Origin of the sequence: Enterobacter cloacae complex sp. SHL001, from assembly GCF_049236825.1 — a bacterium.
Taxonomy (GTDB): domain Bacteria; phylum Pseudomonadota; class Gammaproteobacteria; order Enterobacterales; family Enterobacteriaceae; genus Enterobacter; species Enterobacter hormaechei_C.
Window position 1 is genome coordinate 1 of sequence record NZ_JBMKIP010000005.1, and the last position, 56,997, is coordinate 56,997.

The following is a 56,997-nucleotide window of genomic DNA, read 5'->3' on the forward strand; positions in this document are numbered from 1 at the left end:
CTGTCTAACTTCCTTGCGCCGGCGATTGCCGTGGTGCTGCTGCCCTGGTTCAGCACGCTCGGCGTGGTCATCGCCTATACGGTGCTTTATCTGCTGGCTTTTGTTCTGTGTGCCTTTATCCGCGTCACGCAGCCGGGCTTAGAAAAAGCAAATAGCAGCAAGAGAGGGATGGCGGGTCTGCTGAATACTCCTCATCCTGAAACGCTGAAGGAGTAAGCGAGAGAACTTTCCTGCCGGGTCACGCTTATCCCGGCAGGAAGATGCGTGCGATTAGGCAATCGTCACTTTATTGTCCAGATAGACATCCTGAACCGCATTAATCAGCTTCACGCCGTCGGCCATGGATTTTTTAAACGCTTTGCGGCCCAGGATCAGCCCCATTCCGCCGGCGCGTTTGTTAATCACCGCCGTGCGCACCGCGTCGGTCAGATCGGTTTCACCGCCTGCTGCACCGCCGGAGTTAATCAGCCCGGCGCGGCCCATGTAGCAGTTAGCCAGCTGGTAGCGCACCAGATCGATAGGGTTGTCGCTGGTCAGCTTGCTGTAGACGCGGTCGTCGGTATAGCCAAAGTTCACCGCTTTATACCCGCCGTTATTCTCAGCCATTTTCTGTTTCACGATGTCCGCGCCGATGGTTGCCGCCAGGTGATTTGCCTGACCGGTCAGATCCGCTGATACGTGGTAATCCACGCCGTCTTTCTTAAACGCGTTGTTACGCAGATAGGCCCACAATACGGTCACCATCCCCAGCTCGTGCGCGCGCTCAAACGCGGCAGAGATCTCTTCTATCTGCCGACGCGACTGCTCAGAGCCAAAATAGATAGTCGCCCCGACCGCGACCGCACCCATGTTGAAGGCCTGTTCGACGCTGGCGTACAGTGTCTGGTCGTATTCGGTTGGGTAGCTCAGGGTTTCGTTGTGATTCAGCTTGACGAGGAATGGAATGCGGTGAGCATAGCGGCGGGAAACGGAGGCCAGCACGCCATACGTCGATGCCACACAGTTACAGCCCGCTTCAATCGCCAGCTCGACAATGTTTTTCGGGTCAAAGTAGAGCGGGTTAGCAGCAAACGACGCTCCCGCCGAGTGCTCTACGCCCTGATCAACGGGCAGAATGGAGAGATAGCCGGTCCCGCCCAGACGACCGGTATTGTAAAGCGTCTGCATGTTTCGCAGTACGGCAGGCGGACGGTTGTTGTCGACCATGACGCGGTCTACGTAATCATGGCCAGGCAGATAAAGCTGGTCGGCTGGAATGGTCATACAACGATGCTGTAAAAGGCTGTCGGCGTCTTTGCCAAGCAGTTGCGCAATATCAGTCATAGTGATGCTCCCGTAAGTCCGACATGATGTCGGAGCGTGTGATCCAAGCCCACGTTTTTGCAGGCAGACTAAGCCTGGTACCGACTTAACCTATTTTCCACCATTTGCAACTTTTTTAAGCACAATCTGCTGGCTCGTTTCGTGTACAACATTTTTGTTACACTGATCAAACAATCGCCTTAAAGGTATTTAAAAGGTATTATCACATGGTATGTTACATGCGTACCTCTGACATGCAGGATTAAAAAATGAAAACGAAAGTCCAACTGTCATTCATGATGTTCGTTGAATGGTTTATCTGGGGCGCATGGTTTGTGCCGCTGTGGCTGTGGCTGAGTAAGAGCGGGTTTACCGCCGGGGAAATTGGCTGGTCGTACGCCTGTACCGCGATTGCCGCGATCCTCTCTCCCATCCTTGTCGGCTCGCTGACGGACCGTTTCTTCGCCGCCCAGAAAGTGCTGGCCGTGCTGATGTTCGCTGGCGCGATTCTGATGTATTTCGCAGCACAGCAAACCCAGTTCAGCACCTTCTTCCCGCTGCTGCTGGCCTACTCCCTGACCTATATGCCGACCATCGCGCTGACCAACAGCATCGCCTTTGCGAACGTCGATGACGTGGAGGCTGATTTCCCGCGCATCCGCGTGATGGGCACCATCGGCTGGATTGCCTCCGGCCTGGCGTGCGGCTTCCTGCCGCAGATGATGGGCTATAGCGACATCTCTGACACCAATATCCCGCTGCTGATGACCGCTGCCAGCTCCCTTCTGCTTGGCGTCTTCGCGCTGTTCCTGCCGAATACCCCGCCGAAGAGTACCGGCAAGCTGGATTTCAAAGTGATGCTGGGGCTGGATGCGCTGATCCTGCTGCGCGATAAAAACTTCCTGGTGTTCTTCTTCTGCTCGTTCCTGTTTGCCATGCCGCTGGCCTTCTACTATATCTTTGCCAACGGCTATCTCACCGAAGTGGGGATGAAAAACGCCACCGGCTGGATGACCCTCGGCCAGTTCTCTGAAATCTTCTTCATGCTCGCTCTGCCATTCTTTACCAAACGCTTTGGTATTAAGAAGGTCTTGCTGCTGGGCCTGATCACCGCCGCCATTCGCTACGGTTTCTTTGTTTACGGCGGCACCGAGCAATACTTCACCTACGCCCTGCTGTTCCTCGGCATTCTGCTGCACGGCGTAAGCTATGACTTCTATTACGTCACCGCGTACATCTACGTGGATAAAAAAGCGCCCGTGCACATGCGCAACGCGGCGCAGGGCTTGATCACGCTGTGCTGTCAGGGCTTTGGTAGCCTGCTGGGTTACCGTCTCGGCGGCGTGATGATGGAAAAAATGTTCGCATATAAAGAGCCGGTGAATGGGCTGACCTTCAACTGGGCCGGAATGTGGACGTTTGGTGCAATCATGATTGTGGTGATTGCCGTGCTGTTTATGCTGTTTTTCCGCGAATCGGATAAAGAGATCACCGCAATTGAGGTGGTTGATGGCGATACCGCGCTGACACGAGGGGAAGTTAAATGAAACAAGACCGTATTCTCGGTGCTCTTTACGGGCAGGCGTTAGGGGATGCGATGGGGATGCCGTCGGAGCTGTGGCCGCGCAAGCGGGTGAAAGCGCACTTCGGCTGGATCGACCGTTTCTTACCCGGCCCGGCTGAGAATAATGCCGCCTGTTACTTTAAGCAGGCCGAATTTACGGATGATACGTCGATGGCGCTGTGCCTGGCCGACGCGATTATCGAATGCGACGGGGAAATTAACCCTGACGTTATCGGTAAGCATATTCTGGACTGGGCGCTGGATTTTGACGCGTTCAATAAGAATGTGCTCGGCCCGACCTCCAAAATTGCCCTGAACGCCATCCGTGACGGCAAGCCGGTGAGCCAGCTGGAAAACAACGGCGTCACCAACGGGGCGGCGATGCGCGCCTCCCCGCTGGGATGCCTCCTGCCAGCCACGCGTCTGGCGCACTTTGTGGAACAGGTTGCGTTAGCCTCCAGCCCGACCCATAAATCGGATCTCGCCATCGCCGGTGCGGTGGTGATCGCCTGGGCGGTTTCACGCGCTATCGACGGCGAGCGCTGGCATCACATCGCCGATGCCCTGCCGGGTATTGCCCGTGCGGCGCAGGAGGAGAACACGACCACCTTCAGCGCATCGCTTTCCGCTCGTATTGAGCTGGCCCTGAAAACCGTGCGCGAAGCCAACGGTACCGAGTCCGCCAGCGAGCAGATCTATCAGCTTATTGGCGCGGGCACGAGCACCCTTGAGTCCGTTCCGGCGGCGATTGCGATGGTCGAACTCGCGGGCACCGATCCGAACCGCTGCGCGGTGTTATGCGCCAACCTGGGCGGTGATACTGACACTATCGGCGCGATGGCAACGGCTATCTGCGGCGCGCTGCACGGTGTACAGGCCATTGATCCGGCACTCAAAAACGAACTTGATGCCGTTAACCGGCTCGATTTCAGCCACTACTGCGAAAAACTGCTGCACTTCCGGGAGCAAAGGGAGGGCGTATGAGTGCTTTTGCCCGCCGTCTCGAAACCCTTCACGCCACGCGCCCCGTAACGGTACTCGGCGCGGCGGTCATCGACGTGATTGCCGACGCCTACGCCCTGCCCTGGCGCGGGTGTGATATCGAGCTGAAGCAACAGGGAGTGAATATTGGCGGCTGCGCGCTGAATATCGCCATCGCCCTGAAGCGGCTCGGCATTGCTGCGCAAAACGCCCTTCCCGTCGGCCACGGCGTGTGGGCCGATATTATCCGTAACGCCATGGCGAAGCAGGATCTGCACAGCGCCGTGGAAGCGGAAACGGGCGATAACGGCTGGTGCCTGGCGCTGGTGGAGCCTGACGGTGAACGGACCTTTATGTCGTTTAGCGGCGTGGAGAACCAGTGGCAGCAGCGCTGGCTGGACGGGTTAAGCGTGCCGGCAGGGAGCCTGATCTCTTTGTCCGGCTACCAGCTGGCGTCCCCCAGCGGTGAGCTGCTGACGGCCTGGCTGGAAAGTCTTCAGGATGCGACGCTCTTTATCGATTTCGGTCCGCGCATCGCGGATATTCCCGACCCGCTGATGGCGCGGATCATGGCCTGCAAACCAATCGTCTCGCTCAATCGTCAGGAGGCGGAACTTGCCGCCGAATGGCTTGGCGTAAACGTGGAAGAGCTCGGCACACGGTGGCAGCAGAGGTTTGGCGCTGCGCTGATCGTACGCCATGATAAAGACGGGGCGGTCTGGTACGACGGTGACGCTTCCGGACACGTTCCGGCGTTTCCTGCTACCGTGGTCGATACCATCGGCGCGGGTGACAGCCATGCGGGAGGTACCCTTGCCGGGCTGGCCGCGGGATGGTCACTGCCAGAGGCGGTGCAGCTTGGCAATGCCGTAGCCGCCTGGGTAGTCAGCCATCGCGGTGGCGACTGCGCCCCCACGCGCGAGGCCCTACTCCTCGCACACAAAGACGTATAGGTCGCTGCGGCAGTAGCTGATGCTGTACTCAATTGGCCGGTGCTGTTGATCGAGCGCGACTTGCTTGATCACCAGCACCGGTATCTTATCGTCCATCTTGATATGCGCCTGAAACTCGCTGTCCGGCATCCGGGCGCTGACGCGGGAACGGGTGCGCTGCGGAAAGATATTCTGGCTGCGGAAGTAATCGTAAAGCGAGACGCCGATGTCGTCCGGATTGGGGATTAATCCTACCGGTACCCAGGACTCCTCTATTGATACCGCATCGTCATCCACGTAGCGGATGCGCTTAAGCAGAAATACATCGCTGTCCGGCGCAAGGGAAAGGTGGCGGGCGATCTCCTCCGGACATTTCACGACGCGTTTATTAACCCACAGCGTGTTGGGCGTTTTGCCCCGCAGCACCACCTGCTGAGAAAACCCGCGCGCCTCTTTTAGCGAATATTCAAAGATATTGTTGATTTGCGTTCCGTATCCACGCGCGCGGGTGACGACGCCGGCCTCTTCCAGCGCCTGCATCGCTTTACGCACCGTAATGCGCGACACACCGGCCAGCTGGCTCAGATCGCGCTCGCCCGGCAAAATATTACCGTGCGCGAGCACGCCGCTGCGTACCGCGTTTTTAACCGTTTCGGCAAATTTCAGGTACAACGGCGTGTTGTCCGGTGCGGCAATTCGTTCCTTGAGTTGAGCAATTAACCGGGTATGCGCTTGTTCCATCTCTGTTTTTCTCTGGCATAAGGTTTTACGCCAGTATACGGCTTACCACCATGCATGAAAATGGTGAACCGGCCCAATACCGTGACCCACTTCCAGAGAATCGGCTTTTGCCAGCGCGCACGAGAGCCAGATCTTCGCCTCCTGCACCGTATCCGCCCAGTTCGCGTTTCGGGGACGCAGCGCCGCCAGCGCCGCCGAGAGCGTACATCCCGTGCCGTGGGTGTTTTTGGTCTGTACCCGCGGGGCAGTGAAACGTTGAGCGCCATCGCGGGTGAAGAGCCAGTCCGGGCTTTCTGCATCATCAAGATGACCGCCTTTCATCAGCACCGCGCTGCATCCCATCGCCAGCAGCGCATTGCCCTGCTCTTTCATCTCACGTTCGTTTTGCGCGTGTGACGCATCCAGCAGCGCGGCGGCTTCAGGGAGGTTTGGCGTGATCAGCGCCACCTGCGGCAGCAGCTTTTTACGCAGGGTGTCGACGGCAGAGGCGGAGAGCAACGGATCGCCGCTTTTGGCCAGCATCACGGTATCGAGCACCACGTTTTTTATCTGATAACGTTTGAGACGTTCAGCGACCGCTTCAACAATGTCCGCCTCTGCAAGCATGCCGATTTTGGTGGTGTCGATGCGTACATCGCTGAATACCGAATCCAGCTGTGCGGCGACAAAATCCGGCTCAATACGATATACCGACTGTACACCGCGCGTGTTTTGCGCCACCAGCGCGGTGATAACCGAGCATCCGTAAGCGCCGAGCGCAGAGAAGGTTTTCAGGTCTGCCTGGATCCCCGCTCCGCCGCTGGGATCGGTTCCCGCAATAGTCAAGGCATTAATGCGTGTCATACCAGCTCCTCCAGCGCGTAAAGCGCATCCAGAAACGCCGGGGCAAAGCTGCCGGGGCCCCGGCTGTGAGTCAGTGCAGCTGACCCTGCGCGCTTCATAAAGCCGCAGGCTGCCGTCGCATTATCAAGCCTGTCGCCAGGCAGCGAACAGCAGGCGGCGACGACCGCCGAAAGCGCACAGCCTGTTCCCACCACGCGGGTCATCAGCGTGTCGCCGCCCGCGACCGTACGGGTTCGCTGACCATCAGTGATGTGATCCACTTCTCCTGTGACGACCACAACGGCGTGGGTCTGGCGGGCGAGCGTCTGCGCAGCGGTCAACGCGCTCGCCGCCGTATCGGTGGAATCAACCCCGCGCCCGCCCGCACTCATTCCGGCAAGGGCGAGGATTTCGGAGGCGTTTCCACGAATGGCCGCAGGTTTGAGGGACAATATTTGCTGGCAAAATCGGGTGCGATACGCCAGCGCGCCAACCGCAACCGGATCCAGAACCCAGGGCGTACCCGCGGCTACCGCGCTCTCAATGGCCCGACGCATCGACTGGGCGCGCGGCGCGGTGAGTGTACCCACGTTGATGAGCAGAGCATCTGCAAGCGCGGCAAACTGTTCCGCTTCCTCGGCTTCGATCACCATTGCCGGGGAAGCACCCAGCGCGAGCAAAACGTTGGCGGTGAAGGTCTGCACGACATCGTTGGTCATACAGTGCGTGAGCGGGGAACGGGTTCGGAATTGATGTAAAACGTGTGAGTCGAGCAGGTCAGGCTGCATGGTTTCGCTCCTGCCGTGCGTGAAGAAGCGATGACCGGGTAGGCATCTGACTTCCCTACGCTGGCATTATCCAGATCAGGTAATACGGGTATTTCTCAGCCTTCACAAAGAAGGGCACCCCGAGTCAAATTAATTACAATACAATCAGTTACATAAAAAGAATATGTAGGTACTTAGTGTAACCGTGGCCATAGGCAGGGCGCAAGATGTTTCGTTTTATCAAAGCAGGTATTACACCTGAAATCCGCAAACTATATAAAGAATGTCTTCTTTAACTCCCCTGTTCTGAATCTCACCAGGTACAACATATATAGCCACATAATACTGACAGTAACTATCTCAACAATTATGAAAAAGAGAACCCTTCGCCTGATCATCATTCTGCACACCAGACGCCCAGCTTTTCCAACACCCTCCCATTTAAAACTTACGTTACGTTCTCCTGATACTTTTCTGGTTTTTTTTCACCTCAAAACTTACTGATTCAATGTAAACTTTCAGTTTCACACACTAATACTTTCAAATGAAATCATATCCCAAAACTAACAAACGAGTACATTTAAAGAACATTAAAATAAAATTGAAATAAAATTTCATTTTTATCATCAAGTTAAATATAGAGACTAAAACAATCATCAGCAACCTTTTGTTTTTAATAGAAAAAAAATAAAACACACGTACCTTATCCACTTTTAATCATTCAAATAAATCTTGATTTAAATCAATATTTTTAGGTGCAAAATAACTATAGTTCAGCAATGAAATTAAATAAATACAAAAACCCTTAAATACTTAAACTTACCCGTTTTGCTCTGCACAACCAAACGTAAGCCATAACGCTAATGTGATTTTTTCTTTCTAATGATGTGAGCCTTTTAAATGAAATTCTTCAACAAAGCAGTAATCGCTGTCATTGGTACTCTGTTTGCCAGTATCGTTGATAATGCTAATGCTGCGTCTGCTGTTCTGTATGATCAAAATAACCCTGCTTCAGGTTTTCACCTTAATGGTACAGATAACCGTGTATATGATTTAGATGTTGTTGAGAGTGATAATAATCGCCAGGCTATCCAGATTTACAACCTGCAAGGCGATCGCGAAAAACTGCAATCCTCAATTGATTCCACTAATACTAACGTAGCGGGTAATACGTCATTACTGAACCAGACGATTACTAATGTGAATAACATCAATGCAGATCTGCAAGCTAACAAAACTTTGTTAAGCACCGGCATTACTACCGCTCAAATCAGCGCTAATGATGCTGATAGCACCGCTCATACTGCGTTAGCTGCTGCTGGAAATGCTCAAATCACCGCAGACAACAATGCAAAAAATATTGCTGTCGTGGCAGATCAAACACGTATCAATAGCGGGTTAATTAGTATTAACGATACCCGTATCACTGCACTTGAGAATGCACCAGTGCCGAAAGATGGTATTGATGGTAAAGAAGGTGCAAAAGGTGATGCAGGTGCTCAAGGGATTCAGGGTGTAGCAGGTGCTATCGGGGCTGAAGGTAAACCCGGAGCTAAAGGCAATGATGGTAAAGATGGTGCTGATGGTAAAGACGGTAAAAACGGTGTAACAACAATCATCACGAAGAAAGAAGTTGATACAGCTACTATCAACAAAATTAAATTACTCAATACTCAAACAGCGGCACAAGCTGCTGACCTGAAAGCCACTCAACATGTTTTTGCCCAAGCACAATCTTCAAGCAATGCTCAATTCAAAAGCCTGCAAAATGAAGTTGACGAGAACAAGAAAGAAGCGCGTAGCGGCGTTGCCTCTGCTATCGCTCTCGCTTCCATGCCACAAGTAGAGAAAGAGCAATCTGTAATGTTCTCCGCCGGTGTGGGGTCATTTAAGAATGAGCAAGCTATCAGCGCAGGAGCATCTTTCCATGCAGGTGAACACGCTGTAATCAAGGCTGGTATAAGTGATTCTACAAACAGCGATCTTGCTATGGGTGCAGGCATCGGTATTGGCTTTTAAATCAAAAGCCTAAAACCTCTATAATATTACTTGTATAACTTAACAACTATTCGACGTCACACTTTTATTCATTAAACAGAACATGCTCAAACATATTTTTATTTCAGCTGCCCTGTACGTGATGCTCATTTCAATCGGGATCTGGATCGGCATGATGTACGTTTCTTATTATTTGTGTCGTTTTTAAGGCGATAAAATGAAAAAATTAATGATATTAGTCATAAGTACTGCCGTGCTTACAGGTTGTGTCTCGCCTGAGCAACGCATCGCAAATTGCACTGCGAAAGGGGTCAGTTACGATACCTGCTATCTTTCTGAACAACAAAGGCAACAAGGCATCAACAATGCGTCACTCTCTGCTGCATATGCAAATGCCGCTCGTGCGGCGGACGCTAATCAAAAACATCACCACCATAATTAAGGGTATTTATGAAAACTAAATTTACGCTGTTGGCGTTACTTTTCTCTGTGGTGGTGACGCCTGCGCACGCCATAAACGCCCATTATCGCGCTCAATTAGAGCGTTCGGGATGCACGCAAATTAGCGCTGGCGATGGCTCTTGCGATATCAGCAAAACCAAAGCGGAAAATGCGGCACAACACGAACCAACGACATCCGTTCACGATCCCCTGCGTGAAGCCTCGTTCTCGTCGGATACGGTTAACGCCACGCTTTCTAACGGCTTCTTTAGCGCCACCGTAAACGGCAAAAAAGCCAGCGTTAAACGTCTGAATGCGAATTTCTATGAGATCCGTGGTAATGGTTTTGTGATATCGCTAAGCCTGGATGAAAACGGTATTACGGACGCGTCGTGGAATAAAACGAAGGGACGTGAACACGGTATTTTACGCGTTAGCCAGAAATAAACAGCGTAAGGAGGCTCACTGCCTCCTTTTCACCTGACAATCGCACGATTTGTCACACTCTTTTGTCTGATTTTACAATGCGGATAAATCATACGTAAGCTGCTGTTTTTATTTAGCATAAAGTGCAATCTCCCCCATACAAACGGCGATCTTCCCTGCCCTGTGCCCTGTGTCACAAAACAGTAAGCAAATTAACCATTGAGCCCGGTGACAAAAGGCTCTATATTGGCGGCGTTTTTTTCAGGCCCCATCTGTTTTTTAACTTTTTATTCAATCGTTGCTCATAACGAAGCGGCGGTTGTAGGAGTGATATGATGACGGATAAAGTCCGTATTGACACCGTAGATGCCCACAAAAGCAACGAAACCTATCTGGCCCGTCAGGCCGAATTTGAATCTAACGTCAGGAGTTATCCGCGCAAATTGCCTTTAGCGATTACGAAAGCAGAAGGCGTGTGGATCACCGATGCAGATAATAAAGAATACCTTGACTGTTTAGCAGGCGCAGGCACCCTCGCGCTTGGACACAATCATCCTGATGTGCTGAAAAGCATCCAAAATGTCATTACCAGCGGCTTGCCGTTACATACCCTGGATCTGACCACGCCGTTGAAAGACGCGTTTTCAGAATACCTGCTCTCTCTGTTGCCTGGTCAGGGCAAAGAGTACTGCCTGCAATTCACTGGCCCGTCCGGGGCTGATGCCGTTGAAGCGGCGCTGAAGCTGGCGAAAAAAGTGACCGGTCGTAGCGGTATCATCAGTTTCTCTGGTGGTTACCACGGTATGACCCACGGCGCACTGTCCGTCACCGGCAACCTGTCTCCGAAAGAAGCGGTTGACGGTATGATGCCAGAAGTCCAGTTCATGCCTTACCCACACGAGTATCGTTGCCCACTGGGTATCGGTGGTGAAGCGGGCGTGAAGGCGCTGACCTACTACTTCGAAAATCTGATTAACGACGTCGAAAGCGGCGTGCGTAAACCTGCCGCGGTGATCCTCGAAGCCGTTCAGGGTGAAGGTGGCGTGAACCCGGCGCCTGTTGAGTGGTTGCAGCGCATCCGTAAAGTCACTCAGGAACACGGTATCCTGCTGATCCTCGACGAAGTCCAGGCTGGCTTTGCCCGTACCGGTAAATTCTTTGCCTTCGAACACGCTGGCATTGAGCCAGACATCATCGTGATGTCTAAAGCAGTCGGTGGCGGTCTGCCGCTGGCCGTGCTCGGTATCAAAAAGCAGTTCGATGCATGGGCGCCAGGTCACCATACCGGTACTTTCCGCGGCAACCAGCTGGCGATGGCTACCGGTCTGACCACGCTGAAGATCCTGAAAGACCAGAACATCGCGGGCAAAGTAGCCGCACAGGGCGAATGGCTGAAAGGCCAGCTGAAAGAGATGGCGAAACGCTATCCGGTGATCGGCCACGTTCGCGGTCTGGGCATGATGATCGGTATTGAAATCGTTAAGCCACATGAAGCCGCCGATCACATGGGTTGCTTCCCGGGCGATGGCGAGCTGTCTGCACTGATCCAGAAGAAATGCTTCGAAGCCGGCCTGATTCTGGAGCGTGGCGGCCGTAACGGTATCGTTCTGCGTCTGCTGCCTTCTCTGCTTATCAGCGATGACGAGCTGAAAGTCTTCCTGGATAAATTCGAGCAGGCACTGCTTGCTGCGGGCGTTAGCCCGGCATAACAGGAGTTGTTGAATACGATGTCTGATTCAAACCCAATTTTGTTCTCCTCTGCGCAGAGCATTGAAGCTTACCAGCAGGCGATTGAACAAAGCACTCAGGCTGTGATGCAGTGGCTGAAACAGCCTGAGATGTACCAGGGCAAAACGGTCGCAGAGCTGCGCGACCGTATTAAGCTGGATTTCAACCCGAAAGGGCTGGGCAACGAAGCGGCGATCGAACGCGCCGTGGAGTTCTTCCTGAAAGACAGTTTGTCCGTTCATCACCCGCAGTGCGTGGCGCACCTGCACTGCCCAAGCCTGGTGGTTAGCCAGGCGGCGGAAGTGCTGATCAACGCCAGTAACCAGAGTATGGACTCCTGGGATCAAAGCCCGTCCGCAACCATCATTGAGATCAAACTGATCGAATGGCTGCGTACCCGCGTGGGTTATCAGGCTGGCGACGCAGGCGTCTTCACCAGCGGCGGCACCCAGAGTAACCTGATGGGGCTGATGCTGGCGCGTGACGCGTTCTTTGCGCGTCAGGGCCACTCGGTTCAGCAGGACGGTCTGACAGGCGATCTGCGTAAGATCCGCGTGCTGTGTTCGGAAAATGCCCACTTCTCCGTGCAGAAAAACATGGCGCTGATGGGTCTGGGCTACCAGTCCGTGGTGCAGGTGAAAACTGACGAATTCTCCCGCATGGATCTCACCGATCTGGCGGCGAAAATCGAACAGTGCAACGCGAACGGCGAGCAGATCCTGGCGATTGTGGCCACGGCCGGTACGACCGATGCGGGTGCTATCGATCCGCTGCGTGCTATTGCTGAGCTGGCTGCGAAACAGAATATCTGGGTGCACGTTGATGCGGCCTGGGGCGGCGCGCTGCTGATGTCTGAGCAGTATCGTCACTACCTGGACGGTATCGAGCTCGTGGATTCCGTCACCCTGGACTTCCACAAGCAGTTCTTCCAGACCATCAGCTGCGGTGCGTTCCTGCTGAAAGAAGCGCGTCACTATGAACTGATGCGCTATCAGGCGGCCTATCTGAACTCTGAGTTCGATGAAGAAGCGGGTGTACCTAACCTGGTCTCCAAATCTCTGCAAACCACGCGCCGTTTCGACGCGCTGAAACTGTGGATGAGCCTGGAAGCGCTGGGTCAGGAGCAATACGCGGCAATCATCGATCACGGCGTGACGCTGGCACAGCAGGTTGCGGCTTACGTGAAAGAGCAGTCTGCTCTGGAACTGGTGATGCAACCCCAGCTGGCAAGCGTGCTGTTCCGATTCCGTCCGCAGGCGCAGATGGATGACGCCGGTATTGCCCTGCTGAACCAGAAAATTGGCGATGCGCTGCTGGAGTCTGGCCGTGCAAACGTCGGTGTGACCGAGCATAACGGTATCACCTGCCTGAAGCTGACCCTGCTGAACCCAACCGTGACGCTGGAGGACGTAAAAATCCTGCTGTCTCTGGTTGAGCGTACCGCGCAGGAAGTGATGGCGAAGTAATACTTATCCCTCTCCCACCCGGGAGAGGGATTGTTTTTCCCGCGCTAACGCCTTTCCCCTTTTTTCCTCGAAGCATAACCGTATTCATACTGGCTGTACCCCGAGCTGTAATACAGCGCTGCGGATTTAACAATATCGTTGAGGATTGTGCCGCTGACCTTCACGCCGACGTGCTGTAACCGTTTAACGGTATTCTCCATCTCTTTCACGCTGGTTTTATCGAAACGGGCAACCATTAGCGTTGTTCCGGCTGCTCTGGCGACCAGCGCGGCATCGGTGACGGCCAGGACCGGCGGTGTATCAATGATGACGATGTCATATTGCTCGTTAACCCAGGACATGACGGAAAGGAATCGTTCGCTTAACAGCAATTCTAACGGGCGCAGGGGTTCCGGGCCGCAGGTGATAACGTCAATTCCCCCTTTTTCAGCATGCTGAATGACCTCCGCTAAGTCGCGTTTCCCTTCGAGCAGGCAGGACAATCCGTGGCGGTTCTCCAGACCAAAAATATTATGAACATAGCCCTGGCGCATATCCGCATCAATAAACAGCACCCGCTGACCGCTCTGCCCGGCGATGGCCGCCAGATTCGTCGCCACCAGCGTTTTTCCGCAGTCCTGCGTGGGGCCAGAAATCATCACAATGCGGTTCTCAGCCTCCATCATGGTGAAATGCAGACTGGTCCGCAGCCCGCGCACCGCTTCAACAAACATATCAGCAGGACGATCGACGGGCAGGAAAGGCACATCCGAGGTTTTGTGTTTCCAGCGACGAGAAAACGGATTTTTTCTGCGCAACTGCGTTTTACTCCACAGCCACTGTGAACGTGGCAACGTAGCCAGAACCGGCATCCCCTGCGCTTCCAGCTGTTCGGAAAGCGTGATCCCACGTTTGAACGCCTGACGTACCAGCACGGTCCCCATTGAGAGCATTAGCCCGAACAGCGCGCCAAGAACGATGATTAACGCTTTACGCGGCTTTATCGGGTCCGGCAGCGTAACAGCCTCATCAATGATCCTCACGTTTCCGACAGCGCTGGAGCGGGAAATATTCAGCTCCTGCTGGCGCGTCAATAGCTGTAAATAAATCGTGCGACCCGACTCAACATCGCGGCTCAGGCGTAAAATCTCCTGCTGCGTGGAGGGCATAGCTGACACACGGTTATTGAGACGCTCCCGTTCCCGCTCAAGGGTCTGTCTCTTTTCATGCAATGCACGATAGGTAGGGTGACTCTTTTTAAAGAGCTGGGAGATCTCTGCCTCCCGGAACGTCAGCTCATTTAGCTGATTCTCAACGTTAACAACCTGATCCAGGACAGATTTTGCCTCCAGAGACAGGTCCACCGAGTCTCGCTGCGCCCGGTAGGCATTCAGCCGCGCTTCTGCCTGATCAAGGTCCGCGCTGATTTTCGGCAACTGCGCCTGTAAAAAATCCAGACTACGAGAATCCTGAGCCTCCTGGCGCGCGATATTTTGCTGGAGATAATTTTCAGCAATTGCATTCAGCACCCGGGCGATGCTGTCAGGGTCTTCGCCCGTCAGGGTTAAGGTCACGATACCGCTCTGTTTCTCCGATTCTGCAACCGTGAGACGCTTCTTCAGCGCGTTGATCGTCTCAAGCCGCGTCAACGACTTAAGCGAAAATTGCGTGCCTGGCTCAGCCTCAATCGACGTCACCAGCAGAACGATCCCTTGCGTAACCAGCGTTTTCCCAACCTGGCCGTCGGCCTCAATGTTTTCGCCCGTCAGGTGATATTTTCCCGCTTCCTGTACGGTCAGCGTGAGCTCTTGCGCGTTGCCTTCCACCTGCGGGATCTGGAGTTCGCCTAACGTGATTTTGCCCTGCTCACGCCCTTGCAGACGCTGCCAGAGACGCCCCACCACAGGCAAAACGCGCTGCTTTGCCTGCTGTGTCAGAGCTAATTTATCAACGGTCTCGCCGAGGATCATGCGGGATTTCAGCAGTAAAATTTCAGGGGCAACATCCGGCGACACATCGGTGCCCAGCTGGCTCAAACCTTTGAGCAGGTTGTTATCGTGTTTGTTTTCAATTTGCACCATGGCATCCGCCTGATAAACAGGTGGCGCAATCCAGGCATAGAGACCGGCGCACAGGATGAACAGGAGCGTCACGCACAGAATCATCGTGCGGTGGTCGATCATCTCGACGAGCAAACGAACGAGATCGACTTCATGTTGTTGGGGTGCCGCTGCACCATAATTGTCTGTTGTGTAAGACGACATTAATGCTTCATTCCTTTCTGACCTAAACGACGTGCCCATTCCTGACTGGCTTTACCCAATAGCCCAAACACATATTCAAACGCTTCCCGGCTTTGACGGTAGGGATCGGGGATCTCCTGCGGCTCCAGCCATTGCCCAAAAAGCAGCGACTTTCCTCGAATCTCCGGCGCCATGGCCGCAATGAAGCGAAGATGTTCCGGCTCCATAACCAGGATAAGATCGGATCCCTGCATCAAATTGCGTGTCAGCCTGCGCGCCACATGACCGTCGAGGGAAATCCCATGCCGCCAGGCTACGTCCTGGGCGCTGTCATCCGCCGGGCACCCTTCAAGCCCGAATATGCCCGCCGAGGCGATATATCTGTCGGGCAGGTGCTGGCGTAAAAGCCGCTCCCCAATCGGAGAACGGCAGACATTTCCGGTGCAAACCACGAGTATTGATTTGAACATTATTGCGGCCACGATCTGATGTAACGAACCGTTTCGGTAAGGTCATGCATCCCGCTGATGGTCGGAACAAGCTGTGATATCACACGATTCCAGCGGGACAGTGGTGCAGTGGTGACATAGACAATGTCATAGGGCTCAAGCTGAAACTCGGTGCCTAACACCATGGCTGATGCGTCCTGAGCATTGAGCTGGTAGAGGTTGGCAATTTTTTCTGAACGCTCGCTTTTCGGCAGCGAACGAATGACAAAAATTCCGGTGGCATCGGCCATATTCTGGTTCAGCCCACCGGCATTGCCCAGCGCTTCGGCCAGGGTCATGCCGCTGCGATCCATTTTCAGCGTGCTCTGTTTAACGACCTCGCCCATGACGAACACTTTCAGCGCATCGTTACGGGGGACAAACAGAATATCGCCGGGATAGAGCAGCTTATTTTGCGTGAGATCGCCATGCTGCATCAGCGCATATAGCGAGAGGCGCGTGTCCTTCCCATTATGCGTCAGCACGACATTGCGCCAGTCCGCGTCGGCAGAGAGCCCCCCAGCGGCGTTTACGGCATCCATGACCGTTAACGGGATATTGGTAATAGCCTGCTGCCCTGACTTCACCACCTCGCCCGTCACATAGGCTTTTTGTGAGCGAAAAGAGGCGACGCTGACATCCACCTGCGGGCTTTCAATAACATTGTTCAGCCGGGCCGTGATCTCCTCGCGTACCCGTGCGACCGTTTTGCCAGCCACCGGCAATTTACCGACATAGGGATAGAAAAGTGTGCCGTCGGCATTGACCCAGTTACCGGTGTCACTGGCGCTACGATACTGCCCTGCCGGGGTTGTCAGTTCAGGGTGATCCCAGACGGTGACGGTCAGAATATCCCCAACGCCGATACGGTATTCCCAGTTTTTGACCTGTTCATCCAGATTAGGATTTGCCTGAGATTTCAAAACCGATGGCCGCAATTTTTCAATTAACGAAGGCGTAAGAGGATAAACATCAATCCGTTTCTCAAGACGATCATTTGCATCTTCTGCGGCAATTATCTTTTTTCCAGCGAGATCGAGATGCTGGCCAGGGTAAAATACGCAGCCAGATAAGGGGGTAATAATTAAAAATAATATCGATACAACTGTTGTGTTTTTCATTTATTACATAATATCTTTTATAGTAGTGATTATCGTATACAGGATAAAACAGTAACATTTCACTCAAGCACAAGTTGCTGTTATTCAATGAATTAACAGAAACACAAAGAGTATTTATAAAACCACACGACATTCCTTTGGGCAGACTTTACAGCCCTGCATTGTCTTAATCAGGCTTTCGGAAAGAGGGTTTCAGGCAATCTTAAATGTTCTATTTGTTGAATGCATGCCTGAATCTTAGTAAATTTGCCTTGAAAATGTTTTTTCAGAATTAATTAATAAACCAATAATTATGTTATCTGTATAAGCTCATATTTATTCGTCGAAGTAATAATTAATGACGGTTGCGACTACACAAAACCGTGCACTTTTGTTACATTTTTTGCAAACTCACCCTGTGAGGATACTTAAAATGAACTGTCTGCCATCCGTTAGCGGATCTGCACACAAAAAGTATCAGTAACGATATGACTGGAGAAAAAATGGCTAAGCGTAAATTGTTGCTTCTGGGTGTATTACTGTCACTGGCGGGGGTCGCGCACGCTGCACCGCAAACATCGACAGCGCCTTCCGGCATCAAGGCCTATGAAGAGCAAGAGTTTATTGCCGATTTTACGAAGTTTAAAATCGGCGACACCGCGCCCGCGCAGTATCAGACGCCTGAGTACACCATCAAACAGTACCAGCTGCGTAACCTTCCCGCGCCCGATGCCGGCACACACTGGACCTACATGGGTGAGAATTATGTTCTGATTGGCGATGCCGATGGCAAAATCTACAAAGCCTATAACGGAGATATTTTCTATCACCGCTGATACGATCCTAATCCGTCCGTGGCAGGAGAGCGATCGCCCTTTCCTGCGCACGCTCTTCCTTCACGCCCGACGTGAAGCCTGGCCGTGGATGGACAGTTCTGCGTGGCAGCTTGAAGATTTTGACGCGGCAACCCTGGACGAAGGGATTTGGGTGGCGGAGCAGGATGGGCACCGACTTGGCTTTGCCTCAGTCTCGACGAACGATAATTTTCTGCACAACCTGTTTGTCGATCCGAACTATCAGAGCCTGGGCGTCGGACATGTGTTGCTTGAACACGTGCAGAAGACGTTTACCAGCACGGGTTCACTCAAGTGTCTGGTGAAGAATGAGCGGGCGGTTGCGTTTTACCAGCGCCACGGCTGGCACATTGAGGCGACGGGAGATTCTCCGGACGGAGAGTATTATTTGATGCACTATCGGCTTGGGTAAAGTCAGGTGGCGCTACGCTTACCTGACCTACAAAATCGAGCCAGGCCGGGTAAGGCGAAGCCGCCACCCGGCACTAACGCGCAGAGGCGTTACACCGCGCGGAAGGCGATTTCACCCGGAATGACTTCGCCCTGCCAGTAAAGCTGCGCCGCAACGCGCCCCGCCAGCTGACGATAGATTTCCGTGAATTCGCTATCTGGACGGCTGACCACCGTCGGCTTACCGCTATCCAGATCTTCACGCAGTGTGATATGCAGCGGCAGTTGCCCCAGCAGTTGCGTGTGGTATTGCGCCGCCAGCTTTTCGGCGCCACCGGTACCAAAGATAGGCTCATGGTGCCCGCAGTTGCTGCAAATGTGCATGCTCATGTTCTCGACGATACCCAGTACCGGCACCTCCACCTTCTCGAACATGACGATGCCTTTTTTGGCGTCGATCAGCGCGATATCCTGCGGCGTGGTGACCACGACGGCGCCGGTAACCGGAATGTTCTGCGCCAGCGTCAGCTGGATATCACCTGTGCCCGGCGGCATGTCCAGTACCAGATAATCGAGGTCAGGCCACATTGTCTCCTGCAACATTTGCAGCAGCGCCTTGCTGGCCATCGGGCCACGCCAGACCATTGCGTTATCGTCCGTGACCAGGTAACCAATGGAGTTGGTCGCCAGACCGTGCGCCACGATTGGCGCCATGTGGGTGCCGTCCGGCGAGGTTGGACGCTGGTTTTCCGCCCCCAGCATGTTTGGAATGGACGGGCCGTAGATATCCGCATCCAGAATGCCGACTTTCGCCCCTTCAGCCGCCAGCGCAAGCGCCAGGTTCACGGCGGTCGACGATTTACCCACCCCGCCCTTGCCCGAGCTGACGGCGATGATGTTCTTCACGCCGTTAACGCCCGCCTGATTTTTCACGCGCTTGAGCGTGGCGATGCTGTGGCTTAGCTTCCAGTCAATTGCATTTGCGCCGGTAATGCGCAGCAGCTCAGAGCTGGTTTGCTCTTTCAGGGCATCAAAGGCGCTGGTCCAGACGAACGGCATCTGTAGCTCAATGTGCAGCGTATCGTCCAGCCATGCGACGTGATGAAGCGCTTTCAGCGTCGTGAGATTGTGCTTCAGGGTTGGATGCTGAAAATTAGCCAGCGTCCCGGCGACCATTGCTCGTAAGGCTTCCGGTGATTTGGCCTGGGATTGAGAACTCATCCCGACTCCTTTGTTCTTGTGAATAAGACCTTAGACAAACAAGTTTACCTGAAAGGCCGCGGTTTGTGCTTACTTAATAATGCCCCTTTTGGTAATATCGAAAACCCTTTTCACAGTTAAAAGAAGTAATGCCTACTATGACTCAAGTCGCGAAAAAAATTCTGGTAACGTGCGCCCTGCCGTACGCCAACGGCTCAATCCACCTCGGCCACATGCTGGAGCATATCCAGGCTGATGTCTGGGTCCGTTACCAGCGAATGCGCGGCCACGAGGTGAACTTCATCTGTGCGGACGATGCCCACGGCACGCCGATCATGCTGAAAGCGCAGCAGCTGGGCATTTCCCCGGAACAGATGATCGCCGAAATGAGTCAGGAGCATCAGACCGATTTTGCTGGCTTTGATATCAGCTATGACAACTATCACTCCACGCACAGCGACGAAAACCGCGAGCTGTCAGAGCTGATCTACTCCCGTCTGAAAGAGAACGGTTTCATTAAAAACCGCACCATCTCTCAGCTGTACGATCCGGAAAAAGGCATGTTCCTGCCGGACCGTTTCGTCAAAGGCACCTGTCCGAAATGTAAATCCCCGGACCAGTACGGCGATAACTGCGAAGTGTGCGGCGCAACCTACAGCCCGACCGAGCTTATCGAACCGAAGTCCGTGGTCTCCGGCGCGACGCCGGTGATGCGTGACTCCGAGCACTTCTTCTTCGACCTGCCGTCGTTCAGCGAAATGCTGAAGGCGTGGACCCGCAGCGGTGCGTTGCAGGAGCAGGTCGCGAACAAAATGCAGGAGTGGTTCGAATCCGGGCTGCAACAGTGGGATATCTCCCGCGATGCGCCCTACTTTGGCTTCGAAATCCCGAACGCGCCGGGCAAATATTTTTACGTCTGGCTGGATGCGCCGATTGGCTACATGGGGTCGTTCAAGAATCTGTGTGACAAGCGCGGCGACACCGTAAGCTTCGACGAATACTGGAAGAAAGATTCCGATGCCGAGCTGTATCACTTCATCGGTAAAGACATCGTTTACTTCCACAGCCTGTTCTGGCCAGCAATGCTGGAAGGCAGCAACTTCCGCAAGCCGACCAACCTGTTCGTACATGGCTACGTAACGGTGAACGGCGCGAAGATGTCTAAATCTCGCGGGACGTTTATTAAGGCCAGCACCTGGCTAAACCACTTTGACGCGGACAGCCTGCGCTACTACTACACCGCGAAGCTCTCTTCCCGCATCGACGATATCGACCTGAATCTGGAAGATTTCGTGCAGCGCGTGAACGCGGACATCGTCAACAAGGTGGTGAACCTGGCGTCCCGTAACGCAGGTTTTATCGCCAAACGCTTTGACGGCGTGCTTTCTGCCGAACTGGCCGATCCTGAGCTGTATAAAACCTTCACCGACGCCGCCGCTGCGGTTGGCGAAGCCTGGGAAAGCCGTGAATTCGGTAAAGCCATTCGCGAAATCATGGCGCTGGCAGACGTGGCCAACCGCTATGTGGACGAGCAGGCGCCGTGGGTGGTGGCGAAACAGGAAGGCCGCGACGCCGACTTGCAGGCGATCTGCACCATGGGTCTGAACATGTTCCGCGTGCTGATGACCTGGCTGAAGCCGGTTCTGCCGCAGCTGGCAGCCCGCGCGGAAGCATTCCTGAACACCGAACTGACCTGGGATGCCATCCAGCAGCCGCTGCTCGGCCACAAGGTGAACACCTTCAAGGCGCTGTATAACCGCATCGAGATGAAGCAGGTTGACGCGCTGGTGGAAGCATCCAAAGAAGAGGTGAAAGCGGCCGCCGCACCGGTGACCGGCCCGCTGGCGGACGATCCGATTCAGGAGACCATCACCTTTGATGATTTCGCCAAAGTCGACCTGCGCGTGGCGCTGATCGAAAACGCGGAGTTCGTGGAAGGTTCTGACAAACTGCTGCGTCTGACCCTGGATCTGGGCGGCGAGAAGCGTAACGTCTTCTCCGGCATTCGTTCCGCGTATCCCGATCCGCAGGTGCTGATTGGTCGTCAGACCGTGATGGTGGCAAACCTGGCGCCGCGCAAAATGCGCTTCGGCATCTCTGAGGGGATGGTGATGGCCGCAGGCCCGGGCGGGAAAGATATCTTCCTGTTAAGCCCTGACGAAGGCGCGAAGCCGGGTCAGCAGGTGAAGTAATAAAAAAGCCGGATGAGAATCCGGCTTTTTTTTGCCCGGCGGCGCTACGCTTGCACGGGCCTACGGGTTTTGTAGGCCGGGTCAGGCGAAGCCGCCATCCGGCTAAAATCACCCCTTCTGGTTATGCACCCGCTGCGTCAACCCACGCAGGAAATAACGCAGAAACTGATCCCCACACTCGCGGTAATTCTTATGATCCGGCGCGCGCATCATGGCGGTGATTTCCGGCATCGACACGCGAAATTTCTGCTCGGTCATGATCGCCAGAATGTCGTCAGTTTTCAGGGAGAAAGCAATACGCAGCTTTTTCAGCACCGTGTTGTTATTCACCCGACGCTCCAGCGCCAGCTCAGGCGCAGATTCATCTTTGCCGCGCTTGTCGTAGATCAGGCCATTCAGAAAGCCCGACAGAATAATGTCCGGGCAGCGAACAAAACTCTCTTCATCTTCTTTAGTCATCCAGGTGTCGAACCCGGCGGACGTGGATTCCATGTCGGAGAGCGCAAGAATGCGCACCATGTCATTATTGTTCGCTTTCAGGGTGTAGCGCAGGCTACGAAGAATATCGTTACTTAGCATAGAGCCTTCGAATGTCGATGATGCAATGGCGCGCAGTGTACCAGTTTTACAGCCCTATCGCCTCTTTCAAACTTTTCAGGTAGCGACGACTGACGGGAACGGTTTGCCCGGCACGTAACACCAGCTCGGCCTGGCCGTTATCTTCCAGACGGATCTCTTTCAGGTGCGCCATGTTCACCAGATACTGACGATGGCAGCGGATTAGCGGCGTGCGGCTCTCCAGCGTGCGCAGGGTCAGCTCGGTAAAGCCTTCGTTACCTTCAGCGCTGGTGACGTATACCCCGCTCAGACGGCTGCTGACAAAGGCAACGTCGTCCATTTGCAGGAGGTAAATCCGGCTGTGCCCGGTACAGGGTATAAACTTCAGGGGCTGCTGATGCTCCGGCAGCAGCGTCACGTCCTGCACGGTACGCTCCTGATGCAGGCGGGTCAGGGTCTTTTCAAGCCGTTTCTCTTCAATCGGCTTCAGCAGATAATCAAATGCGTGCTCTTCAAACGCCTTTACCGCGTACTCATCAAAGGCCGTCAGAAAGACGATATAGGGACGGTGCTCCGGGTCGAGCATGCCGACCATCTCCAGCCCGCTGATGCGCGGCATCTGAATATCGAGGAACAGCACGTCCGGGCGCAGTTTATGCACCGCACCGATGCCTTCAATCGCATTGGCACATTCCCCCACAACCTCGATATCACTCTGCTCCTGCAACAGAACACGCAGGTTTTCCCGTGCTAACGGCTCATCATCGACAATCAGCACTCTTAACATGCGTTCTCCTCCAGCGGCAATCGTAAGGTAATTCGGGTATAGCGGTCTGGCTCACAGGCGACGGTGATACCGCAGTCGTCACCAAAATGCGCGCGCAGGCGTTTATCCACCAGGCTCATGCCCAGACCGCCTGACGCGGAAGCTTCATACAGCCCCGCGTTGTCTTCAATATCCAGCACCAGATGGTGGTTAAAACGGGAAGCGGAAATCATAATCTCTCCACTTCCCAGCAGCTGCGACGTCCCATGCTTAATGGCATTTTCTACAATCGGTTGCAGGGTAAAGGCCGGAAGATGCTGATACGCCAGATCGTCCGGGACGGATAACGACACCTGTAAACGTGACTGGAAGCGCGCTTTTTCAATTTGCAGATAGGCGTTTACATGCTCAATCTCGTCCGCGAGGGTGACGATCTCCGAGGGTCGCTTCAGATTTTTGCGGAAAAAGGTCGAGAGAAATTGCACCAGCTGCGCGGCCTGATCGCTGTCGCGGCGGATCACCGCCTTCAGCGTGTTGAGCGCGTTAAACAGGAAATGCGGGTTCACCTGAGCGTGCAGGAGCTTAATTTCTGACTGCGTCAGCAGCGCTTTTTGCCGTTCATACTGCCCCGCCAGGATTTGCGCCGAAAGCAGCTGGGCGATCCCCTCCCCCAGCGTGCGGTTGATGGAGCTGAACAGGCGGTTTTTGGCTTCGTAAAGCTTAATAGTGCCCATGACGCGCTGGTTTTCACCCCGCAGGGGAATGACCAGCGTAGAGCCGAGTTTGCACTGCGGATGCAGGGAACAGCGGTACGGCACTTCATTTCCGTCGGCATACACCACTTCACCCGTTTCAATAGCGCGCAGGGTATAGGCCGAGGAGATCGGTTTGCCCGGCAGATGGTGGTCGTCGCCGGTACCGGTAAACGCCAGCAGCTTCTCGCGATCGGTAATCGCCACGGCTCCGATATCCAGCTCTTTATACAGCACCTGCGCCACCTTCATACTGTTCTCCTCGTTGAATCCCTGCCGCAGGATCCCTTCCGTCGACGCCGCAACTTTTAAGGCGGTGGCAGAAAATGCCGAGGTGTATTTTTCGAACATGGCGCGTTTGTCGAGCAGAATGCGCATAAACAGCGCCGCACCTACGGTATTGGTGACCATCATCGGTGCGGCAATGCTGCTGACCAGATGTAACGCATCGTCAAACGGGCGCGCGATCAGCAGGATGATCGCCATCTGCGCCATTTCCGCCACGAAGGTAATCGCCCCTGCGGTAAAGGGACTGAACACTCTATCCGGGCGACCGCGCTTAATCATATAGCTGTGGACGAGACCACCGAGCAGCCCTTCGACGATGGTGGAGATCATGCAGCTCAGCGCCGTCATACCGCCCATCGAATAGCGGTGCAGGCCGCCGGTTAACCCCACCAGACCGCCGACAACCGGGCCTCCGAGCAGCCCGCCCATTACCGCGCCGATGGCGCGCGTATTGGCGATGGAATCTTCGATATGGAGACCAAACCAGGTCCCCATAATGCAGAATATGGAAAATACGACGTAGCAGAGGAATTTGTGCGGCAGACGGACGGTGACCTGCATCAGCGGGATAAACAGGCGCGTTTTGCTCATCAACCAGGCGATGACAAGGAACACGCACATCTGCTGAAGCAACAGCAGCACCAGATTAAACTCGTACATACTCACAAACCGCACATTCTAAAAACGCGTAACATACACTGATAGCGGTTAACTTTCTTTGAAACGTGCCAAAAAAGCGATAAATCGTGTCCGCCATCACACCTTTTGCCGGAGATAACCTGTCTTTCGTATAATTTGTACAAAAAAGAATCAAATCTTCCTGGTTCCGCAAAGTGGGTCTACAGTTAAGCTGGGGACGCGCAAGCCTGGGGGCGAAAATGGCGCTTTACACAATAGGTGAAGTGGCACTCCTGTGTGATATCAATCCCGTTACGCTACGGGCGTGGCAGCGACGGTATGGATTGCTTAAGCCGCAAAGAACGGACGGCGGGCACCGCCTGTTTAACGATGCGGATATTGACCGGATCCGCGAGATCAAAAGCTGGATCGACAATGGCGTACAGGTCGGCAAGGTAAAATCGCTTCTGAGCCAGGACGATCCAGATACGCAGCTTCTCTGGCGCGAGCAGCAGGAAACGCTGCTGAGGCTGTTGCAGAGTGGCAATTTGCAGCGTTTGCGCGGCTGGATCAAAGAACAGGGTCGAGACTACCCGGCGCAAACCTTGATCACCCATCTTTTTATTCCCCTACGGCGTCGGCTTCAGTGTCAGCAAACCACCTTACAGGCACTGCTCAGCATGCTTGATGGCGTGCTGATTAACTATATTTCCGTCTGTCTTGCCTCAGCGCGGAATAAAAACAGCAAAGATGCGCTGGTGATCGGCTGGAACGTACACGATACCACCCGACTGTGGCTCGAAGCCTGGATTGCCACCCAGCAGGGCTGGCGCGTTGACGTGCTTGCCCACTCCCTGGCCCAGCTCAGGCCGGAACTGTTTGAGGGACAGACGCTGCTGGTCTGGTGCGGCGAAGTCCCCTCCGCTTCCCAGCAGCAGCTCCTGACGGAATGGCGCGAACATGGTTATCCCGTTTACTCGCTGGGGCCAAATGCGTCGTAACGGCATTTAATGGTTCATTAACAGCTGCGCTTCACCGTATAATTGTTCCGTTAACAACAGGAGCACATGATGAAGGCAACGAAACTGGCCGTAATTACCCTCTTTGCACTGATGGCCATCAGCGGTATCGGTGGCGTTATGCTTGCAGGTTATTCATTTATTGTTCGCGGCGGTGTTGGCTGAGGTATCCGGCCAGGCGTTCAAACAGGCGATCCACCACAATCGCCGCCAGCGCAACCAGAACCGCCCCCTGAATAATGTAAGCCGTATTAAACCCGCTTAACCCGATAATGATCGGCGTTCCCAGCGTATTGGCTCCGACCGTCGAGGCGATGGTTGCCGTACCAATGTTGATAATCACGGACGTTCGCACGCCGGCGATAATCACCGGTGCGGCCAGCGGCAGTTCGACCTTCACCAGCCGCTGCCAGGCGCTCATCCCCATCCCTTCCGCTACGCTCAGCACCGATGCAGGCACCGCCGCAATCCCCGCCAGCGTCCCTTGCAGAATGGGCAACACGCCGTACAAAATCAGCGCAATGATGGCAGGCTCCTGCCCAAAACCGATCGCCGGCACGGCAATCGCCAGCACGGCCACCGGCGGGAAGGTCTGCCCCGTTGCGGCGATGGTCTCCACCAGCGGACGAAACTCCCTGCCCGCGGGTCTCGTCACCGCAATCCCGGCGCCTGTGCCCAGCACGATGGCAATCACGCTTGACACCGCCACCAGCCAGAAGTGCGCCAGGGTGAGATTAACAAAGCTCTCCTGCTGGTACACCGGGCGCGGCAGCCCGGGGATAAGCGCATTAAACAGCGCCGCGCTGTGCGGCATCAGGTAGAGTAAGGCGATAAACAGCCCTGTCAGCCAGAGTAACGGATCACGGACCCACTTCACGCGTCACCTCCCCCGCCAGCAGATCGCGAAAATGGATCGTCCCGCATGGCGTCCCCTGCCCGTCCGCAACGGGTAATACCTCGCACTGCCGGGCGACAAACGCCGACAGGGCATCGCGCAGGCTCATCCCATCGTGCAGCGGTTCACCACCGATTTGCGCATCGTGCGGACGCAGATAGTCCCTGACGGTGCGCAGCGAGAGCAGCCTGACGCCCAGCTCGCTGCGGCCAAAAAATTCACGCACAAAATCATTCGCCGGCGAGGTTAACAGCTCAAGCGGCGTACCCTGCTGGACGACTTCGCCGTGATCCATCAGTATCAGACGATCGGCCAGCCGCAGCGCTTCGTCGATATCATGCGTCACCAGCACGATGGTGCGCCCTAGAATACGGTGGATGCGACTCATCTCCGCCTGAAGTGCGCCGCGGGTGACCGGATCCAGCGCGCCGAAGGGCTCATCCATCAGCAGCACCTGCGGGTTAGCGGCCAGCGCGCGCGCCACCCCGACCCGCTGCTGCTGTCCGCCGGAAAGCTGGTGCGGATAGCGGTCGCGAAGCGACGCGTCCAGGCCCAGCAGCGCCATCAGCTCGTCGACACGCTCATTGATCTTCCCCCGGGACCATTTTTCCAGTTGTAGCACGGTGGCAATGTTCTGGGCCACCGTCCAGTGGGGAAACAGGCCGATGGACTGAATGGCGTAGCCCATACGCCGCCGCAGTTCCAGCACCGGCAGGCTGCGGATCTCCTCTCCGGCAAAGCGAATCGTCCCGCTGTCATGTTCCACCAGCCGGTTGATCATCTTCAGCGTCGTCGATTTTCCCGACCCCGACGTCCCGATCAATACCGAGAACGCTCCCTCGGCAAAATGCAGATTGAGGTGGCTTGCCGCCGGACGGCCCGCAAAGGTTTTACTCACATCATGAAATTCAATCATTGGCTCTTCTCCTGAGCAGCGCGAGCCACAGGGCAAACAGGGCATCCAGTACGACCGCCAGCGCAATCGTGGGCACAACGCCCAGCAGCACCAGATCCAGCGCGCTGCTCAGCAGCCCCTGGAACACCAGTGCCCCAAAGCCGCCCGCCCCGATCAGCGCGGCAATCACCGCCATCCCCACGGTTTGCACCGTCACCACCCGCAGGCTGCGAACCAGCAGCGGAAGCGCAAGCGGCAGCTGTATTTTCCAGAAACACTGGCGCGCACTCATCCCCATCGCATGGGCGCTTTCCAGCACGTCAGGCGGAACCTGGCTTAACCCCGCCACCACGCCGCGCACCAGCGGCAGCAGCGCATACAGCACAAGGGCGATAAGGGCAGGCGTCAGCCCGGTTCCGGCAATGCCTGCCGCGGCCAACGCAGGGAAGGATTTCACCAGACCGGCCAGGGGGGCAATCAGCAGGCCAAACAGGGCAACGGAGGGGATGGTCTGAATAACGTTGAGCACGGTAAAGACGGCGCCCTGGCGGCTGGGATGCCGGTAGCACCCGATGCCCAGCGGCACGCCCAGCAGCAGCGCCGGGATCAGCGTCCCGAACAGGATCGTCAGATGTTGCGCCAGCGCGTTGTCAAACACCTCCTGGCGGTTGGCGTACTCTTTTAACAGCGAGAGTTGATTCAGATCGCCGCTGAAGAGGATCAGCAGAGGGATGACCCAGAATTGCGCGTTCAGCAGCCAGCGCCAGACGGGTAGCGGCGTGAGACGGCGAATGGCATCGCTACAGACCAGCAGACAAAGTGCCAGCCACAGCCACAGCCCGCTGCCAATCGACGTGCGCGCCAGCGGGCTTTCAACCGAGGCCATCTGCGTTGCCGCCTGTCCCGCGCTCCAGAACAGCACGATAAACAGTGCTTCGCTGAGCAGAAGCGTCAGCCAAAGGGCGGCTCGCCCTGGCCAGAAGGCTAAGGCTACAGTACTCGCCAGCGCCGCGCCCAGCAGTAGCGGCGTAAATGACCAGATCTGCCAGAGCGCGCGCGGTTCGCCCGACACCAGACGGTTTGGCGCGACATTTACAAAGGGTAACGCGACCGCCGCAATGGCCACACAGGCCAACAGCAGCAGGACGCGGTTATGACATTTTATTGGCACAGCCTTGTCCCGTTACTTCACAAGCCCTTGTTGTTTCAGGAAGTCGGCAGCCACCTTTTTGGCATCCAGCCCCTCAACGGCAATGCTGGCATTCAGCTGTTGCAGCGTTTTCGCATCCAGTTTTTCAAACACCGGTTTGAGCCATTCCGCAATATCCGGGTAGGCTTTCAGCACCGCCTCGCGCACGACCGGGGTTGGGGCGTAAATGGGCTGAACGCCTTTTGGGTCGGTCAGGGTTTGCAGACCAAGCGCCGCAACCGGGCCGTCGGTGCCGTAGGCCATCGCCGCGTTGACGCCAGAGGTTTGCTGCGCCGCCGCCTTAATGGTCACCGCCGTGTCGCCGCCCGCCAGCGAGAGCAACTGGGACTGATCGAGCTTGAAATCATAGGCTTTTTCAAACGCTGGCAGGGCATCAGCGCGCTCGATAAACTCTGCCGAGGCCGCGAGCTTAAACTCGCCCTTCTCTTTCAGGTAGCGGCTGAGATCGTCAAGCGAGGTGAGCTTGCCTTTCTCGGCAATATCTTTACGCACCGCGATGGTCCAGGTGTTGTTGGCCGGTGCCGGCGTAAGCCAGACCAGCTTATTTTTTTCCGCGTCCAGCTTTTTGACTTTTTCGTACCCGGCTTTGGCATTTTTCCAGGCCGGATCGTTTTCATCCTTGAAGAAGAATGCCCCGTTGCCGGTGTATTCCGGGTAGATATCCAGCTCGCCGGACGTGATGGCACCGCGTACGACAGGTGTGGTGCCAAGCTGTACTTTATTGACCGTTTTCACGCCGTGGCTTTCGAGTACCTGCAAAATGATATTGCCGAGCAACGCGCCCTCGGTATCAATTTTGGAACCCACCTTAACCGGCTCTGCGGCCTGTAGCGGCAGGCTTAGCGCCGCCAGAAGCACCGCCGATCCTGTTATCCCCTTAATAATCGTCATTCTGCTTTCCTCATTATTTTGTGGCCTTTTTCATAGGCTTGAGACAAAAGCGTAGCTTAAAACAGCGAATTTAACCGTTTTTCGTACAAGATGAGAGGCATCCCCCGCCAGGCGGGGGATGGGGAGGAAGGTAAGATTATTGCAGCTCGAATTCGGCTTTGTTCACGCGGGCGGAATCCACGCCAATGAAGACGTTGAATTTGCCAGGCTCGGCATCGTATTTCATCTGCTGGTTCCAGAACTTCAGCGCATTCACGTCAATCGGGAAGCTGACCGTTCTGGTTTCGCCCGGTTTCAGGTTGACCTTCTCGAAGCCGCGCAGCTGTTTCACCGGACGGCTCATGGAGGCCGTGACATCCTGAATGTACATCTGGATCACCGTCGCGCCTTCGCGTTTGCCGCTGTTGGTCACCTCCACGCTGGCGGTCACTTTGCCGTCATGCTTCAGGGTCGGCGCCGACATTTTCACGTCAGACACCTTGAAGGTGGTGTAGCTCAGGCCATAGCCAAACGGATACAGCGGGCCGTTCGCCTCATCGAAATAACGAGACGTGTACTTGTTCGGCTTGTCAGCGTTATACGGACGACCAGTGTTCAGGTGGCTGTAGTAAACTGGGATCTGCCCGACGGAGCGCGGGAAGGACATCGGCAGCTTGCCGGACGGGTTGTAATCGCCAAACAGCACGTCGGCAATGGCGTTACCGCCTTCGGTACCGGCGAACCAGGTTTCCAGAATAGCGTCAGCCTGCTGGTCTTCTTTCACCAGCGCCAGCGGACGCCCGTTCATCAGCACCAGCACCAGCGGCTTGCCGGTGGCTTTCAGGGCCGCGATCAGATCGCGCTGGCTCTGCGGGATAGTGATGTCGGTACGGCTGGAGGCTTCGTGCGCCATCCCCTGCGCTTCACCCACCACCGCGACCACCACGTCGGACTGCTTCGCGGCGTTCACCGCTTCGTCGATCATCTCTTTCGGCGTGCGCGGATCCACCTTCACCGCTTCCTCGTACTGGTTGAGGAAGGTCACGATGTCTTTATCGTTGGTGACGTTCGCGCCTTTGGCGTAAACCACTTTTGCATTATCACCCACGGCGCTCTTAATGCCGGTCAGCACGGTAACGGACTGATCCGCCACGCCTGCGGCGGACCAGCTGCCCATGACGTCGCGCTTGCTGTCGGCCAGCGGACCAACCACGGCAATGGTGCCGGATTTTTTCAGCGGCAGCGTGTCGAGACGGTTTTTCAGCAGCACCAGGCTTTCGCGCGCTACTTCCCGGGCTTCCTTACGGTGCAGACGGCTTTCGGCGTTAGTGTCCGCCGGGTCTGAATCCTTCGGCCCCAGATGGCTGTAAGGATCGTTAAACAGCCCCATGTCATATTTCACGTTCAGCACGTGGCGAGCGGCGTCGTCCAGCTCTGCCATCGTCACTTTGCCGCTCTTCACCAGCCCCGGCAGGTATTTGCTGTAATACTCGTCGCTCATGCTCATGTTGATGCCGGACTTGAGCGCCACGCGTACCGCGTCTTCCGGATCGGACGCCGTGCCGTGTTTAATCAGCTCTTTAATCGCGCCGTGGTCAGAGACGGTAATGCCCTTAAAGCCCCACTGGTCGCGCAACACGTCTTTCAGCAGCCACGAATCGGAGGTGGCAGGCGTGCCGTTGAGAGAGTTCAGCGCTACCATCACCGCCCCGCTGCCCGCGTCCAGCCCTGCCTTGTATGGCGGCATGTAGTCGTTGAACAGGCGCTGTGGGCTCATGTCGACGGTGTTGTACTCTTTACCGCCCTCCACCGCGCCATAGGCGGCGAAGTGCTTGACGCTGGTCATGACCGAGTAACGATCTGCCGGGCTTTTGCCCTGCATCGCTTCCACCATGGTTTTGCCCATCGTGGCGGTTAAATACGTGTCTTCACCGAAGCCCTCCGAAGCGCGGCCCCAGCGCGGATCGCGGGAGACGTCAACCATCGGCGCCCAGGTCATATTCAGGCCGTCGTCTGCGGCTTCATATGCCGAAACGCGCCCGACGGTTTTCACCGCATCAAGATTAAAAGAGGAGGCTAAGCCGAGGCTAATCGGGAAGACGGTACGCTGGCCGTGCACCACGTCATAAGCGAAGAACAGTGGAATTTTCAGGCGGCTCAGCTCCATCACCTGATCCTGCATCTTGCGGATATCCTGGCGGGTAACGGTGTTAAAAATGGCCCCTACCTGCCCGTCTTTGATCATCTCGCGAATGGCTTCCTTCGGGTTATCCGGACCGACGCTGATCAGGCGCAGCTGGCCGATTTTCTCATCGACCGTCATCTTTTTGAGTAAATCCGTGACAAAGGCGTCGCGGGCTTCGGGCGTGAGCGGGTGATTACCAAACAAATCCTCTGCCAGCGCAGGTTGCAGCGCCAGGCTGACGGCGACACCTACAGAACATAGCCATTTCATGTTGTTATTCTCTCTCATCAATAACCGCGGGAAGCACCCGGCCAGACCGTGCGAAAAGCGCAGTGTGCCATAAAGCCTGAAAACCTTGCAGGGTTATTCTCTGATTTTTCTCATGAATACCCGACCGCTCAACGGCTAATCGCGCTATGCTTTACAGCGAGAAATTTGCCCCACCACAAGGAGTGGAAGATGTCTTCTGTTCGAACTGACGATAACACTACATTTATTAACGAACTGTCTCGCCTGGTTGGTCACTCTCACCTGCTTACCGACCCGGCCAAAACCGCCCGCTATCGGAAGGGCTTTCGCTCCGGCCAGGGCGACGCGCTGGCGGTAGTCTTCCCCGGTACGTTGCTCGAACTGTGGCGCGTGCTCAGCGCCTGCGTTGCGGCAGACAAGATTATTTTAATGCAGGCTGCGAATACCGGCCTGACCGAAGGCTCCACGCCGAACGGCAACGATTACGATCGTGACATCGTGATTATCAGCACCCTGCGCCTCGACAAACTGCACCTGCTGGACAAGGGCGAACAGGTGCTCGCCTTCCCCGGCACCACGCTTTACTCGCTGGAAAAAGCGCTTAAGCCGCTGGGACGCGAACCGCACTCGGTGATCGGCTCATCGTGCATTGGCGCCTCGGTGATCGGCGGGATCTGCAATAACTCCGGCGGCTCGCTGGTGCAGCGCGGCCCGGCTTACACGGAAATGTCGCTGTTCGCCCGTATCGATGAAAACGGCAAGCTGACGCTGGTTAACCATCTGGGGATCGATCTGGGCGTAACGCCTGAACAGATCCTCAGCAAACTTGACGATGACCGCGTGAAGGACGAAGACGTTCAGCACGATGGCCGTCACGCGCATGACCACGATTACATCACCCGCGTGCGCGATATCAATGCCGATACGCCGGCGCGCTATAACGCCGATCCGGATCGCCTGTTTGAATCCTCCGGCTGCGCGGGCAAGCTGGCCGTTTTTGCGGTGCGCCTCGATACCTTCCCGGCAGAGAAAAAGCAGCAGGTGTTTTACATCGGCACCAATCAGCCGGAGGTGCTAACGGAGATCCGTCGTCATATTCTGGCCGAGTTCACTCACCTGCCGGTGGCGGGCGAGTATATGCACCGGGACATTTACGACATCGCCGAGCGCTACGGCAAAGATACCTTCCTGATGATCGACAAGCTCGGCACCGACAAAATGCCGTTCTTCTTCACTATGAAGGGCCGCACCGACGCGATGCTGGAGAAAGTATCGTTGTTCAAACCGCACTTCACCGACCGCTTTATGCAGAAGCTGGGTAACGTCTTCCCGGCGCATTTACCGGAGCGGATGAAGACCTGGCACGACAAGTATGAGCACCATCTGCTGCTGAAAATGGCCGGGGACGGAATTGCCGAAGCGCAGAGCTGGCTCACCGAATTCTTCAAAACCGCCGACGGGGATTTCTTTGCCTGTACGCCGGAAGAAGGCAGCAAAGCCTTCCTGCACCGCTTCGCCGCGGCGGGTGCTGCCATCCGTTATCAGGCGGTGCATTCCGAAGAGGTGGAGGATATTCTGGCGCTGGATATCGCCCTGCGTCGCAACGATACCGAGTGGTTTGAACATCTGCCGCCGGAGATCGACAGCAAGCTGGTGCATAAGCTCTATTACGGCCACTTTATGTGCTATGTCTTCCACCAGGATTACATCGTCAAAAAAGGGGTTGATGCGCATGCGCTGAAAGAACAGATGCTGGCGCTGCTGCACGAGCGTGGCGCGCAATATCCTGCCGAGCACAACGTGGGACACCTGTATAAAGCGCCGGAGACGCTTAAACAGTTTTATCGCAAAAATGACCCTACAAACAGTATGAACCCCGGCATTGGTAAGACAACGCGGAAGAAATACTGGAAAGAGAGTGCCGAAACAGAGGAGCACAATACGCAAGCCTCTGATGAACTCTTATAGCCAAATTTAAGAGATTGTTAAGCCCTCCTCAAACGTACTAGAGTATCTGCCTGTTGCCAGAGAAACGTTTCTCTGGCTTTCCAAACAAGGAGCGGGCAGAACATGTCGGCTGTAGAAATTTTCCCCGAAACTGAAATCGAGGTGCGCGACGCCCTTCCTGACGATGCGCATGCCATCTCGGCGATATACGCCTGGCATGTGCTTCATGGCCGTGCGTCCTTCGAGGAAGTTCCTCCCACCGTCGATGAGATGCTTCAGCGGATGAAGAGCGTGACCGACAGCGGTTTACCGTGGCTGGTTGCGTTGTATCGCGGCATTGTTGTCGGCTACTGCTACGCCACGTTTTATCGTCCACGCCAGGCCTACCGGTACACCCTTGAGGAATCCATCTATGTGGATGCCAGCACTACCGGGCGCGGGTTTGGCTCGGCCTTACTCCAGGCACTGATCGCCCGTTGTGAACAAGGACCCTGGCGGCAGATGATTGCCGTGGTTGGTGACGGAAACAATAATGCGGGATCGTTACGGCTGCATAAAAAACATGGCTTCGAGGTTGTCGGTCAACTGCGCAGCGTGGGGTATAAGAAGGGGGACTGGCGGGATACGTTGATCATGCAGCGTCCACTCAACGATGGTGACTGGACGCTGCCGGAGTAGGCGCTTTCGCCCGGTGGCGCTTCGCTTACCGGGCCTACGTATCGGGGCCGCTTTAGGGCCGTAGGCCGGGTAAGGCGAAGCCGCCACCCGGCACAGACAGGCGGCTCAGTCGTTCTGCGCCGTCGCCATCTGTTCCGCTTTCTGCTTTTTATACGCCAGCGCTGAAGCCGGCACCGGCTGCACTTTCCCGGTTTCAATCCAGGTGCGCAGGCGGCTGGCGTCCGCAAAGTGGGTATATTTGCCGAAGGCATCCATCACCACCAGCGCCACTGGCTTACCGTTAAACACGGTGCGCATCACCAGGCAGTGCCCTGCCGCATTAGTGAATCCGGTCTTGGTTAACTGAATATTCCAGTTATCGCGATACACCAGATGGTTAGTGTTGCGGAACGGCAGCGTATACGCCGGGTTCGAGAATGTCGCCATCTCCTCACGCGTGGTACTGAGCTGACCGATCAGCGGGTATTGCTTACTGGCGATCAGCAGCTTGGTTAAATCACGCGCCGTCGAGACGTTATGAATCGACAGACCGGTTGGCTCTACGAAATGGGTATTTTTCATCCCCAGCGCTTTGGCTTTGGCGTTCATCGCGCGGATAAACGCGTCGTAACCACCAGGATAATGGTGGGCAAGGCTTGCCGCCGCGCGGTTCTCAGAGGACATCAGCGCCAGCAGCAGCATATTTTTACGGCTGATTTCACTGTTCAGACGCACGCGAGAGTAGATCCCTTTCATCTCTGGCGTGTGGCTGATATCCACCTTCAGCTTTTCGTCCAGCGGCAGTCGTGCATCAAGCACCACCATCGCGGTCATGACTTTGGTTATGGAAGCGATCGGGCGCACCAGATCCGGATGACTGGCGTAGATCACCTTGTTGGTATTCAGGTCAACGATCATCGCGCTGCCGGACGCAATCTGGGGTTGCGCAGCAGCGGTGGCGACTGCGGTCGTTTTGGCGATGGCTGGCGCGGTAGCGGAGACGCCCAGCAGCAGGGCAAGACTAAGGAGTGACACTCGAAATTTCAGCATGATGAGACTTCTGATAATGATTCACGCACGTTATGACGTACACCGCCTGTGTCAACGGATAGACACAGGCTGGCTTCGGCATCATAGCGGTCACCGTGCGTTGTCGCCAGCGGAGAATCATAACCAGATGCTGCATTGCTGGCATTTACGCCAGCAATGCAGGGAACTTAAAAGAGACGGTATCCATAACCCCAAAGAATAACTGTCAGGGCCAGTAGCGCCTCCAGGACCAGCACGCCGATGGCAAGCGTAGAGCTGGAGAAGCTCAGGCCCTCTTCTTTATTGATATTGAGGAAGGTTGGCACCCCTACATACAGCAGATAACCGGTGTAAAAGAGGGCAACCGTACCGATCAGCGCGCACAGCCAGACCAGTGGATAGAGCGCGACAATACCGCTTAAAAACAGCGGGGTCGCGACGTATCCGGCGAAGACCATACAGTGTGCCAGCGACGGGCGCTGCGGATAGTTGCGTGCCATCCAGTGGATGACCCGCCCCATCACCGCCACCCCAGCCAGCATAAGGCCATAAAACAGAATGGCCAGGTACAGTCCGGTAAACCAGGAAAGCTGAACCACGGTGCCGTCACCAAAGTTCCAGCCTATCTGCGTAGTACCAATAAACGCGCAGACCACCGGCACCGCTGCCATCAGCAGGACATGGTGGGTATAGTGATGCGCGACCGTTTCGTTCTCGTTACGGATCACCTGCATTTCACGATCGGGATGGGAGAAAAGTCCCCAGACATGGTTCATAACGCCCCCTTGTTGTCGGCCCGTCAGCGATAGCTTAAGTATAATGCAGGCTTTAGATTATTTTATGTACAGTGGGAAATTTCCGTTGATTGCCGCGCGGTTGATGGATGGGGTATATGATTAACGCAGGCACAGTAAGGGAGATGACGTTTACGTAATGGATATCAACGGTCTTATTGAACAATATGGATACGCCGCGCTGGTGATCGGCAGCGTCGCGGAAGGCGAAACCATCACGCTGCTGGGCGGGGTGGCCGCACATCAGGGATTGCTGAAATTCTCGCTGGTGGTCGCCGCCGTCGCGTTGGGCGGTATGATTGGCGATCAGCTGCTCTACTTTCTGGGGCTGCGCTTTGGCCCGACGCTTTTGCAACGTTTTGCTAAGCATCAAAAGAAAATTCGCCGTGCTCAGCGGCTTATCCAGCGACGTCCCTGGCTGTTTGTGATTGGTACCCGCTTTATGTACGGCTTTCGCATCATCGGGCCAATACTGATTGGCGCGAGCCGCTTACCGCCGAAAATCTTCCTGCCGCTGAACATTCTCGGGGCGATTGCCTGGGCACTGATTTTCACTACGCTTGGCTACGTGGGTGGCGAAGTAATAGGTCCGTGGCTGCATAATCTCGATCAACATCTTAAACACTGGGCCTGGTTGATCCTGGTTGTTGCGGTGGTGATTGTGGTACGGCTGTGGATGCGGCACAGAGAGAAGAGGCGGGATCAGGAGTGAGTGCGGCCTGATGCCCTCACCCCGGCCCTCTCCCACAGGGAGAGGGGGTTTTTAGTTCCCTCTCCCACAGGGAGAGGGTTAGGGTGAGGGGAACCTATCCCTCCGGCTTAAACTGCGGATTCGCCAGCATAAAACCGCCGTCGACGATAAACGACTGCCCGGTGGTGTAGCTGGCGTCGCTGTCACACAGCCACGCCACCAGGCTGGCAATTTCTTTGGTATGCCCTGGCCGTGCCAGCGGGATTTCCGGCATTGCGCCTTCTTTCACTTCGCTGTCGTCCATATCATTCATCGGCGTGGCGATCGCTCCGGGCGCAACGGCGTTCACCAGAATCTTATGTTTAACCAGCTCCAGCGCCATCGACTTTGTTAACCCGCCCAGCGCATGTTTGGCCGCCGTATAGGCGCTGGCGTCCGGCAATGGCGTATGTTCATGCACCGAGGTGATATTCACGATCCGCCCCCCTTCCCCCTGCTTCACCATCTGACGCGCCGCGATTTGCGAGCAGAGAAACGCGCCGTCCACGTCAACGGTGAATATGTGCCGCCAGTCGTCAAACGACAGGTCCAGAAATGGCGCTTTATTCATCGCCCCGGCATTGTTAACCAGCACATCCAGCCGCCCGAAACGCGTAATCAGGGTTTCAATGGCCTTTGCGCCTTCCGGCAAATTGCTTAAGTCGAGATGAATGGCCTCGGCACGCTGCCCGCGCGCTTCAATTTCACGGCAGGTTGCCAGCGCCCCTTTCTCATCTGAATGCCAGGTTACTCCGACATCAAACCCGCGTTCGGCCAGCATCAGGGCCGTCGTTTTGCCAATTCCTGAATCCGATGCGGTAACAATTGCGACTCGCGTCATACTCACCTCCTGATAATCTGCAAAGAGGTAAGTATAGATAATGCGCAATGTTAGCCGTGATGATATCCGCCACCGAGCGCGGAGGTGAGCTGGAGCGTGGCATCCACGTACTGACCTTTCAGCATCAACCCGGTAATACGCTCTTTGAGCGCCGGAATTTTTGCTTCACTCACCCGGGAGCCGGCAATGATCCCGGCGCTGAAGCGCGCCTGTGCCAGCGCAACGACGCGCGCCGCATCTTTTTCGATCTGCTGCTGGTGCTGATTTTTGGCGGTCAGCGTTTCCACTTCGCTGGCCGTCCGGGCAACCTGGTTTACGGCATCTACCACGGCCTTGTTGTAGTTCGCCACGGAGAGGTTGTTTTGCGCCTGGGCGATATCCAGGTTCGCATTCAACCGACCGCTGTCAAAAATTGGCAGCGTCAGCCCGGCGGTTACGCCCATTTGCTGCGCAGATGAGCGGAACAGGTCACTCAGGTGCAATGCATCCTGCTGCAAGAATGCCATCAAATTGATGTCAGGGTAGAACGCGGCTCTGGCGGCATCCACTTCGCTCATGGATGCTTCGATATACCAGTGCGCCTCCTGCAAATCCGGGCGCCGAGCCAGCAGTTCATAACCGAGCGTTGATGGCAACGACGCCTCTGCGTCAGGTAAGGCATGCCGGGCGAGCGTGACTGAAGGGGTATGGGTCAACGCATTCAGACGCACCTCAATGACCTTCATTTTGCCGTGCACGTCAGCGAGCTGCTCATCGGTTTTGCTGGCATTGATATCCGTTTCAACGCCTTCCACCGAGGAGGTAATGCCGTGCTGATAAAGCTCACGATCGGCACCGATGATATTTTCCTGCTCCCGTTTGATTTGCGCGAGTACGTCACCCACCGCGGCCTCGGTCTGCCAGTCCCAGTACAGCCGCGCGACGCTGCTGGCGAGCAGCTGGCGGGTCTGCTCCAGCTCCGCTTTTTGCGCATTCACCTGACCGATGCGGGCCTCAATTTGGGCGCGGTTTTTACCCCATAAATCCAGATCCCAACCCGCCGTCAGACCAAAGGTGCCGTTGGTGTACCAGGGGCCGGTTGTCCCCGCCGCCGGGTCGGTCAGCGCAAATGGCCCCATCAGCCCCTCTGCCGACATTTTTTGCCGTTCAACATCTGCGGAAAAATCCAGCTGTGGACCCTCAGCAGCGACAGCGGCTTTCGCCTGTGCTTCCGCCAGGGTAATACGCTGACGGGCAATTTGCATATCCGCCGCATCCGCCAGCGCTTTGTCGATCAGCGCGTTGAGCTGGGGGTCGTTAAAGTCTTTCCACCATTCGCTTTTTGGCCAGTCGGCATGACGCAGTTGGGTATTTACAGCGGCGGCGGCGGCTTGCGTTTTTACTGGAGACACCGTGGCATGTTCCGGCGCGCAGGCGGCCAGCATAAAAACAAGAGGAGCACTCAGAGATAAAGTAAGAGAACGTTTCATTACGCCATGAACTCAAAAAAATAAAGGCGCAACTTACGCTTACTGACGTTCCGTTTTTTAGTAACGCGTGGCAATCCGCATATTGTTATACATTTTCATATCCGGAAATTTATTCCCCAAGACAATGATTTAATTTCATGTATTCATGCTAATTATGAATTGGCTGCTACACTTACTTCGACAGACATACGCAGGAGAGGCGAATGAAAATATTATTGTGGGTTATTTTGATTATATTTCTGATAGGGCTGCTGGTGGTAACCGGCGTATTCAAGATGATTTTCTGATTCCGTTGCCCGGCTCCGTGCCGGGCAAACTCTTCACACTTCGCTCAGGATTTTGACTGGATCACCCGGGCAATATCCGCAGACGTCTGTAGCGTACGGATCTCCTGAAATAATCCCAGCGCGTCTTCGTACTCTTTACGCAAATAACTCAGCCACTGCTTAATGCGCGCGACGTGATACAAGCCGGTATCGCCCTGCTTTTCCAGCCGCGTGTATTTTTGCAGTAGTTTCACCACATCCGCCCACGGCATCCGCGGCTCATTATATTTCACCACCCGGCTGAGGTTCGGCACGTTCAGCGCACCGCGGCCAATCATCACGGCATTACAGCCGGTCTCTTTGAGGCAGGCCTGCGCGCTCTCGTAATCCCAGATTTCGCCGTTGGCAATCACCGGGATCGTAAGCCGTTTGCGGATCTCACCAATCGCCTGCCAGTTAATGCGCTCGGCTTTATAACCATCCTCTTTGGTTCGCCCGTGCACCACCAGCTCGGTGGCGCCCGCCTGCTGCACCGCGTCAGCAATTTCAAACTGCTTGTCGTCGCTGTCCCATCCCAGACGCACTTTGACCGTCACCGGCAGGTGCGATGGCACCGCCTCACGCATGGCCTTTGCGCCGCGATAAATCAGCTCCGGATCTTTAAGTAGCGTCGCCCCCCCGCCGCTGCCGTTGACCAGCTTTGACGGACAGCCGCAGTTAAGATCGACGCCGTACGAACCAAGCGCTACCGCGCGGGCGGCGTTTTCAGCCAGCCACTCAGGATACTGGCCGAGCAGCTGGACGCGCACCAGCGTACCGGACGGGGTACGGCTCTGACGATGCAGTTCCGGGCAGAGACGATAAAATGATTTTTCTGGCAGCAACATATCGACCACGCGCAGAAACTCCGTCACGCAGAGATCGTAATCGTTCACCTCGGTAAGCAGCTCGCGCACGAGAGAGTCGAGCACACCTTCCATCGGGGCCAGTAAAACACGCATTCTGAGTACCTGTGAAAAAAGACGCGCTATAGTAGCTGCTCTCTATGTATGTTGAAAGCCCGGCGTTCCATTGCGGAATGTCTGGTATGCCCAAAATTCATGATGTGATCCGTGGCACATTTTCAGGTTTAATTGTATGATGAATACGTCTCAGCAAGGACTTTCACCATGAGCAAATCACTGAATACTATCTGGCAATACCTTCGCGCCTTCGTCCTCATTTATGCCTGCCTGTACGCCGGCATTTTTATCGCTTCGCTGCTGCCGATTACGATACCCGGCAGCATTATCGGCATGCTGATCCTGTTTGTGCTGCTGGCATTACAGGTGCTGCCCGCGAAATGGGTTAATCCGGGGTGCTTCGTTCTCATTCGCTATATGGCCCTGCTTTTTGTGCCTATCGGCGTTGGGGTGATGCAGTATTACGATGTGCTTAAAGCGCAGTTCGGCCCGATTGTGGTCTCCTGCGCCATCAGTACTCTGGTGGTATTCCTGGTCGTCAGCTGGAGTTCACACATTGTGCATGGCGAACGCAAGGTCGTCGGGGAGAGAACAAAAAAATGATGGCGAATATCTGGTGGTCCCTGCCGTTAACCCTGGTGGTGTTCTTTGCTGCGCGTAAGCTTGCGGTGCGTTTCAAAATGCCGTTGCTCAACCCGCTGCTGGTCGCCATGGTGGTGATTATTCCTTTTCTGCTGCTCACCGGCATTCCTTATGAGCGTTACTTCGCCGGGAGCAAGATCCTCAACGATTTGTTGCAGCCTGCCGTGGTGGCGCTGGCGTTTCCTTTATATGAGCAACTGCATCAGATCCGCGCGCGCTGGAAATCCATCATTACCATCTGCTTTGTGGGTAGCCTTGTTGCGATGATCACCGGTACCTCGGTGGCCTTATTGATGGGCGCGTCGCCGCAGATCGCCGCCTCTATCCTGCCTAAATCCGTCACCACGCCGATTGCCATGGCCGTGGGCGGCAGCATCGGGGGCATTCCGGCCATCAGCGCCGTGTGCGTGATTTTCGTCGGTATCCTGGGCGCGGTGTTTGGTCATACGCTGCTGAATATCATGAAAATTCGGACCAAAGCGGCACGCGGTCTGGCGATGGGTACCGCCTCGCACGCGCTGGGCACCGCACGCTGCGCGGAACTGGATTATCAGGAAGGGGCATTCAGCTCGCTGGCGCTGGTGATCTGCGGGATTATCACTTCCCTGGTCGCGCCGTTTATCTTCCCGATTATTCTGGCAGTCATGGGCTAAAATTTGCGATGCGTCGCGCAAATTTCATTTTCATTTCATAAGTTGCACACATAATGAGATTTGGATCACATATAAAGGCCGTACGGCTCCGTACACTACCGATCCATTAACCTTGATGAGGCAACGTCATGCATCCACGTTTTCAAGCTGCTTTCTCTCAGCTTGCAGAGAATTTGCAATCAGCCCTGGCTCCGGTTCTGGCGGATGCGCATTTCCCCGCCCTGCTGACGGCAGATCAGGTCACGGCCCTTAAACAGGCAACGGGGCTGGACGAAGACGCGCTGGCTTTCGCCCTGCTGCCCCTTGCGGCTGCCTGCGCCCGCGCTGACCTTTCCCATTTTAACGTAGGCGCAATTGCGCGCGGCGTGAGCGGAACCTGGTACTTCGGCGGAAACATGGAGTTTCTTGGTGCGACCATGCAGCAAACCGTCCACGCGGAGCAGAGCGCCATCAGTCACGCCTGGCTGCGCGGCGAAAAAGCCCTGCGCGCCATCACCGTCAACTATACCCCTTGCGGCCACTGCCGCCAGTTTATGAATGAGCTGAACAGCGGTCTTGAACTGCGTATCAACCTGCCGGGACGCACACCGCATACGCTGGGTGATTACCTGCCGGATGCTTTCGGCCCGAAAGATCTTGAGATCAAAACCCTGCTGATGGACGAGCAGGACCACGGTTATGCGCTCTCGGGAGATGAGCTGAGCGAAGCGGCCATTGCCGCCGCCAATAAAAGCCACACGCCATACAGCAAATCTCCAAGCGGCGTCGCCCTTCAGTGCCGCGACGGCCGCATCTTCACCGGCAGCTATGCAGAGAACGCCGCATTTAACCCGACGCTGCCTCCGCTCCAGGGTGCCCTGAACCTGCTTAGCCTGAACGGGTATGACTACCCAGATATTCAGCGCGCAATCCTGGCTGAAAAGGCCGATGCGCCGCTGATCCAGTGGGACGCGACCGCAGCCACGCTGAAAGCGCTGGGCTGTTCAACCATCGACCGCGTGCTGCTGGCATAATCTGTTCGGCGGGCAGAGTTGCCCGCCAGGCTGACGAAAAACCCCTCAGTTGAATCGCTGTTTCTTGCGCTAACCAGGCGGGTACAGTAGCCTGAGGGAAATTTCATCATCGGTACGAGCCATCTGCATGTTAAAGCGCGTGTTTTACAGCCTGTCTGTCCTGGTCGGCATACTGCTGTTGATCGTGCTGGGTCTCGACCGCTGGATGAGCTGGAAAACAGCCCCCTACATTTTTGATGACCTACAGGATCTCCCCTACCGTCAGGTTGGTGTGGTGCTTGGCACCGCCAAGTATTACCGCACTGGCGTCATAAATCAGTATTACCGGTATCGTATTCAGGGCGCGCTGAACGCCTATAACAGCGGCAAGGTGAACTATCTGCTGCTGAGCGGCGATAACGCGCTGCAAAGCTATAACGAGCCGGTGACGATGCGCAAAGATCTGATTGCCGCAGGCGTCGACCCGGCCGATATCGTGCTCGACTACGCCGGATTCCGCACGCTTGATTCCATCGTGCGTACCCGCAAGGTGTTCGACACCAATGATTTCATCATCATTACCCAGCGTTTCCACTGCGAGCGGGCGCTGTTTATCGCCCTGCATATGGGCATTCAGGCGCAGTGTTATGCGGTGCCATCGCCAAAGGATATGCTGAGCGTGCGCGTACGTGAGTTTGGCGCTCGTTTTGGCGCACTGGCTGACCTGTACTTATTCAAACGTGAACCGCGCTTTTTAGGCCCGCTGGTGCCGATCCCAACGATGCACGAAGTGCCGGAGAATGCACAGGGTTACCCGGCGGTAACGCCAGAGCAGTTGCTGGAAATTCAGAAGAAGTAATAACTTTTGTCGGGTGGCGGCTTCGCCTTACCCGACCTACGATCGCGATTTTGTAGGCCCGGTAAGCGTCGCGCCACCAGGCAAAAAAAGGCCCGCTACGTGAGCGGGCCTTTTCATTCTGAAGATCTTACTTCTTACGCGCGTACTTCAGTGAATCCAGCGCAACCGCGAAGATGATGATGGCGCCCTTGATGATGTACTGCCAGTAGGGGTTCACGCCGATGTAGGTCAGGCCGTAGTTGATAACGGTGAAGATGATCACACCGGTCACCACGCCCAGCACGGTCCCCACGCCGCCGCTGAAGGAGACGCCGCCAACCACGCAGGCTGCAATCGCATCCAGTTCGTACATAAAGCCGAGGTTGTTGGTTGCAGAGCCGATACGGCCCGCTTCCAGCATCCCGCCGAAGGCGTAGAAGACCCCGGACAGGGCGTAAATCATCAGCAGGTTCAGAGCCACGTTGACCCCGGACACTTTAGCCGCTTCAGGGTTACCGCCGATAGCAAAGATGTTTTTACCGAAGCGGGTTTTGTTCCACAGGATCCAGACGAACGCCACCGCAATCAGCGCATAGAAGGTGATGTAGGAGAGACGGAAGCTGCCCAGCGCAACAAACCCCTGCGTGAAGGTCGAGAAGCCGCTGTCGAAGCCAGAGATTGGAGACGCGCCGACGAAATCGTAGTACAGGGAGTTGATACCATAAACGATGATCATCGTGCCAAGCGTGGTGATGAATGGCGTCACGTTCAGGTAAGCAATGATGATGCCGTTAATCAGGCCAATTACCGCGCCGATGGCGCACACGATCAGGATCACCACGAAAATCGGCATAGTCGCCATCTCCGGGAACACCTTGTTGGCGTTTTCCATCGACTGCAACAGGGTTGCCGCAATGACCGCCGCCAGACCCACCTGGCGCCCTGCCGAAAGGTCAGTCCCCTGGGTAACGATAAGTCCCGCCACGCCAAGCGCGATAATAATACGTACGGAAGACTGGGTCAGAATGTTACTCAAGTTCAGCAGACTTAAGAACGTAGGGTCCTGGAAAATAATAATCGCCAGCAAGACTAAAAGAACAACGTAAATACCGCCTTCTTTCAGATAAGTGAGAAAACTTTTTTTATTTAACGCACTCATGAGGAGCCCCTGATCTTAAAGGTGCAAAGACGCAAGACGCAAAATTTCGTTTTGCGTTGTCGTTTTGGTTTCAACAATACCGGCAACGAGACCATTGCTCATAACCAGAATACGGTCTGTGATCCCTAACAATTCCGGCATTTCGGAAGAAATAATAATGATCCCTTTATCTTTTTTCGCCAGCTCGGCGATCAGCTGGTAAATCTCAAATTTTGCACCCACGTCGATACCGCGCGTAGGTTCATCCAGCATCAGAATTTCAGGCTGGGTTAATAGCCAGCGACCAATAATGACTTTCTGCTGGTTCCCTCCCGAGAGTGAGCCAATTTGCGTGCGGTGGCCCGGCGTTTTCACGCGCATGGAGTCAATCACCCACTGGGTATCGCTCTTCATGCGGGAATTATCCAGCAGCCCGACTTTATTTTTGTAATTGCGAATATTAGAAATTAACGAGTTAAAGTTAATATCCAGATAAGCGTAAATACCGGTGGAACGACGCTCTTCCGTCACCAGCGCAAAGCCATTATTAATGGCTTCGTTGGCGTTGTGGTTGTTGATCTTCTTACCGTGCAGCGTAATGGTGCCTTCGGCTTTCTCACGGATACCAAACAGGGTTTCCACGATATCGGTGCGCTTAGCGCCCACCAGCCCTGCGATGCCAAGGATCTCCCCCTTGTGCAGATCGAAAGAGACATCGCGGATAGACGGCTGACGCAGCGAGGTCAGGTTACGCACCTCCAGAATCACTTCGCCTGGCTTGTTTTCTTTATCCGGGAAGCGCTGGTTCAGAGAACGGCCAACCATCATGGCGATGATCTTGTCCATATCCAGCCCTTCCAGCGGCTGGGTGGCGATCCACTGGCCGTCGCGCAGGATGGTGATTTCATCGCACAGCTGGAAGATCTCTTCCATTTTATGTGAGATATAGACAATGCCGCAGCCGCGATCTTTCAGCTTACGAATAATGGTAAAAAGGTGGTTAACCTCTTTTTCCGTTAATGACGATGTCGGTTCATCCATGATCACGATTTTCGCATCATAGGAGAACGCTTTGGCAATTTCGATCATCTGCATCTGGGAAACGGATAATGTCCCGACGCGTGCGCGCGGGTCGATATCAATATCCAGCTCATCAAAAATGGCTTTGGTGTCGCGATACATTTTATCCTGATCGACAAAGACACCTTTGGTTGGATAACGACCCAACCACATATTATCCATAACTGAACGTTGCAGAACCAGGTTTAATTCCTGGTGTACCATCGAGATACCGTTCTCCAGCGCTTCTTTCGCTGAATGGAAGTCGATCTCTTTTCCCTGAAAAAGAATGCTGCCAGAATCTTTTTGATAGATCCCAAAGAGGCATTTTAATAATGTTGATTTACCCGCACCGTTTTCACCCATTAACGCATGAATAGAGTGTGGACGAACTTTTAAATTAACACTATCGAGCGCCTTAACACCGGGGAATGACTTGTTGACACCGGTCATTTCCAACAAGTATTCACCGGACGACTGAGTAGTTGTGCTGACCATAATTATACCTTGTTGGCCTCGCATATCGCGTTATAAAAGGGCGCAACGAATTGCGCCCAGTGAAGACAATGCAGATAACTTATTTACCGATAAACTCAGCCAGGTTGGACTGGTCTACGCCCACGTAAGGAACGCGAACGATTTTGTTGTCAATTTTCCAGTTAGTCCCGTCAGCGGCGCCTTTACCGTCGGCCAGGTTTTTCGCCAGATCGAAGGTGGCTTTCGCCTGGTTGTTGGCATCGTTCAGCACGGTACCGGCCATAGCGCCAGATTTCACCAGCGCCAGCGCTTCTGGCAGGGCATCCACACCGAATACAGGAATGGCGGATTTGTTGTGGGCTTTCAGCGCTTCTACCGCACCCATTGCCATCGCATCGTTGTTGGCGATGACCACTTCAATTTTGTTGGCGTTCGGACCAGACAGCCACGCGTCCATCTTATCTTTCGCCTGAGCGGTGTCCCACATTGCGGTGTCTAACGCCAGCTGCTGGGTTTTCAGGCCCTTGTCGTTCAGCTCTTTAATAACGTAGGTGGTACGTGCTTCAGCATCCGGATGGCCCGGTTCGCCTTTCAGCAGAACGAACTGAATCTGACCATCTTTGTTCAGATCCCAGTTCGGGTTCGCCGCCCAGTGTTTCGCAATCAGATCGCCCTGGATAATCCCGGACTCTTTGGAGTCGGTACCCACGTAATACGCTTTGTCGTAGCTGTCCAGCGCCTTACGGGAAGGTTCTTTGTTGAAGAAGACAATTGGCACGTTCTGGCCGCGCGCTTTCTCGATCACCGTGCCTGCCGCAGCCGGGTCAACCAGGTTAATAGCCAGCGCTTTCACGCCTTTTGCCAGAAGAACGTCAATCTGATCGTTCTGTTTGGACTGGTCATTCTGGGAGTCATTCATCAGCAGCTGCACGTCTGGCGCTGATTTAGCATCTTTTTCAATTGCTTTACGCACAACGGACATGAAGTTGTCGTCGTATTTATAGATAGTCACGCCAATACGGGTATCCGCTGCGTGCGCTGCTGCGCCAAAAAGCATGCTTGCCATGACAGCAGACAGAGTCAACACCTTCTTATTCATGGTATCTCCGGTTTTTTTTATGCAGGGTAGTTCTTGTGAAAAACGGTCGGCGGGCAGAAGTTAATAAAACGTTACTGATCGCCGAAGTTCACTTATAAAATGTCCAGCTTCCGTGTTCGGTAACGCTCCAGAAATGCGTTTTATTCGTTGTTTGAGGCATGCTGGTAACGGTAAAAGTGAATAATCACCGTTACATTGTGTTTCAGCCCCTAAAACGCTGACATCATAGACAGCGGCTTGTTAAGATACTGTGAATTTACTCACAGATTGAAAACGGTTACATCACGTGATGTTATCAGTTAGTGATCGGAGCCACAGTTTGTCGGATAGCGACCGAATGGCGGCGAACTAAAGTCGGCATAAAACAATGCGTTGCGTCAGGATCTAACAGCCCTGCCGCCCCCTGTAACGCCAGCTCTGTCGCCAGTTTCGCCATCGACGCAATGGGGTAACGCACCGTTGTCAGCTGCGGATCGGTGTAACGGGCAATCGGGATATCGTCAAAGCCGATCAGCGATAAATGCTGTGGCACCGCAATGCCGTTGTCTTTCAGCGCGGTAAGCGCACCTGCCGCCATGCTGTCGTTATAGGCATACACGGCCGTCAGCTGAAGATTACGCCCCAGCAGTTCCACCATTGCCGCTTCACCGCCCTGCATGTCCGGCGAACCGGTACCTACCCAGCTTTCCAGCGGCGCAATGCCCTGCTCTTTCAGGGCGTTTTGCCAGCCCTCGCGGCGCATCATGTCGTCTTCAATACCGTGGCTGGAGGCCAGATAACCAATGCGCTGATGGCCGTTGCTGATGAGCATCCGCGTCGCCATCATCGCGCCGCTGATGTTATCCAGACCGACGCAGCGGTGCGCGTAGCCGGGGACGATACGGTTGATCAGCACCATACCGGGGATTTGTTCCATAAACCCGGCCAGCTCTTCATCGCTCAGGGCTTTAGAGTGCACAATCAGGGCGTTACAGCGCTGGCGGATCAGTACCTCAATGGCATAACGCTCTTTTTCAGCCTCGTGATAGCTGTTGCCAATCAACACATATTTCTGGTGCTGCTGGGCAACGACGTCCACCGCTTTGACCAGCGCGCCGAAGAAGGCGTCAGACACGTCCATCACCACTACGCCAATGGTATCGCTGACCTGCGTCGCCAGCGCCTGGGCATTAGCGTTTGGCCGGTACCCCAGCTGGGTCACGGCTTTCATTACGGTTTCACGCGTTTCAGGGCTGACCAGCGCACTGTTGTTCAGCACGCGGGAGACAGTAGCAACAGAAACACCCGCCTGGCGGGCGACGTCACGAATGGTGATCATATTCACCACCCTTTAAAGGATTGCAGCAACTCACAGACACCCCCTGTGTTTAGCAAGGTGGCTATTCTGGCAGCGAGAGAGAGGAGACTACGTGAAGAAGCTCACACAGATGAAAACGCTTACATCCGTTTTGTTAATGATTGTGATCCAGATCGTTATCTGGATGTATTACGCGATGACACGCCCGAAGCACGGGCGGTTAACCGTCGCCATGCCCATTCCAGCGGGCCCTGGCGGAAAAAACGCAGCCAGACAACCGAAAACACCACGTTAACAATCCAGACCGGAATAACAAACGCCAGCAGCGTCAGGCGGTCGAATTTCATAAACAGGCCGAATCGGTAGAAAAGCGTGGTGCATATCAGCGTTTGCAGGATGTAATTGCTTAACGCCATCCGCCCAACGCAGGCCACCGCACTGACGATCCACAGGCGGGAAAGCTGGGGCCAGAAGCCGTAGATCAGCGCCGCATAGCCAATAGTCTGGAACGGCGCGCTCAGTTCGCGCGGCACCTGCAACAGGAATGCACACCAGCGGTAATCCCACTGAAGATGCCACTGCATCATCACCGCCGGGAGGTTGATGATCACGCCGAGCAGCACCAGCCCTGCTCCCGTACGACGATAGTGTCGCAGGCTAAATTCCCCTTTCAGCCAGCCGGTGCGCATCAGGGCTGCGCCCATCAGCATCATCCCCGCCAGTTGCCAGCCGTATTGCGCGCCCAGCGCCAGCAGGTTATCGCCGAGCATATCGGCCCGGTTGCCTATCGCTTCCATGCCGCCTTTCAGCTTCCAGAACTGCTCATATTGCAGGTTGGCCGCATCCGGGATCCATGAACGACTGGTGGAAGCATCGGCAATCATGCCAAGCAGCAATAACACGGCCAGTCCCATGACATAGAGCATCACGCCGGTATTAAACAGGCTTTTCACACCGGGCGCGTCGCGGATCAGCCGCCAGCAAATCAGCCCCACCAGACCATACGCGAGCAGAATATCGCCGTCCCAGAACAGCAGCCCGTGAATAAAACCGAGGATAACCAGCAGCGTTAAACGCGACTGGATCCAGCGCGTACCGCGTTTGAGGAGAAGCTGAAGTCCCGCGCCAAACAGAAGCGCAAAGAGGGTCAGGAATTTAACCTGTGCAAAGAGATCGAGGATTGCCCACGTCCAGGCGTCGCTGCGCGTGATGTCGCCATACCACGCAGGATTCAGATAAGCGGCCTTCGGCAGACCGAAGGCGCTGATATTCAGCAGCAGGATACCGAGAATGGCGACGCCGCGAACAAAATCGAGCGTGACGTTTCGCTCCATGGTCCCTGCCCTGTCTGATTAGTTGTGGTGACGCACGGCGCGCAGGAACTCCTGGCGGGTGTTCTGGCTCGATTTGAACAGGCCGCCCAGCGAAGTGGTGGTGGTTGCGCTGGTTGCATCACGCACGCCGCGCGCTTTCACGCAGTAGTGCACCGCGTCGATAGACACCGCCACGTTGTTAGTACCCAACAGAGTTTGCAGTGCGGTCAGGATCTGCTGCGTCAGACGCTCCTGCACCTGCGGACGCTGGGCAAAGAACTGCACGATGCGGTTGATCTTGGACAGGCCAATGACCGTATCTTTTGGAATATAGGCCACCGTCGCTTTACCATCGATGGTCACAAAGTGATGCTCGCAGGTGCTGGTCAGCGTGATATCGCGTACCGTCACCATCTCATCGACCTTCATCTTATTTTCAATGACGGTGATTTTCGGGAAGTTCGCGTAATCCAGGCCGGAGAAAATTTCGTCGACGTACATCTTCGCGATGCGGTGCGGCGTCTCCATCAGGCTGTCGTCGCTCAGATCGAGATTCAGCAGTTGCATGATCTCCGTCATATGGCCGGCGATCAGACTCTTGCGGGTATCATTGTCCAGCTCCTGCACGGGCGGGCGCAGTGGCGTTTCAAGACCGCGCGCAACCAGCGCTTCATGGACAAGGGCTGCTTCTTTACTGAGTGATGACATTCTTTTCTCCTGCAGGTGTGGCGTCTTTTGCCCTCGTTGTGGCAAAAGTGTGCGCTCATTGTGCGTGAGGCGACGCACATAATCCAGTATTCACGACGATAATTATTGCAATTGCTGTTGCCTTTCAGCCTGACGGTTCCAGACTAACGCTCCGCCAACGAACAGCGCGATCCCCGCCAGCCCCAGCGCAGGTTCCAGCCGATGCGTGAGCCAGGTCGACAGTGCCGACGTGACCGGACCCACCAGCTGACCAATGGCATACCCGGTGGTGAGCAGTCCCGCCATATAACGCGTGTGGTCTGGCGCCAGCTCGCGACCGTACAAAAGAGAGAGCTGCACGGCGCAGAGGAACCCGCCGCCCACCAGCAGCCCACCCGTCAGCAAGCCGCCTATGCCCGGCAGCAGCCAGGCCGCCAGCACGCCAATCCCCTGTAACCACAGAACAATCGCCAGCCTGCGGTTAGCGCTTGATGTATGCCGCAGGGCAATGCTGAGCGCAATTCCCACCACCGAGGCGGCGCCAAATATCGGCCAGACAAACTGGGCAAACAGGCTGCCAGGAAAACGCACCGCCGCCATTTGCGATAAAAAGGTCGCCGGGAGGATATAGCCGAACCCTGCCAGGCTGTAGCTCCAGACCAGATGCTTGAGATCTGCGGTCAGCAGCAGCGGTTCAGGCGCGGTACCGGGCCGATGGAGCTGCCCGGACCGCGGCAGGTAGCGCGCCACCAGCACAATCAGCACCAGCGCCAGTACGCCGTAGATTTGCCATGCCGCCCCGGCGGACAAGGATTTCGCCTGAATATAGACCGCCAGCAGGCCGCTCAGGGCGATGCCGGCCCCGGGTCCGGCAAAGACGGCCGCACTGAGTCCCGGTTTGCCCAGTTGCCCCAGCCGCTCGTTGGTCCAGGCGGCAATCAGCACCATCGACCAGCCGCTCATGCAGCCGATCACAAAGCGCAGCAGACCGTGAACAACGGCATTATCTGCCGCCGCGGAGAGCAGCGTTAGCGCCACCGCACCGGTGATGCCAAGCCAGAGACGCGTTTCAACGAAGCGATGGGCGCGCATGGCATCCCATGCCCCCACCAGATAGCCCAGATAGTTCATTGCCGCCACCAGCCCCGCGCTGGTAAGCGTGAGTTGCCCGGCGGCTATCATCAGCGGCACCTGAGGCGTGAAGGCGAAGCGCCCTATCCCCATCGCCACGACCAGAACCACAAATCCGCTGAGCGCGATACGCAGCGCCATGATCGCTCCAATTGTTAAAGAAAAGTAAATTTATGATGCAACATCTCGCCGTCCTGCGAAAGTGAAAGTTGCTCACAGGTCAATGAAAACTCTGTATTATGCGTTTTATGAATCGTCTTACCTTTAAGGAGCCCTGCATGGAACTGCTCGAAGAGCATCGTTGTTTTGAAGGTCGACAGCAGCGCTGGCGGCACGACTCCACCACGCTGAATTGTGCTATGACGTTCAGCATTTTCCTGCCCCCTGCGGACAATCCACCGGTGCTGTACTGGCTTTCAGGCCTGACCTGCAACGACGAAAACTTCACCACCAAAGCGGGTGCCCAGCGTATTGCCGCCGAACTGGGCATTGCGCTGGTGATGCCAGATACCAGCCCGCGTGGCGATGACGTGGCCGACGATGCCGGATACGATTTGGGTAAAGGCGCCGGGTTCTATCTCAACGCCACGGAACAACCGTGGGCGAGCCATTACCGCATGTATGACTACATTCGCGATGAACTGCCTGCCCTGGTGCACTCTCAGTTCGCGGTCAGCGAGCGCTGCGCGATAAGCGGACATTCGATGGGGGGCCACGGGGCGCTGATAATGGCGCTGAAAAATCCGGGGAAATACACCAGCGTGTCCGCATTTGCGCCGATTGTGAACCCAACGCAGGTGCCGTGGGGGCAAAAAGCCTTTACGCACTATCTGGGTGAAGAAGCAGAAAAATGGCAGGAATGGGACAGCTGCGCGTTGATGCTGGCGAGCGATTCGGTGAATGCGATCCCGATGCTTATCGATCAGGGCGATGCGGATCAGTTCCTCGCCGGACAGCTACAGCCTGCGGTGCTGGCGGAAGCCGCGCGCCAGAAGGACTGGCCGCTAACGCTGCGCATTCAGCCGGGATACGACCACAGCTATTACTTCATGGCGTCCTTTATTGAGGATCATCTCCGCTTCCATGCGGAGCATCTGTTCAGATAAGTTCCGCCTTTTGCCCGGTAGCGCCTCCTGCCTACCGGGTCTTCCCCTCCCCCTCTTTACATACTTCTATCCGCTTGAATCCAGCCTGATTTCTGTCTCCGACACCCAAACACAAATGATTTCAATTATCATTTGTGTTTACAATTCTACATTCTTTTGTACAATTCCAGGCTCTTCTCCATCTCAAAGAGTTCTTACAAGACAAAAACATACAGTTCTCAGGGTTATCCCGATGGAGTTTTATTCATTTTTATACGGAATGTACAAATGACAATACCGCGCATTAAGCTCCTGGCCGTCGCCATTGGCGCTGCCACATGTTCCCCCTTCGTTCACGCAGCCGATCAGGACACCGTTGTCGTCACCGCGACGGGTTTTGAACAAAAAATCCAGAATGCCCCCGCCTCCATCTCTGTGATTTCAAAACAGCAGATTGAAGATAAAGCCTACCGTGATGTTACCGATGCCCTGAGAGACGTCCCGGGCGTTGTCGTCACTGGCGGCGGGAGCAGCAGTGATATCAGTATTCGCGGCATGGCCTCTCAGTACACCCTGTTCCTGGTGAACGGCAAACGCGTCAGTACGCGAAGCACCCGCCCCAACAGCGACAACTCGGGTATTGAACAAGGCTGGCTGCCGCCGCTGGAGTCCATTGAGCGCATCGAGGTCATCCGCGGCCCGATGTCCTCGCTTTACGGCTCCGATGCTATGGGTGGCGTAATTAACGTCATTACCAAAAAAGTCTCGAACACTAAAGCCTGGACCGGTTCGTTGCATGGCGATGCGACCTTCCAGGAAAACAATGATTCCGGCGATATCTTCCAGACCAACGCCTACGCTTCTGGTCCCCTGATCGACGGACTGCTGGGCGCAAAAGTGACGGGGCTGTTGTCACGCCGCGCAGAAGATAAAATCGTGAACGGCTATAACGAGCAGAAAATGCGTAACGGTGGCATTACGCTGAACTTCACGCCGGACGAGAAGAACGATTTCGACCTCGACTTTGCTCGCGAGCTTCAGGACAGAAACAGCACCCCGGGGATGTCGAAAGCGGCTGAAACCTGCCGGGGAACAACCTGTACGCCAAATACCAAAAGCGACTCGCGCTATGAGCACACGACCTACTCCTTAACGCACAGCGGGTATTACGACGACTTCAATACCACCAGCTATATCCAGCAGGAAGAGACCAATAATCCAGGTCGCAAAATGCGCTCCTATAACACCACCTTCAACAACCAGAACCAGATTTTCCTCGGCGATCATACGTTGACCCTCGGCGGGCAGTATCGTTATGAGAAACTGCGCGACAAGGGTAATCAGCTGGAAGCTGCTGACGGCCTGAACAAACTGACGCGCTGGAGCTGGGCCCTGTTTGCCGAAGATGAATGGGCAATGACGGAAAGCTTTACGTTGACCGGCGGCCTGCGTATGGACAAAGACCAAAACTACGGTACTAACTGGACGCCGCGCGGTTACGGCGTATGGCACCTGGCCGATCAGTGGACGTTAAAAGGGGGGGTTTCGGCTGGCTATCGTGCGCCGGATCTGCGTCAGTCGTCTGCCAGCTGGGGCCAGGTAACGGGTGGCGGCCGTCTTGACGGTATCATCGTTGGCAACCCGGATCTGAAACCAGAGAAGAGTCTGAGCGAAGAGCTCGCCCTGCTCTGGGATAACAACGATAACCTGAATGCCGGCGTAACGCTGTTTAATACCGACTTCAAGGACAAGATTACGGAAGTTCGCCGCTGTAACAGCAGCGCCGATCCCGCCTGTACGATTGGCGATCACAGCTATGATTTCGTCAGCGATCGCGTCAACGTGGACAAAGCCAACATGCGCGGTGTGGAGTCCTCCTTCGGGTGGAAGATCACGCGTGATGTGAACTGGACTGCAAACTACACCTATACGGAATCTGAGCAGAAGAGCGGCCAGTTCTCCGGCAAGCCACTGAACAAAATGCCGAAACACATGTTCAACACCACCCTGGACTGGCAGGCGACGCCAGATGTCGGATTCTGGAGCCGTCTCAACCTGCGCGGTAAAACGTCTGAGTACCTGAGCCGCACGTCAATGTCCCAGGGTACGCCGTCCTACACTCAGGTTGATGTCGGTATGCGCTACAACGCCAACAAAAACCTGCTGGTTACTGCCGGTGTGTATAACGTGCTCGATAAGCAGATTGATTACGATACGTATGACACCGTGCTGGATGGCCGTCGCTACACCGTCGGCATGACCTACAGCTTCTGATCTGCCCATAAAAAAGCCCGCTCAACTGAGCGGGCTAAAAGAGAGGAAGTGCGGTTATTGTTTAAATCGTTCCGGGAAATCCATTTCACTGTAGCGAACGAAGCGTGTTCCTTTCGTCAGTTTGTAGCCAAACCAGATGATCAGGAACAGCGGAATGCCAATATAGGTGGCCGTGACGGCGCCCCAGTCAATGGTGTCCGCAAGGAAGGCCTCATAGTTCTGACCCAGGGTAATAATCAGGCACAGAACGAAGGCGAAGATCGGCCCCAGCGGGAAGAACCCTGACCGGTACGGCAGATTATTCAGATCATGACCCTGCTTGACGTACCCGCGACGGAAACGGTAGTGGCTGATGGCAATGCCCAGCCAGGCAATGAAGCCCGTCATACCAGAGGTGTTAAGCAGCCACAGGTAGACCGTCTGATTGCCGAACATGGAGGTCAGGAAACAGAGACCCGCAATCACCGTAGTCGCATACAGCGCGTTGCGCGGCACGCCACCGCGAGACAGTTTCGAGAAAATACGCGGCGCTTTACCGTCGCAGGCCAGGGTGTAGAGCATGCGGGTGGAGGCGTACATCCCGGAGTTACCCGCAGACAGTACCGCCGTCAGGATCACCGCGTTCATCACCGCCGCGGCAGAGAGCAGACCCGCGTGCTGGAAGACCAGCGTGAACGGGCTGACGCTGATGTCTTTCACATCGTTACGCAGCAGGCTTGGGTCGGTATACGGAATAATCAGGCTGATAATCAGGATCGCGAACACATAGAACAGCAGGATACGCCAGAACACCTGACGCACCGCGCGCGGAATGTTCTTCTCCGGGTTTTCGGATTCACCGGCCGCGATACCAATCAGCTCGGTACCCTGGAAGGAGAAGCCGACAATCATCGCCACGCCAATCATCGCCGAGAAGCCCCCGGCAAACGGCGCATCGCCTATAGTCCAGTTACTCCAGCCCGCCGGTTCAGCCCCTTTGAAAATACCAACGATCATCGCCACACCGACAACGATAAAGATGATGACGGTTGCCACTTTAATCAAAGAGAACCAGTATTCCGCTTCGCCAAAGCCGCGCACGGAGATGTAGTTCAGCAGGAAGATGACCGCCAGGAACAGGGCGCTCCAGATCCAGCCTGGCGTGTCCGGGAACCACCAGGTCATCACCAGTTGTGCGGCGACGAGGTCAACGGCGATGGTCACCGCCCAGTTGTACCAGTAGTTCCAGCCCAGCGCGAAGCCGAAGCCTTCCTCAACGTATTTTTGTCCGTAGGTCGAAAACGAACCAGACACCGGCATGTATGCCGCCAGTTCACCCAGGCTGGTCATCAGGAAGTAGACCATCAGGCCAATCAGGATATAAGAGAATAATGCCCCACCCGGGCCGGCTGCCGAAATTGTTGCGCCAGAGGCAACGAAAAGACCCGTACCGATGGAGCCGCCAATGGCGATCATCGTCAGGTGACGCGCCTTAAGTGCGCGACGTAGCGCGGGCGCTTCTGTGGTTTTAGTTTCTGAAACCATGTGAAAATGCTGTCCATTCAATAAATGAGGCGCGATTGTAGCAGACGATCTGCGTTGCTTCCGGCAGAAATGCTCAGTTATAAGAGAGCTTCATGACTCGGCCAGGATTATAAGTAAAGCATAAAAATGTGGGGTGATAAGCGCACGTAGCCCCGGTAAGCGAAGCGCCACCGG

At 55.3% G+C, this 56,997-nt stretch carries 51 protein-coding genes, 1 pseudogene and 1 riboswitch; of the genes and pseudogenes, 23 read left to right on the top strand and 29 right to left on the bottom strand.

Annotation, left to right across the window (positions count from 1 at the left end):
• Positions 1-216 (top strand): annotated as a pseudogene (locus ACOTYH_RS14610) (cytochrome C biogenesis protein CcdA); the annotation flags it as partial.
• A 54-nt stretch (positions 217-270) separates the two neighbouring features.
• Here the strand turns inward: ACOTYH_RS14610 and fbaB are convergent.
• Positions 271-1,323, bottom strand: coding sequence for a class I fructose-bisphosphate aldolase (gene fbaB, locus ACOTYH_RS14615; RefSeq protein ID WP_015572352.1), 1,053 nt, complete (start codon positions 1,321-1,323; stop codon positions 271-273).
• Positions 1,324-1,571: 248 nt separating this feature from the next.
• On the opposite strand from fbaB, the gene ACOTYH_RS14620 reads away from it, so the two are divergent.
• From ACOTYH_RS14620 to ACOTYH_RS14630, 3 genes are read left to right on the top strand one after another with little or no spacing between them, the layout of a single operon-like run.
• Entirely contained in the window at positions 1,572-2,849 is a 1,278-nt protein-coding gene (locus ACOTYH_RS14620) for a nucleoside permease (RefSeq protein WP_421637799.1), read from the top strand.
• On the top strand, positions 2,846-3,850 hold the full coding sequence (locus tag ACOTYH_RS14625) for an ADP-ribosylglycohydrolase family protein (RefSeq protein ID WP_032654232.1): 1,005 nt from the start codon (positions 2,846-2,848) through the stop codon (positions 3,848-3,850). The genes ACOTYH_RS14620 and ACOTYH_RS14625 overlap by 4 nt, the downstream gene beginning before the upstream one ends.
• Positions 3,847-4,800 carry a PfkB family carbohydrate kinase gene (locus ACOTYH_RS14630; RefSeq protein ID WP_023295037.1) on the top strand — a complete coding sequence of 318 codons (954 nt, stop codon included), beginning with the start codon at positions 3,847-3,849 and terminating at the stop codon, positions 4,798-4,800. The genes ACOTYH_RS14625 and ACOTYH_RS14630 overlap by 4 nt, the downstream gene beginning before the upstream one ends.
• Here the strand turns inward: ACOTYH_RS14630 and ACOTYH_RS14635 are convergent.
• From ACOTYH_RS14635 to thiM, 3 genes are read right to left on the bottom strand one after another with little or no spacing between them, the layout of a single operon-like run.
• Complete coding sequence (locus ACOTYH_RS14635; RefSeq protein WP_003859242.1) at positions 4,774-5,520, bottom strand: GntR family transcriptional regulator; 747 nt, start codon at positions 5,518-5,520, stop codon at positions 4,774-4,776. The genes ACOTYH_RS14630 and ACOTYH_RS14635 overlap by 27 nt on opposite strands.
• A 42-nt stretch (positions 5,521-5,562) precedes the next feature.
• Positions 5,563-6,363 carry a bifunctional hydroxymethylpyrimidine kinase/phosphomethylpyrimidine kinase gene (thiD, locus tag ACOTYH_RS14640; protein WP_017383356.1) on the bottom strand — a complete coding sequence of 267 codons (801 nt, stop codon included), beginning with the start codon at positions 6,361-6,363 and terminating at the stop codon, positions 5,563-5,565.
• A complete protein-coding gene (thiM, locus tag ACOTYH_RS14645; protein WP_032654237.1) occupies positions 6,360-7,130 on the bottom strand; it encodes a hydroxyethylthiazole kinase in 771 nt (256 codons plus the stop codon). Before thiM ends, thiD begins: the two co-directional genes overlap by 4 nt.
• A 35-nt stretch (positions 7,131-7,165) precedes the next feature.
• Positions 7,166-7,262, bottom strand: a riboswitch (TPP riboswitch).
• A 747-nt stretch (positions 7,263-8,009) separates the two neighbouring features.
• On the opposite strand from thiM, the gene ACOTYH_RS14650 reads away from it, so the two are divergent.
• From ACOTYH_RS14650 to ACOTYH_RS14670, 5 genes are all read left to right on the top strand, one after another.
• On the top strand, positions 8,010-9,128 hold the full coding sequence (locus ACOTYH_RS14650; protein WP_050515891.1) for a YadA C-terminal domain-containing protein: 1,119 nt from the start codon (positions 8,010-8,012) through the stop codon (positions 9,126-9,128).
• A gap of 196 nt (positions 9,129-9,324) precedes the next feature.
• Complete coding sequence (locus tag ACOTYH_RS14655) at positions 9,325-9,549, top strand: hypothetical protein (protein WP_071524132.1); 225 nt, start codon at positions 9,325-9,327, stop codon at positions 9,547-9,549.
• Between the two features lie 8 nt (positions 9,550-9,557).
• Entirely contained in the window at positions 9,558-9,995 is a 438-nt protein-coding gene (locus ACOTYH_RS14660) for a hypothetical protein (protein WP_033487338.1), read from the top strand.
• Positions 9,996-10,306: 311 nt separating this feature from the next.
• Positions 10,307-11,683, top strand: coding sequence for a diaminobutyrate--2-oxoglutarate transaminase (locus ACOTYH_RS14665; RefSeq protein WP_015572345.1), 1,377 nt, complete (start codon positions 10,307-10,309; stop codon positions 11,681-11,683).
• Positions 11,684-11,701: 18 nt separating this feature from the next.
• Positions 11,702-13,168, top strand: a complete 1,467-nt coding sequence (locus tag ACOTYH_RS14670; protein ID WP_033487339.1) for a pyridoxal phosphate-dependent decarboxylase family protein — start codon at positions 11,702-11,704, stop codon at positions 13,166-13,168.
• A gap of 44 nt (positions 13,169-13,212) precedes the next feature.
• Here ACOTYH_RS14670 and ACOTYH_RS14675 read toward each other — a convergent pair whose 3' ends face one another.
• Genes ACOTYH_RS14675 through ACOTYH_RS14685 form a run of 3 tightly spaced genes read right to left on the bottom strand, consistent with a single transcriptional unit; the run spans position 13,213 to position 16,999 of the window.
• On the bottom strand, positions 13,213-15,411 hold the full coding sequence (locus tag ACOTYH_RS14675; protein ID WP_421637800.1) for a polysaccharide biosynthesis tyrosine autokinase: 2,199 nt from the start codon (positions 15,409-15,411) through the stop codon (positions 13,213-13,215).
• Positions 15,411-15,860, bottom strand: coding sequence for a protein-tyrosine-phosphatase (locus ACOTYH_RS14680; RefSeq protein ID WP_017383364.1), 450 nt, complete (start codon positions 15,858-15,860; stop codon positions 15,411-15,413). Before ACOTYH_RS14680 ends, ACOTYH_RS14675 begins: the two co-directional genes overlap by 1 nt.
• Positions 15,860-16,999: a polysaccharide export protein gene (locus ACOTYH_RS14685; protein WP_047733545.1), complete on the bottom strand. Its 1,140-nt coding sequence runs from the start codon at positions 16,997-16,999 to the stop codon at positions 15,860-15,862. Before ACOTYH_RS14685 ends, ACOTYH_RS14680 begins: the two co-directional genes overlap by 1 nt.
• Positions 17,000-17,481: 482 nt before the next feature.
• Here ACOTYH_RS14685 and ACOTYH_RS14690 point away from each other — a divergent pair, with 482 nt between their 5' ends.
• Positions 17,482-17,814 (top strand): RcnB family protein, encoded by a 333-nt coding sequence (locus ACOTYH_RS14690; RefSeq protein ID WP_047636951.1) that lies wholly within the window; start codon positions 17,482-17,484, stop codon positions 17,812-17,814.
• Positions 17,765-18,244, top strand: coding sequence for a GNAT family N-acetyltransferase (locus tag ACOTYH_RS14695; protein WP_032619327.1), 480 nt, complete (start codon positions 17,765-17,767; stop codon positions 18,242-18,244). Before ACOTYH_RS14690 ends, ACOTYH_RS14695 begins: the two co-directional genes overlap by 50 nt.
• Before the next feature lie 89 nt (positions 18,245-18,333).
• On the opposite strand, the gene apbC is transcribed toward ACOTYH_RS14695, so the two are convergent.
• Positions 18,334-19,443: an iron-sulfur cluster carrier protein ApbC gene (gene apbC, locus ACOTYH_RS14700; protein ID WP_421637801.1), complete on the bottom strand. Its 1,110-nt coding sequence runs from the start codon at positions 19,441-19,443 to the stop codon at positions 18,334-18,336.
• 137 nt (positions 19,444-19,580) lie between these two features.
• On the opposite strand from apbC, the gene metG reads away from it, so the two are divergent.
• Positions 19,581-21,614, top strand: coding sequence for a methionine--tRNA ligase (metG, locus tag ACOTYH_RS14705; protein ID WP_023304104.1), 2,034 nt, complete (start codon positions 19,581-19,583; stop codon positions 21,612-21,614).
• 108 nt (positions 21,615-21,722) lie between these two features.
• Here metG and ACOTYH_RS14710 read toward each other — a convergent pair whose 3' ends face one another.
• From ACOTYH_RS14710 to ACOTYH_RS14720, 3 genes are read right to left on the bottom strand one after another with little or no spacing between them, the layout of a single operon-like run.
• Positions 21,723-22,193: a DUF1456 family protein gene (locus ACOTYH_RS14710; protein WP_032654261.1), complete on the bottom strand. Its 471-nt coding sequence runs from the start codon at positions 22,191-22,193 to the stop codon at positions 21,723-21,725.
• Positions 22,194-22,239: 46 nt separating this feature from the next.
• On the bottom strand, positions 22,240-22,959 hold the full coding sequence (gene btsR, locus ACOTYH_RS14715) for a two-component system response regulator BtsR (RefSeq protein ID WP_015572336.1): 720 nt from the start codon (positions 22,957-22,959) through the stop codon (positions 22,240-22,242).
• Positions 22,953-24,638, bottom strand: a complete 1,686-nt coding sequence (locus ACOTYH_RS14720; RefSeq protein ID WP_421637802.1) for a LytS/YhcK type 5TM receptor domain-containing protein — start codon at positions 24,636-24,638, stop codon at positions 22,953-22,955. Before ACOTYH_RS14720 ends, btsR begins: the two co-directional genes overlap by 7 nt.
• A 218-nt stretch (positions 24,639-24,856) precedes the next feature.
• Between ACOTYH_RS14720 and mlrA the strand changes: the two genes are divergently transcribed.
• Complete coding sequence (gene mlrA / locus ACOTYH_RS14725) at positions 24,857-25,597, top strand: HTH-type transcriptional regulator MlrA (protein WP_017693055.1); 741 nt, start codon at positions 24,857-24,859, stop codon at positions 25,595-25,597.
• Positions 25,598-25,666: 69 nt separating this feature from the next.
• Positions 25,667-25,780 carry a protein YohO gene (locus ACOTYH_RS14730; RefSeq protein ID WP_017383372.1) on the top strand — a complete coding sequence of 38 codons (114 nt, stop codon included), beginning with the start codon at positions 25,667-25,669 and terminating at the stop codon, positions 25,778-25,780.
• Here the strand turns inward: ACOTYH_RS14730 and ACOTYH_RS14735 are convergent.
• The 5 genes from ACOTYH_RS14735 to bglX form a co-directional block, all read right to left on the bottom strand.
• Complete coding sequence (locus ACOTYH_RS14735) at positions 25,755-26,492, bottom strand: ABC transporter permease (RefSeq protein WP_017383373.1); 738 nt, start codon at positions 26,490-26,492, stop codon at positions 25,755-25,757. The genes ACOTYH_RS14730 and ACOTYH_RS14735 overlap by 26 nt on opposite strands.
• Positions 26,476-27,426: an ABC transporter ATP-binding protein gene (locus ACOTYH_RS14740; RefSeq protein ID WP_032654271.1), complete on the bottom strand. Its 951-nt coding sequence runs from the start codon at positions 27,424-27,426 to the stop codon at positions 26,476-26,478. Before ACOTYH_RS14740 ends, ACOTYH_RS14735 begins: the two co-directional genes overlap by 17 nt.
• The gene (locus tag ACOTYH_RS14745) at positions 27,419-28,576 is read right to left on the bottom strand and encodes an ABC transporter permease (RefSeq protein WP_017383374.1); all 1,158 of its coding nucleotides are present in this window, start codon (positions 28,574-28,576) and stop codon (positions 27,419-27,421) included. Before ACOTYH_RS14745 ends, ACOTYH_RS14740 begins: the two co-directional genes overlap by 8 nt.
• A gap of 12 nt (positions 28,577-28,588) precedes the next feature.
• Positions 28,589-29,506 carry a glycine betaine ABC transporter substrate-binding protein OsmF gene (gene osmF / locus ACOTYH_RS14750; RefSeq protein WP_015572333.1) on the bottom strand — a complete coding sequence of 306 codons (918 nt, stop codon included), beginning with the start codon at positions 29,504-29,506 and terminating at the stop codon, positions 28,589-28,591.
• Between the two features lie 136 nt (positions 29,507-29,642).
• A complete protein-coding gene (gene bglX, locus ACOTYH_RS14755) occupies positions 29,643-31,940 on the bottom strand; it encodes a beta-glucosidase BglX (RefSeq protein WP_032654276.1) in 2,298 nt (765 codons plus the stop codon).
• Positions 31,941-32,129: 189 nt separating this feature from the next.
• On the opposite strand from bglX, the gene dld reads away from it, so the two are divergent.
• Together dld and ACOTYH_RS14765 are read left to right on the top strand one after the other, a co-directional pair.
• A complete protein-coding gene (gene dld, locus ACOTYH_RS14760) occupies positions 32,130-33,887 on the top strand; it encodes a D-lactate dehydrogenase (RefSeq protein ID WP_023295052.1) in 1,758 nt (585 codons plus the stop codon).
• A gap of 102 nt (positions 33,888-33,989) precedes the next feature.
• A complete protein-coding gene (locus tag ACOTYH_RS14765) occupies positions 33,990-34,544 on the top strand; it encodes a GNAT family N-acetyltransferase (RefSeq protein ID WP_017693051.1) in 555 nt (184 codons plus the stop codon).
• A gap of 105 nt (positions 34,545-34,649) precedes the next feature.
• Here ACOTYH_RS14765 and pbpG read toward each other — a convergent pair whose 3' ends face one another.
• Both pbpG and ACOTYH_RS14775 read right to left on the bottom strand, forming a co-directional pair.
• Positions 34,650-35,573 carry a D-alanyl-D-alanine endopeptidase gene (gene pbpG / locus ACOTYH_RS14770; protein ID WP_015572329.1) on the bottom strand — a complete coding sequence of 308 codons (924 nt, stop codon included), beginning with the start codon at positions 35,571-35,573 and terminating at the stop codon, positions 34,650-34,652.
• A 167-nt stretch (positions 35,574-35,740) separates the two neighbouring features.
• Complete coding sequence (locus ACOTYH_RS14775) at positions 35,741-36,328, bottom strand: Yip1 family protein (protein WP_003859296.1); 588 nt, start codon at positions 36,326-36,328, stop codon at positions 35,741-35,743.
• A 157-nt stretch (positions 36,329-36,485) separates the two neighbouring features.
• Here ACOTYH_RS14775 and ACOTYH_RS14780 point away from each other — a divergent pair, with 157 nt between their 5' ends.
• Positions 36,486-37,058, top strand: coding sequence for a DedA family protein (locus tag ACOTYH_RS14780; protein ID WP_032669483.1), 573 nt, complete (start codon positions 36,486-36,488; stop codon positions 37,056-37,058).
• A 94-nt stretch (positions 37,059-37,152) separates the two neighbouring features.
• On the opposite strand, the gene ACOTYH_RS14785 is transcribed toward ACOTYH_RS14780, so the two are convergent.
• The 3 genes from ACOTYH_RS14785 to dusC all read right to left on the bottom strand — a co-directional run bounded on the left by ACOTYH_RS14785 (position 37,153) and on the right by dusC (position 40,653).
• On the bottom strand, positions 37,153-37,917 hold the full coding sequence (locus ACOTYH_RS14785) for an SDR family oxidoreductase (RefSeq protein WP_072203318.1): 765 nt from the start codon (positions 37,915-37,917) through the stop codon (positions 37,153-37,155).
• A 50-nt stretch (positions 37,918-37,967) separates the two neighbouring features.
• Positions 37,968-39,386, bottom strand: a complete 1,419-nt coding sequence (gene mdtQ / locus ACOTYH_RS14790; protein ID WP_421637803.1) for a multidrug resistance outer membrane protein MdtQ — start codon at positions 39,384-39,386, stop codon at positions 37,968-37,970.
• Between the two features lie 331 nt (positions 39,387-39,717).
• Complete coding sequence (gene dusC, locus ACOTYH_RS14795) at positions 39,718-40,653, bottom strand: tRNA dihydrouridine(16) synthase DusC (protein ID WP_414191799.1); 936 nt, start codon at positions 40,651-40,653, stop codon at positions 39,718-39,720.
• Positions 40,654-40,821: 168 nt separating this feature from the next.
• Between dusC and ACOTYH_RS14800 the strand changes: the two genes are divergently transcribed.
• From ACOTYH_RS14800 to sanA, 4 genes are all read left to right on the top strand, one after another.
• Positions 40,822-41,217 carry a CidA/LrgA family protein gene (locus ACOTYH_RS14800; RefSeq protein WP_032671768.1) on the top strand — a complete coding sequence of 132 codons (396 nt, stop codon included), beginning with the start codon at positions 40,822-40,824 and terminating at the stop codon, positions 41,215-41,217.
• On the top strand, positions 41,214-41,909 hold the full coding sequence (locus ACOTYH_RS14805; protein ID WP_015572322.1) for a CidB/LrgB family autolysis modulator: 696 nt from the start codon (positions 41,214-41,216) through the stop codon (positions 41,907-41,909). Before ACOTYH_RS14800 ends, ACOTYH_RS14805 begins: the two co-directional genes overlap by 4 nt.
• A 128-nt stretch (positions 41,910-42,037) precedes the next feature.
• Positions 42,038-42,922, top strand: coding sequence for a cytidine deaminase (gene cdd / locus ACOTYH_RS14810; protein WP_421637804.1), 885 nt, complete (start codon positions 42,038-42,040; stop codon positions 42,920-42,922).
• A 127-nt stretch (positions 42,923-43,049) separates the two neighbouring features.
• A complete protein-coding gene (gene sanA, locus ACOTYH_RS14815; protein WP_017383381.1) occupies positions 43,050-43,760 on the top strand; it encodes an outer membrane permeability protein SanA in 711 nt (236 codons plus the stop codon).
• 127 nt (positions 43,761-43,887) lie between these two features.
• Here sanA and mglC read toward each other — a convergent pair whose 3' ends face one another.
• From mglC to ACOTYH_RS14850, 7 genes are all read right to left on the bottom strand, one after another.
• Positions 43,888-44,898, bottom strand: coding sequence for a galactose/methyl galactoside ABC transporter permease MglC (mglC, locus tag ACOTYH_RS14820; protein ID WP_003859318.1), 1,011 nt, complete (start codon positions 44,896-44,898; stop codon positions 43,888-43,890).
• A gap of 15 nt (positions 44,899-44,913) precedes the next feature.
• The gene (gene mglA, locus ACOTYH_RS14825) at positions 44,914-46,434 is read right to left on the bottom strand and encodes a galactose/methyl galactoside ABC transporter ATP-binding protein MglA (protein WP_058689083.1); all 1,521 of its coding nucleotides are present in this window, start codon (positions 46,432-46,434) and stop codon (positions 44,914-44,916) included.
• Positions 46,435-46,513: 79 nt separating this feature from the next.
• Complete coding sequence (gene mglB, locus ACOTYH_RS14830; RefSeq protein WP_017383382.1) at positions 46,514-47,512, bottom strand: galactose/glucose ABC transporter substrate-binding protein MglB; 999 nt, start codon at positions 47,510-47,512, stop codon at positions 46,514-46,516.
• Positions 47,513-47,807: 295 nt separating this feature from the next.
• Positions 47,808-48,830 (bottom strand): HTH-type transcriptional regulator GalS, encoded by a 1,023-nt coding sequence (galS, locus tag ACOTYH_RS14835; protein WP_058689084.1) that lies wholly within the window; start codon positions 48,828-48,830, stop codon positions 47,808-47,810.
• A 155-nt stretch (positions 48,831-48,985) separates the two neighbouring features.
• Positions 48,986-50,143, bottom strand: a complete 1,158-nt coding sequence (gene yeiB / locus ACOTYH_RS14840) for a DUF418 domain-containing protein YeiB (RefSeq protein WP_058689085.1) — start codon at positions 50,141-50,143, stop codon at positions 48,986-48,988.
• An 18-nt stretch (positions 50,144-50,161) separates the two neighbouring features.
• Positions 50,162-50,830 carry a GTP cyclohydrolase I FolE gene (folE, locus tag ACOTYH_RS14845; RefSeq protein WP_015572317.1) on the bottom strand — a complete coding sequence of 223 codons (669 nt, stop codon included), beginning with the start codon at positions 50,828-50,830 and terminating at the stop codon, positions 50,162-50,164.
• Positions 50,831-50,932: 102 nt separating this feature from the next.
• Entirely contained in the window at positions 50,933-52,081 is a 1,149-nt protein-coding gene (locus ACOTYH_RS14850) for a YbfB/YjiJ family MFS transporter (RefSeq protein WP_058689086.1), read from the bottom strand.
• 137 nt (positions 52,082-52,218) lie between these two features.
• On the opposite strand from ACOTYH_RS14850, the gene fghA reads away from it, so the two are divergent.
• Both fghA and ACOTYH_RS14860 read left to right on the top strand, forming a co-directional pair.
• Positions 52,219-53,046: an S-formylglutathione hydrolase gene (gene fghA / locus ACOTYH_RS14855; RefSeq protein ID WP_033487347.1), complete on the top strand. Its 828-nt coding sequence runs from the start codon at positions 52,219-52,221 to the stop codon at positions 53,044-53,046.
• 267 nt (positions 53,047-53,313) lie between these two features.
• Positions 53,314-55,299 carry a ligand-gated channel protein gene (locus tag ACOTYH_RS14860; protein ID WP_015572315.1) on the top strand — a complete coding sequence of 662 codons (1,986 nt, stop codon included), beginning with the start codon at positions 53,314-53,316 and terminating at the stop codon, positions 55,297-55,299.
• A 54-nt stretch (positions 55,300-55,353) separates the two neighbouring features.
• On the opposite strand, the gene ACOTYH_RS14865 is transcribed toward ACOTYH_RS14860, so the two are convergent.
• Positions 55,354-56,823 (bottom strand): amino acid permease, encoded by a 1,470-nt coding sequence (locus ACOTYH_RS14865; RefSeq protein WP_006811308.1) that lies wholly within the window; start codon positions 56,821-56,823, stop codon positions 55,354-55,356.
• Positions 56,824-56,997 lie beyond the last annotated feature (174 nt).

Coding starts and splice junctions, on each gene's coding strand:
- ACOTYH_RS14850 (WP_058689086.1), bottom strand. CDS start 52,081: ATGGCGCTGCGTATCGCGCTCAGCGGATTTGTGGTTCTGGTCGTGGCG.
- mdtQ (WP_421637803.1), bottom strand. CDS start 39,386: ATGAAACGTTCTCTTACTTTATCTCTGAGTGCTCCTCTTGTTTTTATG.
- fghA (WP_033487347.1), top strand. CDS start 52,219: ATGGAACTGCTCGAAGAGCATCGTTGTTTTGAAGGTCGACAGCAGCGC.
- sanA (WP_017383381.1), top strand. CDS start 43,050: ATGTTAAAGCGCGTGTTTTACAGCCTGTCTGTCCTGGTCGGCATACTG.
- thiM (WP_032654237.1), bottom strand. CDS start 7,130: ATGCAGCCTGACCTGCTCGACTCACACGTTTTACATCAATTCCGAACC.
- pbpG (WP_015572329.1), bottom strand. CDS start 35,573: ATGCTGAAATTTCGAGTGTCACTCCTTAGTCTTGCCCTGCTGCTGGGC.
- ACOTYH_RS14625 (WP_032654232.1), top strand. CDS start 2,846: ATGAAACAAGACCGTATTCTCGGTGCTCTTTACGGGCAGGCGTTAGGG.
- folE (WP_015572317.1), bottom strand. CDS start 50,830: ATGTCATCACTCAGTAAAGAAGCAGCCCTTGTCCATGAAGCGCTGGTT.
- fbaB (WP_015572352.1), bottom strand. CDS start 1,323: ATGACTGATATTGCGCAACTGCTTGGCAAAGACGCCGACAGCCTTTTA.
- ACOTYH_RS14655 (WP_071524132.1), top strand. CDS start 9,325: ATGAAAAAATTAATGATATTAGTCATAAGTACTGCCGTGCTTACAGGT.
- btsR (WP_015572336.1), bottom strand. CDS start 22,959: ATGTTAAGAGTGCTGATTGTCGATGATGAGCCGTTAGCACGGGAAAAC.
- metG (WP_023304104.1), top strand. CDS start 19,581: ATGACTCAAGTCGCGAAAAAAATTCTGGTAACGTGCGCCCTGCCGTAC.
- galS (WP_058689084.1), bottom strand. CDS start 48,830: ATGATCACCATTCGTGACGTCGCCCGCCAGGCGGGTGTTTCTGTTGCT.
- ACOTYH_RS14775 (WP_003859296.1), bottom strand. CDS start 36,328: ATGAACCATGTCTGGGGACTTTTCTCCCATCCCGATCGTGAAATGCAG.
- ACOTYH_RS14665 (WP_015572345.1), top strand. CDS start 10,307: ATGATGACGGATAAAGTCCGTATTGACACCGTAGATGCCCACAAAAGC.
- ACOTYH_RS14650 (WP_050515891.1), top strand. CDS start 8,010: ATGAAATTCTTCAACAAAGCAGTAATCGCTGTCATTGGTACTCTGTTT.
- ACOTYH_RS14680 (WP_017383364.1), bottom strand. CDS start 15,860: ATGTTCAAATCAATACTCGTGGTTTGCACCGGAAATGTCTGCCGTTCT.
- thiD (WP_017383356.1), bottom strand. CDS start 6,363: ATGACACGCATTAATGCCTTGACTATTGCGGGAACCGATCCCAGCGGC.
- ACOTYH_RS14620 (WP_421637799.1), top strand. CDS start 1,572: ATGAAAACGAAAGTCCAACTGTCATTCATGATGTTCGTTGAATGGTTT.
- dld (WP_023295052.1), top strand. CDS start 32,130: ATGTCTTCTGTTCGAACTGACGATAACACTACATTTATTAACGAACTG.
- mglB (WP_017383382.1), bottom strand. CDS start 47,512: ATGAATAAGAAGGTGTTGACTCTGTCTGCTGTCATGGCAAGCATGCTT.
- ACOTYH_RS14670 (WP_033487339.1), top strand. CDS start 11,702: ATGTCTGATTCAAACCCAATTTTGTTCTCCTCTGCGCAGAGCATTGAA.
- ACOTYH_RS14635 (WP_003859242.1), bottom strand. CDS start 5,520: ATGGAACAAGCGCATACCCGGTTAATTGCTCAACTCAAGGAACGAATT.
- osmF (WP_015572333.1), bottom strand. CDS start 29,506: ATGACGATTATTAAGGGGATAACAGGATCGGCGGTGCTTCTGGCGGCG.
- ACOTYH_RS14765 (WP_017693051.1), top strand. CDS start 33,990: ATGTCGGCTGTAGAAATTTTCCCCGAAACTGAAATCGAGGTGCGCGAC.
- mglA (WP_058689083.1), bottom strand. CDS start 46,434: ATGGTCAGCACAACTACTCAGTCGTCCGGTGAATACTTGTTGGAAATG.
- mlrA (WP_017693055.1), top strand. CDS start 24,857: ATGGCGCTTTACACAATAGGTGAAGTGGCACTCCTGTGTGATATCAAT.
- ACOTYH_RS14740 (WP_032654271.1), bottom strand. CDS start 27,426: ATGATTGAATTTCATGATGTGAGTAAAACCTTTGCGGGCCGTCCGGCG.
- ACOTYH_RS14675 (WP_421637800.1), bottom strand. CDS start 15,411: ATGTCGTCTTACACAACAGACAATTATGGTGCAGCGGCACCCCAACAA.
- ACOTYH_RS14805 (WP_015572322.1), top strand. CDS start 41,214: ATGATGGCGAATATCTGGTGGTCCCTGCCGTTAACCCTGGTGGTGTTC.
- ACOTYH_RS14710 (WP_032654261.1), bottom strand. CDS start 22,193: ATGCTAAGTAACGATATTCTTCGTAGCCTGCGCTACACCCTGAAAGCG.
- ACOTYH_RS14785 (WP_072203318.1), bottom strand. CDS start 37,917: ATGACGCGAGTCGCAATTGTTACCGCATCGGATTCAGGAATTGGCAAA.
- cdd (WP_421637804.1), top strand. CDS start 42,038: ATGCATCCACGTTTTCAAGCTGCTTTCTCTCAGCTTGCAGAGAATTTG.
- ACOTYH_RS14800 (WP_032671768.1), top strand. CDS start 40,822: ATGAGCAAATCACTGAATACTATCTGGCAATACCTTCGCGCCTTCGTC.
- ACOTYH_RS14860 (WP_015572315.1), top strand. CDS start 53,314: ATGACAATACCGCGCATTAAGCTCCTGGCCGTCGCCATTGGCGCTGCC.
- ACOTYH_RS14685 (WP_047733545.1), bottom strand. CDS start 16,999: ATGAAAAACACAACAGTTGTATCGATATTATTTTTAATTATTACCCCC.
- bglX (WP_032654276.1), bottom strand. CDS start 31,940: ATGAAATGGCTATGTTCTGTAGGTGTCGCCGTCAGCCTGGCGCTGCAA.
- ACOTYH_RS14720 (WP_421637802.1), bottom strand. CDS start 24,638: ATGTACGAGTTTAATCTGGTGCTGCTGTTGCTTCAGCAGATGTGCGTG.
- dusC (WP_414191799.1), bottom strand. CDS start 40,653: ATGCGTGTTTTACTGGCCCCGATGGAAGGTGTGCTCGACTCTCTCGTG.
- ACOTYH_RS14660 (WP_033487338.1), top strand. CDS start 9,558: ATGAAAACTAAATTTACGCTGTTGGCGTTACTTTTCTCTGTGGTGGTG.
- ACOTYH_RS14630 (WP_023295037.1), top strand. CDS start 3,847: ATGAGTGCTTTTGCCCGCCGTCTCGAAACCCTTCACGCCACGCGCCCC.
- ACOTYH_RS14690 (WP_047636951.1), top strand. CDS start 17,482: ATGGCTAAGCGTAAATTGTTGCTTCTGGGTGTATTACTGTCACTGGCG.
- ACOTYH_RS14730 (WP_017383372.1), top strand. CDS start 25,667: ATGAAGGCAACGAAACTGGCCGTAATTACCCTCTTTGCACTGATGGCC.
- ACOTYH_RS14695 (WP_032619327.1), top strand. CDS start 17,765: ATGGCAAAATCTACAAAGCCTATAACGGAGATATTTTCTATCACCGCT.
- apbC (WP_421637801.1), bottom strand. CDS start 19,443: ATGAGTTCTCAATCCCAGGCCAAATCACCGGAAGCCTTACGAGCAATG.
- mglC (WP_003859318.1), bottom strand. CDS start 44,898: ATGAGTGCGTTAAATAAAAAAAGTTTTCTCACTTATCTGAAAGAAGGC.
- yeiB (WP_058689085.1), bottom strand. CDS start 50,143: ATGGAGCGAAACGTCACGCTCGATTTTGTTCGCGGCGTCGCCATTCTC.
- ACOTYH_RS14865 (WP_006811308.1), bottom strand. CDS start 56,823: ATGGTTTCAGAAACTAAAACCACAGAAGCGCCCGCGCTACGTCGCGCA.
- ACOTYH_RS14780 (WP_032669483.1), top strand. CDS start 36,486: ATGGATATCAACGGTCTTATTGAACAATATGGATACGCCGCGCTGGTG.